The following is a 57671-nucleotide window of genomic DNA, read 5'->3' as shown; positions in this document are numbered from 1 at the left end:
GGCGATGGGTGAGCCCGACAGCGCCTGGGGCTTCCGCCCAGAGCGCTTGCTGAACGCCTCGGTGATCGAAATCGATCCGACCCGCGACGCGCCGGAAGGTGGCTTCGACGTTTCCACCGAACCGCTGCCGGATGACGGCAACAACCGCCGTTTCACGGATGACGATGGCAACGTCAAGGACGACCCCATTCCGATGGGCAACGGTGAGTTCCTGGTATTCGCCGACAACGGCACGGCCACCGTGCAGGACGCCGACGGCAATATCCTCGAGAGCTTCTACGACCCGTTTACCGAGGACGCGGTACTCAAGATATTCGCCACCGGCACGCGCAATGCCTACGACCTGGTATGGCATTCCAACGGCTTCCTCTACGTGCCGACCAACGGCTCGGCGGCCGGTGGCAACGTGCCCGACGACCCCTCGACACCACAGGACGAAAACCAGAACAGTGTCGAGAAGCAGGACGACTACCTGTTCGCGATCGAGGAAGGCGGTTACTACGGCCATCCCAACCCGCTACGCGATGAGTACATTCTCAATGGCGGCAACCCGACCTCGGGCAACGACACCAATCAGGTCGGCGATTATCCGGCGGGCCAGCAGCCCGATCCCAACTACGATATCGACGGGGCCTACTCGCTGGGCGAGAACCGCTCGCCCAACGGTGTGACCGAATACACCAGCGACGTATTCGGAGGCAACCTGCAGGGCAACGTGCTGTTCACCGAGTACTCGGGCGGCAACGACATTCGTTCGATTACCCTCGATGCCAACGGTAACGTGATCGGCGACGAGGTGCTGCGCGACGTCAACGGCAACGTGATTACCTACGTCGATCCGCTCGACATCATCGAAAACCCGGCGACCGGCCAGCTCTACCTGCTGACGCTCAATCGCAGCAACGGAGAGAGCCAGTTGATACGTCTCGACCCGGCGCCCGGTGGCGTGATTACTGATCCGGGCGATCCCGGTGACCCGGGTGATCCGGGCGATGATGACCTGATCTCGGTCCTGACCATCCAGGCCGAGGACAACACGCCTGATGACGGAACCACGGTAACGGTAGCCGAAGGCGGTGGTGCCGAGATCGCGATCCGTACCCAGGACGCTCCCGAGCCCAATTCGGATCAACCCAATGGCCTGCGCCCCGGGGCCTTTGGCCTCGATGGCAACACCGATGACACCGACGGCGTGCTTGGCGGCTACGCGGACTACGGCGCGAGCAATGCCGACTTCATTACCTTCAGCTTCGAGCTGACCGCGGCCCAGGCCGGCGACTCGGTATTGCGCGTGCGCTACGCCAACGGCGATACCGTGAATCGCCCGCTCGAGGTGTTCGTCAATAACGTCAGTATCGGCACCTTCGCCTTCAGCCCACCTCCCGGTGGCCTCGGCGATGATGCCTGGAACGAATGGCTGACGCTGGATATCCCCACCGACCTGGTTTCGGGGCTGAACACGGTGCGCTTCCAGGCGACCGCCGCCACCGGTCCCAACATCGATCAGTTGGAGGTTCTGCAAGCACCCGAAGACACCACGCCGGGCTACGCCGAATACGAGGCCGAAACGGCCGAGCTGGATGGTGGTGCCGTCGTGGTGCCCGAAAGCGCGGACGATCGCAACGCCTCGGGCGATGGCTTCGTCGACTTCGACGGCACCGGCGATCAGACCATCACCTGGACCATCGACGTCGCCGAGGCGGGCACTTATGAGATCGGCTTCCGTTACGCGCTGGCGGTGACCAAGGGTAGCCGGCCAATGGATCTGATGATCAACGGCGCCGCGCTTGGCATGCTGGCCTTCGTCGGCCAGAGCAACGCCGCCGAGGACAACTGGTTCTTCGAGACTGTCGAGGTATCGCTGGAGGCGGGCTCGAACGTCATTAGCGTTACCGCGCCGGATGCGGTCGGCCCCAACATCGACCTGCTGCGGGTGGCGGACGAGCCGTTGGATACCTTCGAGCCGACTTATGCCGAGGTCGACGGCGAGACACGCATCGAGCTGGAAAACGGTGACACCGCGCGTGCGGTCAATGAAAAAACGGCGGATTTCTACTTCACCGTCAACGAGGATGGCGCCTACAAGCTCGATTTGGCCGCCAATGCTGGCGCGCCGGATGGCGGTGAGCTGACGCTACTGCTCAACGGCCAGCCGCTCAATGAGTTGCTTTTCCCCGGGCAGGGCGACGCCGGTGAGGAGTCGGCCTATGTCGAGCTTGAGGCTGGCGTCTCCTATAACCTGCGGGTTATCTCCGAAGCCGATGGCGCCAACGAGATCGACTATCTCGACGTCTCGCCGGCCCCGGGTGATCCCGATGCGGATATCGCCATTCAGAGCAACGATGCGGCGTACTATTCCGACCGCCTGCACTTCAACTACCTGGAGAACAACGACGCCTCGAATCCCGATCGGGATTACAAGGAGAGCGGTAGCGTCGAGATCAGCAACACCGGCACCTCTGAGCTAACGATCATCGATGCCAATCTCAGCGGCCCCTTCGTGCTGGCCGATCCGGGGGTTTTCGATGGCCTGACGTTGGCCGCCGGCGAGTCGATCACGGTCGAGGTGCTGTTCGATCGCTCGGCCTACACCGCACCGACCACCGATGCGGCGGATGGGGTGTTCGAGGGCGTGCTGCAACTGGTGACCAACGACGCCGACACACCGATCGCCGAGGTGCATCTGGCCGGTTTCTGGCAGCAGCGCGACGAGGGCGGCTGGGAGCCCAATGTCAACGAGGTGTGGGAGATCTTCGGCTTCGGCAACCGGATCGAGGGGCTGACCACGGTGGGTGGCGGCGAGAACTCGGTGCTCAACGATTTCGACCTCTACCGCCCGGCGGACGAGACCGAGGTGCTGTCGGGGTACTGGAAGATCGCCGATGGCTTCGAGTCGGCCAAGATCACCCAACTGGCGGCATTCCATGGCAACGGTGGCGCGACACTGGGTATCCATAACCCCGGCAACAAGGGGCAGGACGTCACGCTGTCGAACCACGCCGGCGACAATAACCAGTCGATCCTGCCGATCAAGAGCAATGGCCAGTTCGCCACGGCAACGATCACGCCGGACACGATTCCCGGTGGCTGGCTGGGCAACGGAATCTTCGGTATCGAGGTCGCGGGGCTGTCGACCGACCCGACCCTCAACCCGACCGGTGGCGGCGAGGTGCCGCCGGGTACCGAAGACATCCAGCGCGGCTACACCGTGCGCATCTTCCAGGCGGTCGATGCCGATGGCAACGTGATTCCCGATACCTATCTGGGCATCATGGATTACACCGGCATCAACTACGACTACAACGACAACATGTTCGTCATCGAAGGCATCTCGCCGGTCTCCGGCGGTGAAATCTCGATCACCAACCTGGATGGCGTACCGTCGGATAATCGCCTGGTGATGAGCCGGATCGAGGACCCGGCCAACGATAGCCAGGTGGTGCATGACGAAGTCACCATTACGATCGATAACAACGGCTTCGCCGACCTGGAAATCGCCAGCCTGGATATCGGCGATCCCACGCTGTTCGAGATCGTCGGCGACAGCACCGACCTGGTGATTGCGCCGGGCAACTCGCTGAACGTCACGGTGCGCTTCATCGGGCAGGACGGCAACGACGGCTCGCTCTACGAATCGACGCTGACGATCAATTCCAATGACAGCGACGAAGGCCAGACGGTGATTCAGCTCGCCGGCATCGCCCAGGGCCAATCGGAGAATGGCCAGGAGCCGACGGTACAGGAGATCGTCAACGCCTTCGGCTACACCACCGACGTCGGCCAGGCGCAGATGAACCAGGGCGGCCTGGTGGAAGCCAACGGCGATGAGATTCTCGCGCCTTACTTCCAGCGTGCCGATGGCGGCTCGCCGATCAAGATCACCCAACTGGCGGCTTACCACACCCAGGGGGACGTCGCCCGGCTGTTCATCCACGACGTCGACAGCCGTAACCTCGACGAGGTGATCGCCCACGACGACCAGGATGGCCAGACGCTGTTGCCACGTGCGCTCAATAGCGGCGACCAGCTGGCCAGCGTCTCGCTGGACCGCGACGATCCGTTCGGCTTCTTCGCCGAGATCAGCGACCGCCAGGGTTACATCTCCTGGTCCGATCCGGACGCCAACCTCTATGAGGACACCATCAACGAAATCGGCAATCCCGGCACCGATCTCAACTGGGACCAGAACGACGGCCATCTGATTCGCGTCTACGTGGCCAAGGACGCCGATGGCAACGTGATTCCCGATACCTACATCGTCATCCAGGATTACGCGGGGGTTAACTACGATTACAACGACAACATCTTCCTGGTCGAAAATGTCCAGACCTACGACCCAACCGGGGCGGAAGACGCCGATGGCAACGGCCGGGTCGATATCTACGACGATAGCGACGGTGACGGTACGCCGAACTTCCTCGACGATCAGGCGCCACAGGAGCAGAGCGCCTTCAACGACAGCGAGACGCCATGGGTCATCGGTGCCGATGGTCTGACCCTGGAAGCCAACCTGTTCGACAACGGCGGGCAGGGCGTCGCCTACAACGACACCACGGCCTCGCATCAGGGCGCGTCGTTCCGCGACGACGAAGCGGTGGATATCTCCAACGGCACGTTGGCGCTGGGTTACATCGCCGATGGCGAATGGGTCGAATACACCATCAATGTCGAGACTGCCGGCACCTACTCGCTGAGTTTCCTGACCTCGGCGGTCGCGGGTGGCAGGAGCATTACCGCGGCGTTCGAGCAGGGGGGCGGCTTCTACACCAGCGGCTCTATCGGCTTACCCAACACCGGCAGCTTCACCACCTACGAAAACGTCGGGCCACTGGAGTTCGACCTTCAGGCCGGAGAACAGACGCTGCGCCTGACCTTCAATGGCGGGCAACTGGATCTGGCTTCGTTCGACTTCGAGGTCATCGCACTCGAAGGCGAGGGTCAGCAGCCCTTCAACGATACCCAGACGCCCTGGCTGGTCGGCGATGACCTGACGTTGGACGCGGTGTTGTATGACGAAGGCGGGCAGGACGTCGCCTACAACGATAGCAGCGAAACGCAGATCGGCAGCGACTTCCGTGGCGACGGGGTGGATATCGTTGGCGACGGCGAGGCGATCGGTTGGGTCGAGGATGACGAGTGGGTCGAGTACACCATCAATGTACAGCAGGCGGGGACGTACGACCTCTCGTTCCTGTCCGCGCTGGGCTCGCAGAACGGCTCTGCCAGGTCGATCACCGCCTCGTTCGCCCAGGGTAATGGCGTCTATCTCACGGCCGGCGCCGTCGCGGTCGACTACAGCGGTGGCTGGACGACCTTCGAGCAAACCGACAGCGTCCAGGTCGAGCTCGAAGCCGGGGTACAGACGCTGCGCCTGACCTTCAATGGCGGCTCGCAGGACTTGGCCTCGTTCACCTTGACCCAGGCGGATGAACCGACCAACAGTGCGCCGGTGGTTGAGGATGGCATCGCCGATCTCAATGCGACCGAGGACGAGGACTTCTCGTTCAGCATTCCAACGAGTGCCTTCGAAGACGCCGATGGCGATGTGCTGAGCTACACGGCCAGCGGTTTGCCCGAGGGCTTGTCGATCTCGAACGATGGAGTCATCAGCGGTACGCCAGCCACGGCAGGCAGCTTCGAGGTTCTCGTCAGCGCCTCGGATGGCAATGCCAGCATCGACACCGGCTTCACGCTGAACGTCGCCGCCGCGCCAGTCGACGATGGTCAATCGGCTTTCAACGCTGGTCAGACGCCGTGGCTGGTTGGCGACAGCCTGACGTTGGACGCGGCACTGTTCGATGAAGGCGGGCAGGGCATCGCCTACAACGATGGCAGCGAAACGCAGCTTGGCAGCGACTTCCGCGACACAGGGGTGGATATCGTCAACGATGGCGAGGCGATCGGCTGGGTCGAGGATGGTGAGTGGGTCGAGTACACCATCAACGTCGAAGAGGCCGGAACCTACGACCTGTCGTTCGTGACGGCGACGCCTCAAGACGGGCGTTCCATCACGGCCTCGGTCGAGCAGAATGGCACGTTCTACGCAACGTCCGGGCCGCTCGCGGTGCCCGACTCCGGCGATTGGGGCAATTACATTGCCACCGAGTCGCTCACGCTCGACCTGCAGGCCGGCGAGCAGGTGCTGAGGCTGACCTTCAATGGCGGGCCGATGGACCTGCAATCGCTGACCCTCGAGCAGCAGCCCGGCGTCATGGCACTGCAATCGTTTGCGGCCAGCGGGGTGTTCCTCGAAGAGACGCCGCCGACGGCAACCGACGACGATGTGCCGCCGATGAGCGACGACGTCAGCATCGTTGGACTCAACGACCCGGCAGCGGCGGGAGGCGACACGCTCTTGTAGACCGGTCCTGGCGAGGGGGAAGGGGAACGAAACTGGTTTTCGTCCCCTTTCCCCGAACCGCACAATCCGATTGTTGGAGCAGCCTCGATTCATGCAAGATCAAGGCGAAAGACAATGCATAACAATCTCTCGTTATCTCATCGCGCCGCTTCTTTCACCGCTCCGTCAGCGGGTTCGGCGCTCGCACCTGGGGCAGCCCATACACAAAGCGGGACCGGGTGTGCCAGCAAGCCGCAAACGGCGATCCGTTGGCAGCGATTCTCGGTGCCTTACGAGTACCCCGTGGCCTTCACGCGCGATCTCTTTTCAGCGGACAATCCGCTGCTCATCGAGATGCTGGCGCTGCGCGAAAAAGGCAAACGACACAAATGCCTGATCTATATCGACGACGGTGTCGCCACAGCCCGGAAGGACCTGGTGCCCCGCATCCTCGACTATTTCACGGCTCACTCGGCGCGCGCCGAACTGCTGGAGATGCCGATCATGGTGCCCGGCGGAGAGCGGATCAAGGCCAGGCTTGCGTACACCATGGCGGTGCAAGAGACCATCCAGCGCCTGGGTGTCGACCGCCATTCCTACATAATCACCATCGGAGGCGGGGCAGTACTCGATGCGATCGGGCTTGCCGCCTCGACAGCGCATCGCGGCGTGCGGCATATCCGTATACCGACCACGCTACTGTCACAGAACGGCAGCGGCGTGGAGGTGAAAAATGCCGTCGATCTCAACGGCATGAAGAACGCCATCGGCACTTTCGCGCCACCCTGGGCGGTGCTCAACGACTTCGATTTTCTCGCGACTCTGCCGCGACGCGAGCGCATCGCCGGTATTTCGGAAGCCATCAGGATCGCCTTGCTCCGCGACGGCGATTTCTACGCATGGATGGAAGCGAATGCCGACAAGCTGGCGAGCCTCGATCGCTCGGTCGAGGAAACCATGGTGCGTCGCAGCGCCGAACTGCATATGCACCAGATCGCTTATGGCGGCGATCCGTTCGAGCTTGGCTCCGCGCGGCCGCTGGATTTCGGTCACTGGCCGGCTCACGAGTTAGCGGAGCTGACCCGCCATGAGCTTCACCATGGCGAAGCGCTGGCCATCGGCATCGCGCTTGGTGCGCGCTACTCGGTATTGGCCGGGCTGCTGCTGCCAGGCGAAGAGCTGCGCATCGTCAAGCTGCTCGAGTCGCTTGGCCTGCGCATCTTCCATCCACGACTGATCGAGCCGGGAGACAACGGCGAAGCGGCGATACTGTCCAGACTGGGTGAGTGCCGCGAATATTCGGGTGACGGGCTCGCGGTCACGCTGCTCTCCGCGATTGGCCAGGGCATCGAGGTGCATGCCACCGATGCCGATCTGATCATGCAATCCATCGCCTGGCTCAAGGCGCGCGAGGAAAGCCAGGCGCTGGTCCGTTGACTGCTCCCGCCCTGAAGGGCCGAGGTCCGTGCCACGATGTGCAAGCCGACCCTACTGCGTACGCCGCATGGCTGCGCATCCTTATCGAATACGCTCGGAACGCCGCTATCGAGCGGTTGTTGAACGATAGAAAGCACAATGGATGTCGGGTGACGAAGTCGGCGAGTCAATTTATCCGCCAGGTCTAGCCTGTATCCAAGCTATTCCTGGCGGCGCAGAGATAGTCGTGTCGTTACTCTATCAATTCTTCTTCAAGCGTATTATTGAAAAACTCCGAGTTAGAAGTCGTCGTTCCACCCTCGGAGCTTTGGCTTGAGTCGGTGACCATCGAGGCTTCGGAGCCATCACCTAATGTCATTTCGATCTGTTGCCAGTTGGTCGCCGAGATAGTGGTGCTGCTGTATAGAGTAGTATCACCCCCCGAGCCGCTTGCTGAAGCCGTCTTATTGCTTTCATAAAGGATCAGTGCTGCCTGCCCACTTCGGGCGGGGAAATCATAGGGGTAGGGGCCCATCAGCGATTGGGCGCTTACGGTAGTCGGTATCAAAAACCCACCACACACTATTATCGCGCCGAGTAGACCGCTGCGCCGGGTCGTCTTGTTGCTATGTGAGGTCACGTCACGCCTCCTGGTTCCGGAGGGCACGAAGCCCTCCGGGTTTGTATTGCCTTCAGGTTAGTTGAGACCATTCACGCTGACACTGACGTTGTTGCCAACGGCGGTAGCGACGGAGCTGATTTCCGGTCCCTCGAAGCCTCTGGGCACGTCTACCCCCAGATCGACGTTGGTGATCGTCGAGTTAGCGGAAATACTGCCGGTTCCGACCTGAACGATATTCGCCAGCAGGATGGAGTCGCTTGCACTCTTGGTTTTCAGATCCAACGACAGGTTGTTGCCAACCGCAGTTGCCGCGCTGTCAACGGTCATGTTATCGATATTGGCCACATAAGAGTTGGCGTCGATGCTGCCCGAGCCATCCCAGAACTGATCGGCATCCAGGTTGGTCTGAACGTCGGTCTCGATGCTGGCGTTGTTGGCCACGGCGGTTGCCGCGCTCTCAATCTTGCCAAGCTCGCCTAGCCCCATGTCGGAATTATCGACATGAATGTCGACGGAGCCTTCGGCAACGGGATGGCCAAGAAACGACTTTTCCCATTCGAAGTTGATGTGTTTGTCCGCTTTGGCCACATTGTCGATATCCGTCACGGTGCTATCGGCGGAAAGGCTTCCATCGAAATCCTGCTCGACTTCCACCAGGGCCAACCCCTTGGGATCCTTGAGATCGACATTAATATCGATGTTTTGATCGACCGTGGTGTCGACATCGAGATCCCAATCCCAGTGGGAAGTATCGAAGGCCTGCGCCTGAGAGACACCCAACATCAAAGCACTTGCTGTGCTTACCGCAACGGCCAGCTTATTGAGTTTTTTCATTGTTGCTTTCCTTTTGGTTTACGGCGAGGTAATGCCCGGCTTGCGGCTGACAAGCTTCATTGTCGGGGACCGGCAAGCCCAGGCCTTCGGTCAGGATCTGGTATGCGCCCATTTCCACGACCGATCGAACACCGTGCTGCAGGGGCTCATTCCTGACAGCGCCGGCATCGAATTCGATGAGTTGATTGCCGAAGAAGCGAAATATCCCTGATTCCACTTCGTAGCCAACGATTTGTTTTTGCAGGCTGGAGACATACAGGGTGCGAAAGCTGCGAACATCGACCAGTCGTAGGTCTAGCCCGACGTTGATGACGGCGGTACGCACCTCCGCGCCGATGCCGCTGACATAAAGTCGCGAACCGCCGCTTGAGATGTTGTAGTTGAGTTCGGTAAGCGCTCCTAGGATCGTAAAATTGGCGGGCAAAACTGCAATCGGTTTAGGCGCATAGGCCATGGCTTCACGCTCGACCAGCTGTTGTTCCGCGAGGGGAACTCGTACATCGAGCCGCTCGGTCAGCACGACCTTGCCGGTCTTGAATAACGCACTGATCAGCATTTCTGAAACACCCTGCGTCAGCGCCGTGCTTTCGGTCAGGGTCGAATAGGTACGTTGTCCCGTCTTGTCGGCGATCTGTCCCACGGCGATGACCGGTAGATGACTGATCCCCTCTACGGCATCAAGTGCCATCAGACATTCCGAATAGGGCGTATGATTCGAAGTGACCGGTGGGCCCATGAGCGGCGTTACGCCATTGATCTCGGGTTCGACGGTTGCGCATCCACTTGCAAGCACTGCAAGACAGGCCGCAAGGCAATGATTCAGCTTGTTCATTGTTTTTTATGCCCGTTTGACTGTTGTGATCCCTTTGTTGGTTTAATTGCACAACCCATGCCAAGTTTTATTTTATTTACAAAACAGAAGGTTGTTAATTTTTTGTGGTTTCCGTTTTGCAAGGTGCACTGGAGGGTTTGCAAAGTGCATTGCAAGTTGGGGTTTCTAATAGGTGATTTGTTATGCTTTCTATTTTTTTTTATTTTTTAGGCGTTTTTTTACTAATGAAAATTTATTGCACAAATAATAAGCGTGAGTATTCTGTTTTTTGCAATTGCTATTATCATGATTTTTAGGAGGAGGGTAATGAATTTTGCCAGTCTAAAGGCTGGCGTATGTTGCACGCTGAAATAATATTTTAACTATATTTATCCAATTTTCGGGTATTAATATTGCCTGATAAAATATGCTATGGATGAGCCGGATCAAATGGTGCGTGGGAAAATATGAGATATAACAAATACTCGCATGTTGTCTTGTGATGGCTTGTTGAGTGGAGTTTTATTTATGGCTCTTTAATTCATAAAGAAGTCGGTTGTAAAAAGGCGACACTGGTTTAACATCTCGTAACAATTATTCTAATTATCCTGATTTTTTAGCCCGCTTCGCGAGGGATTTCATATGCAGCCAATGTACCTGTCGAGTGCTATCAGTCAGTTTGAGAACGAGCAGCCACCCGGAAAGTTCATTGGCACCTCCGCATCAATGAAAAGGCTTTATCAGTCGCTTCGCCTGATAGCAGGTTCCGATGCACCGGTATTCATCATGGGAGAAAGTGGCACGGGCAAGGAGCTTTGTGCCGAGGCATTGCATAAGTGCAGCGCGCGTCGTCAGGCCCCTTTCGTTGCGGTCAATTGCGCGGCCATACCCGCGGATCTTCTCGAGACCCAGCTATTCGGCCATCTTAAAGGAGCCTTTACGGGTGCTTTGTGCGATCAGCAGGGCTATGCGGTCGCTGCCCATGGTGGCACCTTGTTCCTGGATGAAATTGGCGAGCTCGGTTGGGAAATGCAAAGCAAGCTACTGCGATTCTTGCAGACCGGCGCGGTCGTTCCGGTAGGCGCCACGTCGGCCCGTTCCATCGATTGCCGTATCATCTGTGCGACCAATGCCAATCCCGCCGAGTTGATCGAGCAAGGGCGTTTTCGTGAAGATCTGTACTACCGCCTGCATGTGATACCCGTCACGTTGCCGCCGCTGCGCGATCGTGACAGGGACGTTATCGATATTGCTCATGCGCTGCTGGTTCGCTTCGCAGAGGAAGAAAGAAAAGCATTCCAGCGGTTGTCGCCTACTGCGGAACAAGCGTTACTGCGTTACTCATGGCCTGGCAATGTTCGCGAGTTGGAGAATGTGCTGCGGCGAGCCATCGTCATGCACGATGGAGATACTCTGACCGAAGCGATGCTTCACCTGCCTGTGGCTATGCTGAAAATCCAGGCGGTATCGCGCCGCAATTCAACCACATCATGCCCACTATGGATGGTCGAACGCGATGCGATCGAACAGGCCATCAGCGAATGCGGCGGCAATGTGCCGCGTGCCGCCGCGCTGCTGGAAGTGGCGCCATCTACGCTCTATCGCAAGCGACTCGGCTGGAAATAGGACGGCCTGAGGGGCAGCAATTGTACGGGGAGCGTGCTTCATGGCTGGGAATGCTGCCGATGAGCGTCGCCCAGCAATTCGCGAATCAGCGGGTTATCGGCGTCGCGATGCGTGGGTAGCTCGAAGCGCGCACGGGCGATGGCGCTGCGTGATAGCGTCGCGGTGATCAGCATTTCGCGGTCGTCGGCTTCGGCCAGCGTCTCGCCGCGCGGGCCGAGAATGCACGAACCGCCCCAGAACCAGGCGTCTCCTTCGGCGCCGTGGCGGTTGGCCATGATCACCGGCGTGCCGTAGGTCATGGCATAGAAGCGGAGGTTGAGCGGCCAGTTGGTTTCGTTGGAAAACCGCTCGCTGACGATGCCCGTCGCGGAGTTGATCGGCGCGCACAGCACGCTGGGTCGCGCGAGCATGGCGGTATGCACCAGCGCCGGGTTCCACAAGTCGGCGCAAATCAAGTGGCTGGCTGACCAGCCGGGCACCAGTTCGGTGTGGGTCAGGCGCTTGCCGGGGCAGAACCACTTGCCTTCCTCGAGTCCGCCGTAGGTGGGCAAATTGAGCTTGCGATGCACGGCGACGACCGCGCCGTGCTGAACGATCGCCAAGGCGTTGTAATACTCGCCGGGGCTGGCTTCCTCGACGAAGCCGATGATCGTTTGCATGGGGCCGGCGGCCCTGGCGAGTTGCGCGAGACGTGGGTCTTCGCGTGGGCAGGCCGCGTCCATCACGCCGGGGCCGAGGCTGTAACCGGTCAACGACAATTCGGGAAAGACCAGCAAGTCCAGTTGCTGCTCGCGTGCCTCGCGGATCGGTTCGAGATGACGTTCGAGATTGGCGTCGACCTCGCCGAGCTCGGGGTTGAGCTGTGCCGCGCCGACGCGCAGCGAATCCTGATAATGCATGGCGGCTCCCAGGCGGGTTTCGGCTATAGGTTTCAACTACAGATTTCAACTACACGAAGGCCGCCTGTTGGCGGCCTCGTGGTTGCGTAATGCTCGTCGATTAGAGTGGTTTTACAGCAAGTCGTGCTGCTTGAGAAAATCCGTGGCGACATGCTCGATGGTTTCCTGGTCGACATCGACTCGTGCGTTGAGCTTGGCCATGGTCTCGTCGTCGATCAGCGCGGACAGCTTGTTCAACTGCTCGGCGAGCTTCGGGTTGGCCTCGAGAACTTCCTCACGCACTACTGGGGTCAGGGCATAGGCCGGGAAAAAGCCTTTGTCATCTTCGAGAATCACCAGGTCGAAGGCAGGGATGCGACCGTCGGTGGCCGTCGCCATGGCGACGTCGACGTTCTTGTCGGCAAGGGTCGGCAATGTCAGGCCGAAATCCATCTGCTTGACGTTGGCGCGGCCGAACTCGAAGCCGTAGGTTTCCTGCAGCGGGCGCAGGCCGTCATCGCGAGAATAGAACTCGGCGTTGGACGCCAGGGTCAGCGTTTCGCCGCTGTTGATGGCCGCGGCCAGGTCGGAGATGGTCTCGATGCCGCGCTGCTCGGCGTCGGCCTCGCGCATCGCCAGTGCATAGGTATTGTTGGCGTCGGAGGGCTCCAGCCACACCAGCCCCTTCTCGGCATCGAGCTTCTTGACGCGTTGATAGGTCTCTTCCCGGGACAGGTCCTCGGTGACCTTGTTGAAGGTAATCAGCGAGGTGCCCGTATATCCCCAATACAGGTCGACCTGGCCGTTGAGCTGCGCTCGGCGCAGGATGGTGGTACCCATGCCGTCGCGCTTTTCGACATCGTAACCGAGGTTTTCGAGGTACGTGGTGGTCATGTCGGCGAGGATCAATTGTTCGGTGAAGTTCTTGCCACCGACGACGATTTCCTCGGCCTGCGCAGTCGAGACCGTAGCGGCGAGGGCGACACCGGCCAGGGTGGTCAGTAGTTGTTTTTTCATGATGCTCTCCTTGGGTTGAGCGTTGCTCGGTTAAACGTTTCTCGATCAAGCGTTGCTGCATCGATCATGCGCGCGAAGGGTTGACCCCACGCGGCACGACAAGAAAGGCCACGATGGCAATCAGTGTATCGACGACGACCGCCAGCAATGAGGTGGTGATGGCGCCGGCCAGCATCATCATCGGATCGTAGAGCACGATGCCGGTGAATATCAGCGCGCCGAGACCGCCGGCGCCGATTAGAAAGGCCAGCGGCACGGTGCCGACGTTGAGCGCCATGGCGGTGCGCACGCCGGCGAAGATCACGTACAACGCATTCGGAAATTCGACACGCAGCAGGCGCTGGGTCGGCGACATGCCGATGCCGGCGGCGGCTTCCATCAGCGCTGGCGAGACGCCCTTGAGCCCGACATAGGTATTGCGTGTGATCGGCAATAGCGTGGCGACGAACAGTCCAAACACCGCCGGCAGGGTGCCGATGCCGAGAAAGCTCATCGACAGCGCGAGGATCGCCAGGGTGGGAATGGTGGTGCCGATATTCAGCACCTGCATCAGCGTTTCGGCGACCCGCGCCATGCTCGGCCGTGATAGCAGCACGCCGAGCGGAATGGCGACGACGATCGCCAGCCCCCCGGACATGACCACCAGCCAGATATGCTGAACCAGTTGATATTGAATGTCGGGCAGATAGTAGAGAAACTCCTCGACCAGGCCACCGCGCTGAGCCCACACCCCGGCGACGAAGATCAGCACCGCCAGCAATATTCGCCAGACTAACAGCAACGAACGAAAGGGCATGGGCTTACTCCTCCCTACCGGCGTGGATGCGCTCCTCGCTGCGCGAGCGATAGCGCGAGCCCAGGTGGCGAGTCATGGCGCGCTGGGTGATCTGCCCGCTGACTCGGCCTTGCTCGTCGACGCAGGGCAGCCAGGTCGTGTCGTGAGCGAACATCAGCGAGGCGACCTTGCGCAGGTCATCATCCAGGCTGGCTAGCGGCGGCGCGGCCTGAAAATGATCGCGGCAGTAGCCCTTGGTGGTGCGCGCGACCGAGCGGGTAATCATGCCGACGGGCTGGTGGCGATCGTTGACCATCAGAATCGAATTCTGGTAGCCGAAGTCGTCGATGCGGGCCAGGGCGGTTTCCAGGGTCTCGTCGGGGCGCACGGTGCCGATCTCGTTGGAGACCACATCGCGCACCTTGACCAGATTGAGCCGCTTGAGGGCGCGATCCTCGCCGAGAAACGACTCGACGAAGGCATTCTCGGGTGCTGCCAGCAGATCGTCGGGGCTCGAGTACTGCACCAGCTTGCCCTCGCGGAACACCGCGATGCGATTGCCCATCTTGATCGCTTCGTCGATATCGTGACTGACGAACAGGATGGTCTTGTTGAGTTCCTGCTGCATCTTGAGGAACTCGTCCTGAATCACCGCGCGGTTGATCGGGTCGATGGCGCCGAAGGGTTCGTCCATCAGCATCACAGGCGGATCGGCGGCCAGCGCCCTGGCTACGCCGATACGCTGTTGCTGTCCGCCGGAAAGCTCGCTCGGGTAACGCTTCAGGAACACCTCGGCATCCATGGCGATCATGTCCATCATCTCGCGGGCGCGCTTCTTGAAGCGCGGCGCGTCCCAGCCCAGCAGCCGTGGCACGACGGTGATGTTTTCCTCGATGGTCATGTTGGGGAACAGGCCGATCTGCTGGATCACATAGCCGATGCTGCGACGCAGATCCTGGGTGTTCATGTCGGTGGTATCTTTGCCGTCGATGAACACCTTGCCCGAGGAGGGGCGCACGATGCGGTTGATCATCTTCAGCGTGGTGGTCTTGCCGCAGCCCGATGGGCCGATCAGGATACAGATCTCGCCTGCGGGCACTTCCATGTCGATATGGTCGGCGGCGACCACTGCACCCTTGGGGGTATCGAAGACCTTGGTCAGGCTGTCGAGTTGAATCATGCGTGGTCCTTGTCTGGTTGGCCGAAAAGCGCACTCAAGCGGCGGTAGCGTCGCGCTCCATACCTTTGGGCGTCAGGCGCTTCTGTAGCGCCAGCAGGGAATAATCGACGAAGATCGCCAGCAGGCTCACGGCAACGGCGCCGACGATCAATTGGCGTGGATCGGATTGGGAAATGCCGCGGCTGATGAACGTGCCCAGCCCACCGGCGCCGATGTAGGTGGCGATGGCCATCACACCGATGTTGAGCACCACGGCGGTACGCACGCCGGCCATGATCACCGGGACCGCCAGGGGAATCTCGACCATTCGCAGGCGTTGGCCGGAGCCCATGCCGACCCCGCGCGCGGCTTCGCGCAACGCCGGATTGACGTTGTTGATCGCGGTATAGGTATTGCGAATGATCGGCAATTGCGAATACAGCAGCACGGCGATCACCGCCGGCACATAGCCGATACCATGACCGAATACCGAGAGTAGCGGAATCATGATTCCGAACAGGGCAACCGAGGGAATCGTGACGATGATCGAAGCGATATACAGCACGGTCTTGGCCGCGCGCTCGTTCTGGGTGATGGCAATGCCGATGGGAACCCCGGTCAGCGTGGCGATGCCGACCGCTACGCCCACCAGGGCGATGTGTTCCACGGTTCGGTTGACCAGCAATTGCCAATTATCGAAAACGTACTGCAGCAGTTCCAATCGGCGTCTCCTTTTATTATGTGGTGGCGCCTGGCGCGAGGCTCGCTTTGTTCGGCGAGTGCCGAAGCACTGCCTACGATAAAGCGGGCGAAGCGTGAGGGTCACTCGTTGGGTGCGTCGCGTCAGAACAACGTTAGCTTAGCAGAGCTCCATATCTATTTGTTTTGGAAATGGATGACGATTTAAAATTGTGATTATTAATAACGCTGATGCGTGGCGTCGTTACCGCTCCGACGCCCTCGTTCGCGATGACGACAAGCGGCTGGAGCCTGAAACCCCACGCCGGTTGTGGTCATGCCGATAGCGTTCAAAGCGTCATTGCGGTGATCCAGCCGAAGGCGATCAGCGGAATATTGTAATGCAGGAACGTCGGAACGCAGGTCTCCCAGATATGATCGTGCTGGCCATCGGCATTCAGGCCCGCGGTCGGGCCAAGCGTCGAGTCGGAGGCTGGCGAGCCGGCGTCGCCCAGCGCGGCGGCGGTGCCGACCAGGGCGATGGTGGCCATCGGCGAGAAGCCGAAGTTGATCGCCAGCGGCACGTACAGCGAGGCGATGATCGGGATGGTCGAGAACGACGAACCGATGCCCATGGTGATGAACAGGCCCACCAGCAGCATGATCAGCGCAGCCAGGCCCCGGTTGTCGCCGATCACCTCGACCGAGCTTTGTACCAAGGTCTCGACCTCGCCGCTGGCCTGCATCACACCGGCGAAGCCCGAGGCGGCGATCATGATGAAGCCCACCAGCGCCAGCATGCGCATGCCTTCGGTGAAGATATCGTCCTGTTCGCGCCAGCGAAACACGCCGCTCACCGAGAGAATGGCGAAGCCGAGAATGCCGCCCAGTACCATGGAATCGAACGTCAACTGAGTGACCAGCGCCCCCAGAATGGCAATCACCAGTACGGCTTTCTGCCAGGGTGCTAGCCGGCTGGCGGTTTCGATCCTTGCCGCAACCTGAGCCTGGCGTTGGTCGCCGTGGGCCAGGTCGCGGTCCTGGTAGTCGCGGCGGCGGCGGTAGCTGAAAAGCACCGCAACGAGTAGGCCGATGGCCATTCCTGCGATGGGAACGATCATCGCCATCGGCACCATCGACGCTGTCACGTGCAGCCCCAGCGAGGCGCCGGCCTCGTTGAGGTTGGCCAGCAGGATCTCGTTGAGAAAGATCGCGCCGAAGCCGACCGGTAGCAGCATATAGGGCGCGGTGATACCGAAGGTGATGACGCAGGCCGCGGCGCGGCGGTCCATGCGCAGGTGATTCATCAGCTTGAGCAGCGGCGGTACCAGAATGGGAATGAAGGCGATATGCACGGGAATGATGTTCTGCGAACTCACCGCTGCGACGAGCAATATCCCCAATAAGGCGAAGTAGATGCCATTGCGGCGTGGATGGGCGCTATCCAGCCCCAGCCTGTCGATGGCCTTGGCGGAAAGCGACTCGGTGATCCCGGAGCGTGACAAGGCCACGGCAAAGGCGCCCAGCGTGGCATAGGCCAAGGCGATGGTGGCGCCGTTGCCGAGCCCGGCATTGAAGGCATCCATGATGGCGGAAACGCTCATGCCGCTGTACAGACCGCCCACCAGCGCGGCGACGATCAGCGCGAAGACCACGGAAACGCGGGCAAGACTCAAGGTGACCATCACGATAATGGCCAGGACGATAGCATTCATCGCTGTCCTTCGGTTTTACGGTTGACGATGGAACGGGACGACACTGTCCCGTGGCGCATGCACCACGGGACAAGAGGCTAGTTGCTGGGCAACAGTCCGGTGGGCAGTAGCTCGACCAGCGCGTGATGATGCAGCAATTCGCTCGCTGCATCGAGATCCGGGGCGAAAAAACGGTCCTTGTCGTAGTAGGGCACCTTGTCGCGCAAGGCCTGGCGGGCCTGTTCCAGCGCGTCGGTGGTGGTGAGTCCAGCCCGGAAGTCCAGCCCCTGGCAGGCGGCCAGCCATTCGATGGCGATGGTGCTGCGCACGTTGTCGGCCATTTCCCATAACCGTTTGCCGGCTGCCGGGGCCATCGAGACGTGGTCCTCCTGGTTGGCCGACGTCGGCAAGCTGTCGACGCTATGCGGATGCGCCAGCGCTTTGTTCTCGCTGGCCAGCGCCGCGGCGGTGACCTGGGCGATCATGAAGCCGGAATTGACGCCGCCTTTTTCGACCAGAAATGGCGGCAACTGCGACATGTTTTTGTCCATCATCAGCGAGATGCGCCGTTCGGTAAGCGAGCCGATCTCGGCGATGGCCAGGGCCAGGTTGTCGGCGGCCATGGCCACCGGTTCAGCGTGAAAATTGCCGCCCGAGAGAATGTCGCCATTGTCGGTGAACACCAGCGGGTTGTCGGAGACCGCGTTGGCCTCGACGGCCAGCACCTCGGCGGCCTGGCGGATCTGTGTCAGGCAGGCGCCCATTACCTGCGGTTGGCAGCGCAGCGAGTAGGGGTCCTGGACCTTGCCGCAATCCACATGCGAGTCACTCACCTCGCTACGCTCACCGAGCAGGTGGCGATAAGCTGCGGCGGCATCGATCTGGCCGCGCTGGCCGCGCACCTCATGAATGCGCGAGTCGAAGGGCGCGCGCGAACTCAGCGTCGCCTCGACGGTCAGCGCGCCGCACACGGTGGCGGCGGCGTACAGATCCTCGGCTTCGAACAACCCTTTCAGCGCATAAGCGGTGGAAACCTGGGTGCCGTTGAGCAGCGCCAGGCCCTCCTTGGGCGCCAACGCCAGTGGCTCGAGTCCGGCGATGGCCAGCGCCTCGCGAGCCGGCAACCACTCGCCGCGATAACGCGCCTGGCCTTCGCCGAGCAATATCACGCTCATGTGTGCCAACGGCGCCAGGTCGCCGGATGCGCCCACCGAGCCCTTGAGCGGGATGCGCGGGTAGACCTCGGCATTGACCAGCGCGATCAGCGCGTCGATGACCTCACGGCGAATGCCCGAGAAGCCGCGCGCCAGGCTGTTGATCTTGAGCACCATGATCAGCCGCACCAGGGCGTCGTCGATGGGCTTGCCGACGCCGGTGGCGTGCGACAGCACCAGCGAGCGTTGCAGGTCCTCGAGCTGGTCCTTCTCGATGCGGGTCTGGGCGAGCAGGCCGAAGCCTGTATTGATGCCGTAGACGGTGCGGTCTTCCGCGAGCACCTGATTGACGCAATCGACGGCGGCCCCGATGCCGGCGTTGGCGCTCTCGGGCAGTGTCACGTTCACGGGGGCCTCGAAAACCTGGCGACACTGCGCCAGGGTCATCTTTCCCGGTTGAATCTCGAGATGGGTCATACGGGGATTCCTTACGTCGCTGGGTCGGAGTTGCCGGGGCAAGGCTTCGCGAAGGCGCTGTGAACCCATCCCTGGGCGCTACCTTTGCTATCTGACCGCCATGGATGGCGGGAATGCCAGAATTGTATGGAGCTTTTTCTGGCCCTGGAAAAGGACCTTCGCTTCGACCTGCCTCGGCACTCCCTGTCTATGAAAGAGCTTTTATCGATCGAGCATCGGCAGATCGAGGCCATTCTCGCGGGCGCTTTGCTTGGCGATATCGTAACCGGCATCGGCGTGGCGCATCACCCCGCTGGCGGGGTCGTTGCGCAGCACGCGACCCAGTCGCGCATGGGCATCGTCCGTGCCGTCGGCGACGATCACCACGCCGGCATGCTGCGAGTAGCCCATGCCCACGCCGCCGCCGTGGTGCAGCGAGACCCAGGTCGCGCCGCCGGCGGTGTTGAGCAGGGCATTGAGCAGCGGCCAGTCGGAGACCGCATCGGAGCCGTCGAGCATCGACTCGGTCTCGCGGTTGGGGCTGGCCACCGAGCCGGAATCCAGATGATCGCGGCCGATTACTACCGGCGCCTTGAGCTCGCCGTTTCTGACCATCTCGTTGAACGCCTGGCCGAGGCGCGCGCGGTCCTTGAGACCGACCCAGCAGATCCGGGCGGGAAGCCCTTGGAAAGAGATTCTCTCCCGGGCCATGTCGAGCCAGTTGTGCAGGTGCGGGTCGTCGGGAATCAGTTCCTTGACCTTGGCGTCGGTCTTGTAGATGTCCTCTGGGTCGCCGGACAGCGCCGCCCAGCGGAACGGGCCGATGCCCTGGCAGAACAGCGGACGGATGTAGGCCGGCACGAAGCCGGGGAAGTCGAAGGCGTTGTCGATGCCTTCTTCCTGGGCCATCTGACGGATGTTGTTGCCGTAGTCGAAGGTCGGGACGCCCATCTTCTGGAAGTCGAGCATGGCCTGCACGTGCACCGCCATGGACTGCTTGGCGGCCTTGACCACCGCCTCAGGCTCGGACTTGCCGCGCGCGACGTAGTCGTCCCAGCCCCAGCCGGCGGGCAGGTAGCCGTGCAGCGGGTCGTGGGCGCTGGTCTGGTCGGTGACCATGTCCGGGCGCACACCGCGCTTGACCAGCTCGGGCAGTACGTCGGCGGCATTAGCGCACAGGCCGATGGAAACCGCCTGGCCCGCCTTGGTGTACTTCTCGATACGTGCCAGGGCGTCGTCGAGATCGTCGGCCTGCTCGTCGAGGTAGCGGGTGCGCAGGCGGAAGTCGATGCGCGATTGCTGGCACTCGATGTTCAGCGAGCAGGCGCCGGCGAGTGTAGCCGCCAGCGGCTGGGCGCCGCCCATGCCGCCGAGCCCGGCGGTGAGGATCCAGCGCCCTTTGAGCTTGCCGTCGTAGTGCTGGCGACCCGCCTCGACGAAGGTTTCGTAGGTGCCCTGGACGATGCCCTGGGAGCCGATGTAGATCCACGAGCCGGCGGTCATCTGGCCGTACATCATCAGGCCCTTGCGATCGAGCTCGTTGAAGTGCTCCCAGTTGGCCCAGGCCGGCACCAGGTTGGAGTTGGCGATCAGCACGCGCGGCGCGTCCTTGTGAGTCGGAAAAACCCCGACCGGCTTGCCGGATTGAATCAACAGCGATTCGTCGTCTTCGAGGCGCTTGAGGACCTCGACGATCTTGTCGAAGCATTCCCAGTCGCGCGCGGCGCGGCCGATGCCGCCGTAGACGACGAGTTCCTCGGGGCGCTCGGCGACATCCGGGTGCAGATTGTTCATCAGCATGCGCAGCGGCGCCTCGGTCAGCCAACTCTTGCAACTGAGCTGGGTGCCGGTGGGGGCGGCGATATTGCGAGACGGATCGTGACGCTTGTCATGAGTCATGGAACTGCTCTCTTTGTTAGCGATTCAGGGTTAGCAGGTGCACCAGTCGCGCGGCTACGCGGGCGGTGCGGCTGTCGATATCGTGTTGTGGGTTGAGCTCGGCGAGGTCGGCCAGCCTGAGCTTGCCGCTGTCGCGGATGGTTTCGATCAAGGGTTCGAGCAGCGCCAGCGGTACGCCGCGCGCGGCTGGCGCGCTGACGCCGGGGGCCTCATGCGCGGGCAGCACATCGAGGTCGACGGTCAGGTAAAGATGGTCGCAGCGGACGATAAAGCGCTCGACATCGCGGACGATGGCGTCGAGTTTGCGCACATCGAACTCCCGATCCTCTCGCACCAGCACACCGAGTGATTCGGCGCGCTGGAATAGGGCGCGGGTATTGCTCGCCCGACTCACGCCCAGGCAGGCGTAGCGAAACGGCCAGTCGCGTGCCTGGCACTCGTCGGCGATCTGCGCGAAGGGCGTGCCTGATGAGCGCACCCGAGCCGGATCGCGCAAGTCGAAATGCGCATCGAGATTGATGATGCCCAGGCGCGGCCGTTGCTCCTGGCGTTCGAGATGCCGCGCGATGCCCTGCCAGCTACCGAAAGCCACTTCGTGACCGCCACCCAGGACGATGGGAAAGTGGCCGGCGTCGAGCAGCGTGGCGACGCGTTCGGCGAGACGGCCTTGTGCGTCCTCCAGCGCATCGCCTTGGCAGGCGACGTCGCCGGCATCGAACGCCGCGCCGTCACGGTGCCAGGCCAGGCTGGCCAGTGCGCGACGAATCGCCAGCGGTCCGTCGGCGGCGCCTGGGCGGCCGTGGTTGCGCCTGATGCCGGCGTCCGAGGCGAAGCCGAGCAGGGCGGCTCCCGGCGGGCTGGTGTCGGTAAGCGGCTGGATACATTGATGCCAGCGCAGGCTATCCGGCTCGGGGTCGGTGCGCCCGGCCCAGACGCGCATATCGATACGCTCAGCCATGGGTGGGCTCTCCCTGAAAAACACGCTGACGCAGGCGTCCGGACTGCACGGCGTAGGCCAGTTCGGCGGGGCGCTGAATGTCCCACACGCACAGGTCGGCGTTGGCGCCTTCTTCGATGCACCCGAACCCGGTCTGGCCCAGGGCGCGGGCGGCGTTGGCGGTCATGCCGGCCAGCGCCTCGCGCGGTGTCAGGCGAAACAGCGTGCAAGCCAGATTGAGCATCAGTGTCGGCTGGAACAGCGGCGAGCTGCCGGGGTTGGCGTCGGTGGCCACTGCCATGGGCACGCCATGACGACGCAACGCCTCGATGGGTGGTCGTTGCGTTTCACGCAGGGTATGAAAGGCGCCGGGCAGGATCACCGCGACGCTGCCGGCATCGCGCAGGGCGATCACGCCTTGCTCGTCGAGATACTCGATATGATCCGCCGACAAGGCTCCGTGGCGTGCCGCCATGGCGCTGCCGCCGAGGTTGGAAAGCTGCTCGGCGTGGGCCTTGATCGGCAGGCCGTGTTTCTCGGCGGCCTGGAAGACGCGCTCGCACTGATCGACGGAGAAGGCGATGGTTTCGCAGAACACATCGACGGCATCGGCGAGCCCTTCGCTGGCCGCGGCGGGAATCATCTCGTCGCAGACCAGGGCGATATAGGCGTCGCTGTCGCCCTCGTACTCCGGCGGCAGGGCGTGCGCGCCGAGCAGGGTGGTGACTATTCGCACCGACAGCCGCTCGCCCAGACGTCGGGCGACGCGCAGCATTTTCAGTTCATCCTCGACGGTGAGACCGTAGCCGGACTTGATTTCCACCGTGGTCGCGCCGTCGTCGACCAGCGCTTGCAAACGCGGCAGGGCAGCGGCGAGTAGTTCGTCCTCGCTGGCGGCGCGCGTCGCGTGCACGGTACTCAGGATGCCGCCGCCGGCCTTGGCGATCTCGGCATAGCTGGCACCTTCGAGGCGCTTTTCGAACTCATCGGCGCGGTTGCCGCCGAACACCAGATGGGTGTGGCAATCGATCAGCCCGGGTGTCATTACTCCGCCGCGCCCCGCATCGCGTATGCCCTGGCCGAGCGATTCGTCGAATTCGCGCATCGGGCATAGCGTGTCGATGCGCGAGCCTCGGGTGATCACCGCCATCGGTTCGGGCAGCTCATGCAGGCCATCGAACACGGTCATGTCGCGCCATAGCAGACGCTTCGTATCTGACATGAGGTTCTCCTGAGTCGGGTATCGATGTGTATTGTATATACAAATAGGAAAGCTCACTATCGACGTCAAGTCAATGTCTGTCGAGTCTCAGAAATGAATGCATGTAGAAGTCTGTTAGCCTCTCATCACGGTGGTTTCAGCGAATTTGCCTAATCGGCTTTCTCGTCTTAGACATTGGTCGTATATGGTCGTCGACAGGATGGACGTGGCAGGATGTTGAATTATATTGTATATACAAATCGTACAACGACAATCACGAGGTTTTCTGCATGCCACACCACGACGAGACGCTTGACAGGTCCCACGATTCGCAGCGTCGCCACTCTCTGCGAACCGTATTGCGGCTGTTCGTGCCCAGCCTGCTGGGTATCCTGATCTTCTTTGTGCCGCTGACTCTGGCCGGACGCACTACCATACCGCTCGATCACATGGTCAGCGGGGCGCGCGTCCTGTTGGGGGCGGCGGATGGCTGGTACGCGTTGCTATTGATCGTTGCCGGCGCGCTATATCCGCTGCTGACCGGGCGCTGGAAACGCAGCGTGACCGAAAAGGTCTTCACCGTGCTCAAGCTACTGGGGGTCATTGCGGCGGTGATGGCGCTGACCGGTTGGGGGCCGGCGGTATTGCATACACCGGACATGCTGCCGTTCCTGTTCGAGAAGCTGGTGATTCCGGTGGGGCTGATCGTGCCGATCGGCGCGGTATTTCTGGCGCTGCTGATCGGCTATGGCCTGCTGGAGGTGTGCGGCGTGCTGCTGCAGCCGGTCATGCGGCCGATCTGGCGCACACCGGGCAAATCGGCGATCGATGCCGTGGCCTCGTTCGTCGGCAGTTACTCGATTGGCCTGCTGATCACCAACCGCGTCTATCAGGCCGGGCAATATTCGGCGCGCGAGGCGGCGATCATCGCCACCGGCTTCTCCACGGTGTCGGCGACCTTCATGATCATCGTCGCCAAGACGCTGGACCTGATGGCGGTGTGGAATCTGTATTTCTGGCTGACATTGCTGATTACCTTCGTGGTGACCGCGATCACCGTGCGTCTGCCGCCGCTGACCCGGCTGGATAACGAAAAGCATTACGACGAACCCGAGGTGCCTCGTGGGCAACGCCTGGTCAGCGCCTGGCGGACCGGGCTCGATGCGGCCGAGCAGGCGCCAAGTCTTGCGCGCAACGTGGCGCTGAACGTCAAGGAAGGGCTGCTGATGGCGATCAGCATTCTGCCGTCGATCATGTCGGTGGGGTTGATCGGCCTGCTGCTAGCCAAGTACACGCCGCTGTTCGAGTGGCTGGGGCTGGTGTTCTACCCGATCACCGCGCTATGGGGGGTGGACGATGCCATGGCGTTGGCTCAGGCGGCGTCGGCCGGGCTCGCCGAGATGTTCCTGCCGGCACTGCTGATGACCGAGGCCGATTTCGTGGCGCGCTTCGCGGCGGCTGTCGTTTCGGTCTCATCAATACTGTTCTTCTCGGCGTCGATTCCGTGCATCCTATCGACCACGATTCCGCTGTCGGTGGGGCGCATCGTGGTGGTGTGGTTTTTGCGCACGGCGCTGAGTCTGCTGCTGGCGGTGCCGGCGGGCTATCTGGTGCAGGCGCTGGTCGGCGCTTGAACGGGCTGCGATTGAAAGAGGTGGCTAGCCGCGCCGATGCATGGCGGAGCGTAGCTTGTAGCGATCGCCGGGGTGGGTCAGGCGGGCGTAGCTGATCAGATGCTCGCCCGACCAGGTGCGGCGAATCATGCTCAGGCAGGGCGTTGCGGTGGTGATTTCCAGCCAATCGGCGGTCTGGTCGTCGACCAGTACCGCCTCTACCACATGCTCCATGTCGGAAATCGGGCAGGCGGCGACCAGCACCTCGTTGGGGGTATGGCGCGAGAAGTCGTTGTCCAGGTAATCGGGCACCCAGCGTGGATTGACGAAGCGGTTCTCGAGCTGGATCGGTATCCCGTCTTCCCGGTGAATCATCAGGGTATGGAACACCGCCGTGCCGAGGCGCACGCCCAGGCGCAGGGCGACCTCGTCGTCGGCCTCGATCGATTCGCAGCGCAGTATGTCGTTGCGATAACCATGCCCGCGGCTGCGGACTTCCTCGGCGATGTTGTGAATCTCAAGCAGCGACGACTCGGCTTTCAGGTCGGTGACGAAGGTACCCAGCCCCGGCTGGCGAGTCAGATAGCCTTCGTGGACCAGGTCGCGAATCGCCTTGTTGGCGGTCATGCGGCTGACATCGAACTGGCGGGCGAGTTGTTCTTCCGGCGGAATCTGGTGGTGCGTCGGGTACTCGCCGGAGCGGATTCGCTCGAGCAGGTACTGCTTGATCTGCAGATAGCGCGGGGCTCGGGTCACTGGCACGTCCTTAGACCTGATCAGGCGATGCGATAGGCATGGGGTAACTCGGCCAGCAACCCGCGACCACCGGCCAGCGTCAGCGCCAAGTCGTTCAGGGCGTCCCATACCGGCAGGTCGATGGCGCCCTTGATGGCGAGGTCGATGCGCTGCGAGAACAGCAACAACTTATGCAGACGCCGATGCGGCAGCCGGCTAAGTGCTTGCTGGTAATCGGGGCGGCGTTTGTCGAAGATCATCGGCCGTTGGGCCTTGCAGGCATGCTCGAGGCTCTGGCCCTGATCGAGATGCTGGCGCAGCGAAAGCAGGGTGCGTAGCTCGCGGGTCAATGCCCAGAGTATCACCGGTGCTTCCACGCCCTCGCCGTGCAATCCGTCAACGATACGCACGCTGCGTTCGCGCTCGCCGCGCAGGCAGGCATCGGTGAGCGTGAAGACGTCGTAACGGGCGCTATTCTCGACGCCGCTGGCGATGGCATCGGTGTTGAGCCGGGTACCGGACGGCAGGATCAGCGCGAGCTTCTGCAACTCCTGATCGGCGGCAAGCAGGTTGCCCTCGGTGCGCTCGCCGAGCAGTCGCGCGGCGTCCATGTCGAGTTGCAGGCCGTGGCGGGTGGCGCGATCACGCATCCAGAATCCCAGGCGCTGGTGATCGACCGGCCACACCGGCACGAACAGGCCGAGCTTGTCGAGCGCCTTGAACCATTTGCTCTGTTGCTGTTTGCGATCCAGGCGAGAGGCCGAGATCAGCAGCACGTCGTCGCTACTCTTGGCCTGCTCGGCGTAGGCATCGAGCGCCTTGCCGCCTTCCTGGCCGGGTGACTGATCGTTCAGGCGCAATTCAATCAACTTACGCGTGGCGAACAGCGACAGGCTGGCGGCGGACTCGGTGAGCCGCCCCCATTGGAAATTACCCTCGACGTGCAGGATTTCACGCTCCTCGATACCTTGAGCGCGTGCCGCGCCGCGCACGGCGTCGCAAGCCTCCATATGGATCAACGGTTCGTCACCGGCGACGATGATCACCGGCGGCAAACGTTTGCCGATGGCATCGGCGAGTTTGTCAGGAAAGACCTTCATGGCGTATCGAGCGAGCGCAGCCGACTCAATAGCTGGCGGGCGGCCTCGCGGCGCAGATCCTCGAGCGCCTGCTCGCGCAAGTCGCCAAGCACCAGCAGGTCATCGTCATTGGCCAGGTAGGTGGTGACCACTTCGATGCGCTGCTGGTCGAGGAGATATGCGCCATCGCGGGTGCGTTGCACCGAGAAGGGCGCGGTCAGGCGCAGCTCGATCTCCTGGGTGCCAGTGTCGCCAGCGGTCAGGGTGTATTCCTGAATGTTCTCGGGGCCGAGGTTCACGCGCAGTGGCGCATCGTCGACCAGCATGACATCGGCGTTGGCCAACTCACGACGTACGCTATCGGTCAGCTCGCCAATCGGCGCCGTAAGCGTCAGCCTGTCGAAGCCGAGTGGCTCACCCTGGCCGCGCAGATGAAAACCACAACCGGCCAGGCCGCCCATGGCGACACCGGTGGCTATCACGCCCAGCGATTTGAGGAAAGTGCGACGCTTCACGGGCAACTCCTTGTGTCTCAATTGGCGACGATATTGACCAACTTCCCTGGCACCACGATGACCTTGCGCAAGGTCTTGCCGTCGATATGCCGCTGCACGTTCTCGTTGGCCAGCGCCTGGGCCTCGAGGGTGTCCTTGGCGGCGTCGGTTGCCGCTGCGATGCGCGCACGCAACTTGCCGTTGACCTGCACTACCAATTCGACCGTTTCCTTGAACATGGCGGCTTCGTCGACCTGGGGCCAGGGTGCGTCGATGGCCGGTTCGGTATGGCCGAGTTCCGCCCACAACGCATGGCAGGCGTGGGGAGTGATCGGTGCCAACAGCAGCACGCAGGCTTCCAATGCCTCGCGCACCACGGCCAGATCTTGTGGTGTGGCCTCGTCGCTGGCGTTATGAAAGCGCGTGATGGCGTTGGTCAGCTCCATGACCGCGGCGATGGCGGTATTGAAGGTGGTGCGCCGACCGATATCGTCGCTGGCCTTGCCGACCGTTTCGTGGGTCTTGCGACGCAGCGCCTTGTGCTCGGCGTTCAATGCGCTGACGTCCAGTGCGCTCGGCGTGCCGGTGGCGCTTTCGCTAGCGAGGTGATCGGCGACGAGTTTCCATAGCCGCTTCATGAAGCGATGCGCGCCTTCGACGCCGCTATCCGACCACTCCAGCGATTGCTCGGGCGGTGCGGCGAACATCATGAACAGGCGCACGGTGTCGGCGCCGAAGCGGTCGATCATCGCCTGCGGATCGACACCGTTGTTCTTCGACTTGGACATCTTCTCGATGCCGCCCATCGCAACCGGTTGGCCGTCGCTGGCGAGAACGGCACTCAGCGGCCGGCCCTTTTCGTCGCGCTTGACCTCGACATCGGCGGGGTTGAACCAGTCCTTGGCACCGTTTTCGGCCTCGCGATAAAACGTTTCGGCGATGACCATGCCCTGAGTCAGCAGGCGCTTGAAGGGCTCGTCGCTGTCGATCAGGCCGAAATCGCGCATCAACTTGTGGAAGAAGCGCGCATAGAGCAGGTGCAGGATGGCATGTTCGATGCCGCCGATATACAGATCCACCGGCAGCCAGTAGTCGGCGCGTTCATCGAGCATCGCCGCATGGTTGTCGGCGCAGGCGAAGCGCGCGTAATACCACGACGACTCCATGAAGGTGTCGAAGGTGTCGGTCTCGCGGGTCCAGCCGTCGCCGAGGTCGAAGAACGACGGCATCTTCTTGAGCGGCGAACCGCTGGCATCGACCTCGACTTCCATCGGCAGGGCGACCGGCAGTTCGTCGTCGGAGAGCGGCACGGTCTGGCCCTCGGGGCCGTACTTGACCGGGATCGGCGCGCCCCAGTAGCGCTGGCGTGCCACGCCCCAGTCGCGCAGGCGGAAGTGTGTCTTGATCTCGCCGTGGCCCTGGGCCTCGAGCTTGTCGGCAATCGCCTGGAAGGCGGCGTCGAAGTCGAGCCCGTCGAACTCGCCGGAATTGATAAGCCGGCCGTATTCGGCATAGGCCCCGCTCGACAGATCGGGCGCTTCGCCGGCTTCGTTGGCGATCACCGGCTCGATCGGCAGGTCGTATTTGCTGGCGAACTCCCAGTCGCGCTGATCGTGCGCGGGCACCGCCATGACCGCGCCGGTGCCGTACTCCATCAGCACGAAGTTGGCGACGAAGATTGGTATCTTACGCCCGGACAGCGGATGCACGGCCTTGAAGCCGGTATCCATGCCGCGCTTCTCCATGGTCGCGAGATCGGCCTCGGAGGTGCCGCCCCTGGCGCATTCCTGAATGAATTCGGCGAGCTCGGGGTTGTCGGTCGCGGCCGCCTTGGCCAGCGGATGGCCAGCGGCCACGGCGACGTAAGTCACGCCCATCAAGGTGTCGGGGCGGGTGGTGTAGACACGCAGCGCCTGGTTTTCAGTGGCGCCATCACGGGCAGCGGCGTTATCGAAAGTGACGTCGAAAGCCAGTTCGACGCCCCTGGACTTGCCGATCCAGTTGCGCTGCATGGTCTTGACCTGCTCCGGCCACTCGACCTTGTCGAGATCGGCCAGCAACTCATCGGCGTAGTCGGTGATCTTGAGGAACCACAGCGGGATTTCCTTGCGCTCGACCAGCGCGCCGGAGCGCCAGCCGCGACCGTCGATGACCTGCTCGTTGGCCAGCACGGTATTGTCCACCGGGTCCCAGTTGACGGTGGACATCTTCTTGTAGACCAGCCCCTTGTCGACCAGCTTGGCGAAGAACCATTGCTCCCAGCGGTAATACTCCACGTCGCAGGTGGCGAATTCACGGTTCCAGTCGTAGGCGAAGCCCAGCGCCTTCAACTGTTGGCGCATGTAGTCGATGTTCTGGTAGGTCCAGGCGCCCGGCGGCACGCGATTCTTGATCGCGGCGTTCTCGGCGGGCATGCCGAAGGCGTCCCAACCCATCGGTTGCAGTACGTTCTTGCCCTGCATGCGCTGAAAGCGGCTGATCACGTCACCGATGGTGTAATTGCGCACATGCCCCATGTGCAGTTTGCCGCTGGGGTAGGGAAACATCGACAGGCAATAGAATTTCTCGCGACTGGCGTCTTCCATGGCCTTGAAGCACTGGTTCTCGTTCCAGAACCGTTGGGCGGCCTGTTCGGTGGCGTGGGGCTTGTACTGTGTGTCCATCGTTGCGTGGGGCACCTTGCGTTGGGCTATATTTCCGTCGACCCCAAGGATACCCTAGACGGGTTCCAGCAGGTAGGGGCACCCGGCGTAGGGCGCCCGCAGGGCCGGCCGGGCTAGGTATGGGCTAACATCGCTGGGATCATCAAAAGGAGAGCGCCATGAGTGAACGCCAGCAGCAGGAACATCGGTTGCGCGCGGCCTACGAGCGGGTGTTGTCGCGGATGAAGGATGGCGCCGAGGAGTTGTCGTGGGAGAACCTGCAGAAGGATCTCGACGAGGCGGTGGAGTTCGAGGCTGAATTCGAGGAATTTACCCGCGACGAAATGGCGCTGTTGCGGGCCTGGGTCGAGCGCGACCTGAAGGATTTGCGGCGTTATCTGGCCGCCGGAGGCAATGGCGTCGCCAGTTGGCTGGGCATCGATCTTGACGTGTTGTCACGCAAGGTCACCGATGCGCTGTTTTCGATCGCCGATCGCAGCGTGATCGAGCGCGAGCAGTTCGAAGACGACCTAGAAGCGGCGCGTGCCGACTATGTCGAGGGCGAGATCGCCGCCCCGGGGCGCATGGCTTGCGTGCATTGCGCCGCCGAGGTGGTGCTCGAGAGCGTGACGCGCATCGAACCTTGTCATCAATGCGGCCATCGCTACTTTGAACGTACCCGAGCTAGATGACGCGACGCTGTCGACGGTTGAACGATAGCCCCGGCAGCAACAGCACAGTGGCGAGCAGCCAGGTCGGCCAACTGCCGGTTTGGGTAAACGGCGTGAGGCCCTGCATGGCGTGAATGTCGCCAGTGATGCTGGCGGTCTCGAAGCGTGGCGCACGCGCGACGACCTCGCCATGGGGGTCGATGATCGCGGTGACGCCATTGCTGGTCGCGCGCAGCACGTAACGGCCGTTTTCCAGCGCGCGCAGGCGCGCCATCTGCAAGTGTTGCAGCGGACCGATGGAGTCGCCGAACCAGGTGTCGTTGGAGACGGTGAGCAACACATCCGAGTTCTCGGCGCGTTCTGCCACCAGGTCGGCATAAATGATTTCGTAGCAGATCGCGCTGCCGATGCGCAGCCCGGCGGCACGAATCGGCGCCTGGTCGGCGTCGCCCGCCGAGAAGTCCGACATCGGCAGGTCGAAGAAGGCGATGATGCCGCGCAGCAGGCTCTCCAGCGGCATGTACTCGCCGAACGGAACCAGATGTTCCTTGCGGTATTCGCCACTTATCCCGCCGACACCGATGATCGCGTTGTAATAGCGTCCGGCAGCGTCACGCTGGACGATACCGGTAAGCAGGGCGGTGTCCGGCGCCAGTGTCGCCTGGATGCGTTCGAGCAGCGGCTCGGCCTGGCGCTGAAACATCGGCAGCGCGGTTTCCGGCCAGACGATCAGGTCGACGTCGTCGCCCTGATCGCGTGTCAAGCGGGCGTAGGTGTTGGCGGCGTTACGCTGCCCTTGGGCGGTCCACTTGGTCAATTGTGGCAGGTTGCCCTGTAACAGGGCGACGCGGGTCGTCGTCTCGCTGGGTGTCGTCCACTGGGTGGGCAGTGCCAATGGTGCCAGCCATAACACGGCGATAACGGCAGCGGCCCACCAGCGGCGGCGCAGAAACTCCACGCCCAGCGTGCCGGTCAGCGCGGTTACCAGAGTGAGAAGATAAACGCCGCCGACGGGGGCCAGCGGCGCCAGTGGCGAGTCGACGTGCGCGCTGCCCAGCAGCAACCAGGGAAAGCCGGTAAACAGGTAGGTACGCAGTACCTCGATGAGTACCCAGGCGCCAGCGAACGTCAGGAAAGCCAGTCGCGGCCCCGTGAAGCGGCGGTAGAGCCAGAAGGGCACGGCGTAGAACAACGCCAGGGTGACCGCGAACAGCGCGGTGAGAAATACCGCCAGTGGCACGCCGGTATAGCCGTAATCGTGGATCGATACGTAGATCCACGAGGTGCCGGTGGCGAACAGCGCAACGCCATAACACCAGCCACGCATCGCCGCCTGGCCGGGCGTCAGATCGTGCAAACTGATATACATCAGCCCGACCGCGACCGGCCCCAGCCACCATAGCTCGAAGGGAGAAAAGGTCAGGGTGGTCAAAGCGCCGGCGATCAGCGCGGCCAGATAACCCATCCAGGGGCGGTAGGAAGTCGGCATGTCGGGGCACTCCTTGTCGAGACGTGCCCCTTATACCAGAGCCCTCACACGAAAACGAATGAAGCTCAGTCGCTTTCCTTGTCGGTGGCGACTTCGCTCAGGCGCTCCGCCTGCAGCAGACGGATGCGACGATTGTCGGCACCCAACACGGTGAAACGCCAGCCGCCCAGGTCGGCGTGTTCGCCGCGCCGTGGCAGGTGGCCGAAACGCTGCATCACCAATCCGCCGACGGTATCGAACTCCTCGTCGGAGAAGCGGGTATCAAACGCCTCGTTGAAATCGTCGATCGGCGTCAGGGCACGAATGGCGAAGGTGCCGTCGCCCTGATCGCGAATATCGTCGTCCTCATCGGTATCGTGCTCATCCTCGATGTCGCCGACGATCTGCTCGAGAATGTCCTCGATGGTGACGATCCCCGCAGTGCCGCCATACTCATCGACGACCACCGCCATGTGATTGTGAGTCTCGCGAAACTCCTTGAGCAGACTGTTGAGGCGCTTGGATTCGGGAATGAACATTGCCGGACGAATGACATCGCGCAGATCGACGGTGCGGCGCTCGCCTTCGTTGGCCTGGAGCAGCGGAAGCAGGTCCTTGACCAGCAGCAGGCCCTGAACTTCATCGAGGTTTTCGCCGACCACCGGGTAACGCGAGTGGCCGGTTTCGAAGATCACCGGCAGGTAATCCTCGGGGCGCTGATCGATGGAGATGGCGGTGACCTGGGAGCGCGGAATCATCACCTCGCGGGTCTGTTGATCACTGATCTGGAAGGCGCCCTCGATGATGGCTAACGCATCGGGGTCGAGATGTAGCCGGCCGGCTTCTTCGCGCAGAAAGACCAACAGCTCGTCACGTGAGTTGAATTCATCGGAATCGCTGGAAAAGGCGTTGAAAAACTTATCGAGCCAGGACTTGTTGCCCTGGCTGCTCGATCGGTCTTCGCTCATGCGTCTGGTCTCGTTTCCTCGTTGTCAAGCGCGCTCTGGGAAGGCGCGTAGGGGTCTGAAATACCGGTAGCGGCAAGAATCTCGCGCTCGAGTCGCTCCATTTCTTCGGCTTCGCCGTCTTCTATATGATCGTAGCCCAGTAAATGCAATGTGCCATGTACGATCATGTGGGCATAGTGATCGGCTACGGATTTGCCTTGCTCGGCGGCTTCGCGCACGACGACGCCGTGACAAATCACCAGATCGCCGAGCAACGCCAAGTCCACGCCGGGTGGGGGCTCGAAAGGGAAGGACAGCACATTGGTTGGCGCGTCCTTGCCGCGATAGTCGCGATTCAGCGCGCGGCTCTCGTCGTCGTCGACCAGTCGGATGGTCAACTCGTCGCGTGACTCGTCGGCGTGGCGAGCGAGCGTTTCGGCGACCCAATGGGTCAACTCGGCTGCTGTGGGTAACGCGTCTTGATGGTTGTCCTGGCTGTTGTTCTGATAAGAGCCGAGCGCGATTTGCAGATCGACCACCGGTTGCATGTCGCGGGTCATGCCGGTGGAGCCTGCTCGCCATTGCCACCCTGCGCGCGCTGGGCACTGTCGGCGCGGTCCTGACGCTCGTCGCGCCGGGCCTGCTCGCGGGCCTCCTTGCGCGCCCGGTCCTGGGCCTCCTGCTCAGCCTCGAACAGGTCGTAGGCTTCGATGATGCGTTGCACCAGCGGGTGGCGGACCACATCCTTGGCAGCGAAGTGCGTCACGCCAATGCCCGAGGTATCCCTGAGCACGTCGAGCACCTGAATCAGGCCCGAACTCTGGCCGCGCGGCAGATCGACCTGGGTGACATCGCCGGTGATGATCGCGGTGGAGCCAAAGCCGATGCGCGTCAGAAACATCTTCATCTGCTCGCGGGTGGTGTTCTGGCTCTCGTCGAGAATGATGAAGGCGTTGTTCAGCGTACGCCCGCGCATGTAGGCCAGCGGGGCGATTTCGATCACCTGGCGTTCGATCAGCTTGCCGACCTGTTCGAAGCCGATCATTTCGTAAAGCGCGTCGTAGAGTGGACGCAGGTAGGGGTCGATCTTCTGTGCCAGATCGCCGGGCAGGAAACCGAGCTTTTCGCCGGCCTCGACCGCCGGACGCACCAGCAGAATACGCCGCACCTCCTGTTGGTTGAGCGCTTCCACTGCGGCGGCGACGGCCAGGTAGGTCTTGCCGGTGCCGGCCGGGCCGATACCGAAGTTGATATCGTGCTTGCGGATGCTTGCAACATAGCCCTGCTGATTGAGGCCGCGCGGCTTGATCAGCGTGCGTGGCGTGCGAATCAGTATTTCGCCGTCGTCGTGGCCTTCATCTTCTTCGAGCGCTTCGGTGCCGGATTCCTGCAGGAACAGATGCACGGTATCGGGCTCCAGGTCACTGCTCTCGGTCTCACGATAAAGGTGCTCGATGATGTTGGCCGCCACCTTGACGCGCGTGCTGGGGCCGGCGAGCTGAAAGGTATTGCCGCGATTGCGCAACGTGACGCCGAGGCGTGATTCGACCAGCTTGAGATGCTCGTCCTGCTGGCCACACAGATTGGCCAGGCGCATGGGGTCGTTGGGTTCGAGGGTCAAGGTGAGGATGCGGTGTGCCTGAGAACTGTTTTGGCTCAAGACAAGGGGCCCGTCGTTGCGATGAGAATGGAGTCAGCTTACTGCCCCGGTACGGGCCGGGGCAATGACTGAAAATCTAATGCAGCTCGGCTGGGAGCAACTCGCCGCGTAGCGAGTTCGGTAGCGCTTCGCTGATTTCGACGTCGATGAATTGGCCGATCAGCTCGGTGGGGTTGGGCGCACGGAAGTTGACCACACGGTTATTTTCGGTGCGTCCCGAGAGCTGCCCTGGGTCCTTGGGCGCGAAGCCGGTCACCAGAATGCGCTGGGTAGTGCCGACCATGCGCCGGCTGATCCGGGCGGTATTCTGGATGATGCGCTCCTGCAGAATCGCCAGGCGCTGCTTCTTGACCGCTTCCGGCGTTTCGTCGTCAAGTTGCGCGGCCGGGGTGCCGGGGCGCGACGAGTAGACGAAGCTGAACGAATGATCGAAGCCGATGCGGTGAATGAGGTCCATGGTCGCCTCGAAATCGGCCTCGGTCTCACCGGGGAAGCCGATGATGAAATCCGACGAGAAGCTGATGTCCGGACGCAGGGCGCGAATGCGCTCGAGTTTAGCAACGTATTCCTCGACGCCGTGGCCGCGCTTCATCGCCGACAATATGCGATCGGAGCCGGACTGCACCGGCAAGTGCAGGTGGCTGACCAGCTCGGGAATCTCGCCGTAGGCTTCGATCAGGCTGTCGGAAAACTCCACCGGATGCGAGGTGGTGAAACGGATGCGGTCGATGCCGTCGATGGCCGCCACGCAAGCGATCAGCTCGGCCAGGTCGATCTCGTCGCCCAGTTCGTTCTCGCCACGATAGGCATTGACGTTCTGGCCCAGCAGATTGACCTCGCGCACGCCCTGATCGGCAAGGTGAATGACTTCGTCCATGACCGACTCGAAGGGCCGCGAGACTTCCTCGCCGCGGGTATATGGCACCACGCAGAAGGTGCAGTACTTGGAGCAGCCTTCCATGATCGAGACGAAGGCAGTGGCGCCGTCGGAGCTTGGCTTGGGCAGATGATCGAACTTCTCGATCTCGGGGAAGGTGACATCGACGACTGAAATCTGGCCGGCGCGGCGCGAGTCGAGCATCGAGGGGACGCGGTGTAGCGTCTGCGGGCCGAAGACCATGTCGACGTAGGGCGCGCGCTTGCGCAGATTTTCACCTTCCTGGCTGGCCACGCAGCCACCGACGCCGATCACCAGATCGGGATTGTTCGCCTTGAGTTTCTTCCAGCGTCCCAATTGGTGAAAGACCTTCTCTTGGGCCTTCTCACGAATCGAGCAGGTGTTGAGCAGCACGACATCGGCTTCCCGCTCGTCGTCGGTCAGCTCCATTGCATGCGTCTCGCCGAGCATGTCCGCCATGCGCGCGGAGTCATACTCGTTCATCTGGCAGCCGTGGGTCTTGATGAAGAGCTTCTTCGCCATAGAGTGCCGTCGCTGCGTCAGGCGCGCGACTTTTCCATTGTTGGTGAGTCAGGGGATGAATGCGTGGCCGAAGCGGCCAATATGAAATCCGATGACGAATTATACGTATCCGACGGGCAGCTTGGCCAGTCCGTGATCCAGCTCATGACATAGCGGCCTTCGAAGCCGGGGCGTCTGTGATATTCTTGGCGCCTCGATCGGCGCCCCGCGCCTGAAGTCTCATTTTGTCCGATGGGAGCAGTATGGCATCCAAGCCTATCTACCGGGTGGTGTTCCACAATCAGGGTGAAATCTGGGAACTCTACGCCCGTGACATATTTCAAAGCGATCTGTGGGGATTCATCGAAGTCGAAACCTTCGTCTTCGAGGATGCCTCGAAACTGGTCGTCGACCCATCCAGCGAGAAGCTCCGGCGAACCTTCGACGGCGTCAATCGCAGCTATATACCCTTGAATGCCATCGTGCGCATCGACGAGGTCGAACGCGAGGGTACGCCGCGTGCCACCAAGGCCGAGGGCAAGGTAACGGCGTTTCCGCGGCCGATGAGCCTGCCGCCCAGAGACGACGGCTGAATGGTCAAAAATTAATCGAATCGACGCCTCGCCAGGCCGCTCGCCGTCTCCGATGACCTGGCAGGGTTTTTCCCAAGGTTTATCCACAGAAAGTGTGGATGAGTGCCGGCATGTGACAACTATTCCGATAATCGCCGGTCGTGGACGCAGGGAACATTGCGTGGAGGAGTACCTCCTTGGAGCCACCCGACAGACACAAAGACGACAGAAAAATGCGTAAGATCAAAAAATTGACATTGGGGCTCGCGCTGAGCCTCGGGTTGGGCAGCGGCGCTATCGTCGCTCACGCCCAACAGGGCGACTCTCATTGGGTGTCCGACGACCTGTCCACCTTCGTCCGCAGCGGTCCGACCGATGGTTATCGAATCGTCGGTACGCTGAATGCCGGCGAGCCGGTCACGGTGCTCGAAACCAGTGGCGACTATACCCAGATCAGGGCCGAAAGCGGCGATGTGGTATGGATTCAAAGCGACAAGCTGCAAACCGAGCCCAGCCTCGATGAGCGCTTCCCCGAGCTCAAGAACAAGGTAGGCGCCCTGAGCAATGAGCTCAGCGACATCAATGAGTCATGGGAGGCGCGTGTCGCGGCGATGACCGAGACGCTGAGCGTGCGTCAGGCGCGCATCGCCGAGTTGGAGCAGCGCAACGCCCAACTCGATAGCCAGTTCACGCAGACCCAACAGGCCGTTCGTGAACTCCAGGCGCGCCTGAGCACCCAGGAGCAGGATCTGTTGATGCGTTATTTCATGTACGGCGGTGGCGTGGCTGGCGCGGGTCTGGTCATCGGCTTGCTGGTGCCGCATCTGCCCAAGCGTCGCAAGCGCGACCGCTGGTTCTAGGAAAAGCCGCTGCGCTCGCTGGCCTTTCTTTGGTTGGGAGAATATTTCGTTCGCGGGAGAAGTCGATGGCTAATGAGTGGTTGGAGCGTTGGCGTGAAGGGCGCATCGGTTTTCATCGCGAAACCGTGCATCCGGCGCTGCTGCGCCATTGGCCGGCGTTGGACGTGGCGGCGGGCGGCAAGGTGCTGGTGCCGTTGTGCGGCAAGAGTCTCGACATGCGCTGGCTGGTCGAGCAGGGCCATCCGGTGTTGGGCATCGAGCTGTCGAGCGAGGCCATCGAGCAGTTCGTCAGTGAGGGCGCGGGTGAGGTTTCGCGCTATCGCCAGGGGCATTTCGATGTCTGTCGCCAGGCCAGCATCGAGCTGTGGTGTGGCGACTTCTTCCATTTTCATATCGATCAGGCGCATGAGATTGGGGTGTTCTACGATCGCGCGGCGCTGATCGCCTTGCCGCCTGCCGCGCGCCAACGCTATGCCTTTCACATGGCGCAGTTGTTGCTCCCGGGGGCGCGTGGTCTATTGATCAGCCTGACCCATGGCAGCGGCCCCGATAAAGGCCCGCCGTATTCGGTGGACCATGCCGAGGTTCAGCGGCTGCTGTCGCCCAATTTCGAGCTGACGCTGCTCGAGGAGCGCCCGCCTGATGAGCGTCGCTGGCGTGAAAGCGTCTGGTCGTTGGTGCGCCGGGGGCCGGGGCGCGAATAGAACTGCGCCGAGGGCCGGGGCGGGCATGAGGCGTCGTGGGAAATGGTAGGCTCGATCCGCCACGAACCCCGCGATGGGGCCATGGCGGATAGCGCTGTTGTCAGCGTGCGAGTAGATTGCCGATTTGTGGATCGCTGAAGGTGCGATTCAGAACGTCGCTGAGCAACTCGGAAACCATCTTGGTGTTCTTCTCGGCATCGGGTGTGAGCGCGTAGCTCTGTGTGCGCTTGGAGGTATATTTGCCGGTGTAGATCGTATTCTGGTTTTCGACCACGGCGCGCATGCGGGCGATCAAGAACGCCTCGTCGAGTATCAACTGGGCGTCGGATTCCTGGTAGTCGAGCTGGGTCAGCGTCAGCGTCAGGCTGGGCCGACCTTGGGCGGATTGCGTGGTCGGCGAGAAGCCCATCCGCGTGAGCGCCGCTTCGGCCTGGGCCTGCAACTGTGGAATCAGCGTGTGGGCCTCGACGGTAATGGTCGAGGTCGACATCTCCACGCCATCGCGCGTACCCAGCACATCCGACTCGCGACCATCGACGACATTGACCGTCACGCTCTGGCCATTGCCGACCCGTGGCACGTTCTGGGTGAGCTCGGGCGAAACCTGAAGATATTGCGGGTTCTGACAGCCGGCGAGTATCAGTAGCGCGCCCATCAGCCAGCCAACGCGTGCCGCCACCCTCGAAATACGCATGCCCTTCTCCTTGTTCGCAAAAATGAAACTGCGGCTCGATAGGCCATCGAGCCGCAGTATAGCGTCATGTGCATGCCAAACGAGAGGGTCGGTCATCGACTAGCGCAGAAAAATCACAGCCCGATCGCCGACGAGGTCGAACGGCGCGGGTCGGCGCCACCATAGAACATGCCGTCGCGGATCAGGATCGACTGGGCGGCGCCCATCGCCTCCTGCTGGCTGACGGTGTGGCCCATGGCCTCGAGTAGCGCGATGGTATCGGGGCTGATGCCTTGCTCGATGCGAATCTCGTCGGGCAGCCACTGGTGATGAATGCGCGGCACACTGACCGCAGTCTGAATGTTCATGTCGTGATCGATGACATTCAGCAGGATCTGTAGCGTGGTGGTGATGATCCGCGAGCCGCCGGGGCTGCCGGTGATCAGGAAGTTCTCGCCATCCTTCTTGACGATGGTCGGGGTCATCGACGACAGCATGCGCTTGTTGGGCTCGACCTTGTTGGCTTCGCCGCCGATCAGGCCGTAGGCGTTGGGCACGCCGGGCTTGGCCGAGAAATCGTCCATCTCGTTGTTGAGCAGAAAACCCGCGCCCTCGACGACGATACCCGAGCCATAGCTGAAGTTGATGGTATAGGTGTTGGAAACCGCCAGGCCATTGCCGTCGGCAATCGAAAAGTGAGTGGTCTCGTTGGACTCATAGGGCAGAGGTTTGCCCGGTTCGATTTGCTCGCTGGGCGTGGCCTCGCCCATGACGATCTGGCTGCGCAGCTCGTCGGCGTACGCCTTGGAGGTCAGGCCTTCGAGCGGTACTTCGACGAAATCGGTATCGCCCAGGTATTTCGAACGATCGGCGTAGGCGCGTTTCATGGCCTCGGCCATGACATGAATGGTGCGTGCCGAATTGAAGCCCATCGCGCCGATATCGTAGCCCTCGAGGATGTTCAGCATCTGCACGATGTGTACGCCGCCGGAGGAGGGCGGGCTCATCGCATAAACGTCATAGCCGCGATAGGTACCGTGGCTGGGTTCGCGGATCGCCGGCTGGTAATTGGTCAGATCCTCGTACGTCATCAGGCCGCCATGCTTCTCCATCTCGGCGGCGATCAAGCGGGCCGTCTTGCCTTCATAGAACTCGCGTGGTCCCTGTTCGGCGATGCGCTTGAGGGTCGCGGCCAGGTCGGGTTGACGGAAGATCTCGCCAACCTCGTACAGGCTGCCGTCATCCTTGAAGAACTTCTCGCGCGAGGCATCCCACTGTTCGAGGCGCTCGCGAGTATCGCGGATGCCCGCGACGAAACGCGACGGTACCGGGAAGCCTTCTTCCGCCAGGCGAATGGCCGGCGCCAGCGCTTCGGCCAGGCTCAAGGTGCCGTACTTCTCGAGTGCCAGCGCCAGGCCGGCCACGGTGCCGGGCACGCCGGAGGCATTATGCGTGAAGCGCGACAGGCGTGGCACCGCTTCGCCCTGTTCGTTCTGGAACATTGTCTCGTAGGCCGCCGAGGGGGCCTTCTCACGATAGTCGATGGCGATCACTTCGCCGCTCTTCTCATCGGAAATCAGCATGAAGCCGCCGCCGCCGATATTGCCCGAGCGCGGCTGGGTTACCGCCAGCGCGAAACCCGCGACCACGGCGGCATCGACGGCATTACCGCCTTCGGCGAGAACGTCGTGAGCGACTTCGGAAGCCAGGAAGTGGCTGGTCGCGACCATACCGTTGGTACCCTGTTCCGGGTTGAAGCGCTCACCCTCGAGAATCGCCTGCTGTGCCGATGCCGAGGTGGAAACCGCCAGGCAGCAGAGCGCCCCGGTCAGCGCGAGAATGCCAAGAGGTCGTGAAATCGAGTGTGGACGAAAAACCGCCATGGTCGTCTCCCTGAGTCATGGTTGCGTGAGCTTTAGCATGTCTTAATATCGGCACGAAATACGCCTCGCGCAACTATCCGCCCTCATGGCGGTTGCGCACAGCGCTGGCCAGTGCTGATAGAATGGCGCTTTCCATGCCCCCGACGACGAGCCATGCCCGACGTGAAACCCGACTTCAAGATCGCGCCCTCGATTCTTTCCGCCGACTTCGCACGCCTGGGCCAGGAGGTCGAGGATGTCCTCGCTTCCGGCGCGGACATCGTGCATTTCGACGTGATGGACAATCACTACGTGCCCAATCTGACCATCGGCCCGATGGTCTGCGCGGCGCTGCGCAAGCACGGCATCAGCGCGCCCATTGACGCGCATCTGATGGTCAAGCCGGTGGACCGCCTGATCGGTGATTTCATCGAGGCCGGCGCCAGTTACATCACCTTTCATCCCGAAGCCTCGGAACACATCGACCGCTCGCTGCAGCTGATTCGCGATGGTGGCGTCAAGTCGGGACTGGTATTCAATCCCGCCACGCCGCTGAGCTATCTCGATTACGTCATGGACAAGGTCGATATGATCCTGCTGATGAGCGTCAATCCGGGTTTCGGCGGTCAGTCGTTCATTCCCGGCACCCTCGACAAGTTGCGCGAGGCACGCGCACGCATCGATGCCAGCGGTCGCGCAATTCGCCTGGAGATCGACGGTGGGGTCAAGATCGACAACATCGCCGAGATCGCACGTGCCGGGGCCGATACCTTCGTCGCCGGCTCGGCGGTCTTCAAGGGCCGCCGTGAAGATGATCCAAACCGCTACGACAGCGTGATCCAGGCGTTTCGCGACGAACTGGCGCGCGTCTGAACGATGAATGAGCTGGCGCCGGACGACGAGGGCGGAAATACCGCGAATGGCTGGTTCGTCTACGTAATCGAGACCGCAGCCGGCGCGCTGTATACGGGGATTACCACAGATGTCGGGCGACGCTTTCGCGAGCATGACGGCGGCAAGCGCGGCGCGCGGGCGCTGCGTGGCAAGGGCCCGCTGAGGTTGGTTCATCGCCAGGCGGTGGGCAGTCGCAGCGAGGCGCTGAAGTTGGAAGCGTGGCTGAAAAAACAGCCGGCCGGGGCCAAACGCGCCTGGCTCGATGCCAGGCGCGAAGCGCCCTGATAGGGTTTCTCGAATAAGCTCAGTGCAGCTTCATTCTAGGTTTCAAAAAGCGATTCAAACCGTCGACGACGATGGTCATGGCGGTTTTCAGCGCGCCATGAATGGCGAACTGGTGCATGCGATACAGCGAGGTGTAGAACAGCTTGGCCAGGCGCCCCTCGATGAACAGGCTGCGTGCCGAGGCGCCGCGCATCAGGCTGCCCACGGCGTCGAAATGGGCCAACGATATCAACGAGCCGCGATCGCGAAACACGAACGCCTTGAGCGGTTGGTCGTTGAGCGCCGCGCGCAGATTGCGATAAAGCAGGTTGGCCTGCTGATGCGCTGCCTGGGCGCGTGGCGGTACATTCTTGCCACTAGGCTGCGGGCAGGCGGCACAATCGCCGAGTGCGAAGATTCGCTCGTCGTCGAGGCTCTGTAGTGTCGGCTGCACCTTGATTTGATGGTTGCGCTCGGTGGCCAGGCCCAACTCGGAAAGAAACGCCGGCGCGCGAATGCCGGCGGCCCAGACATTGAGATCGGTCGCGATGCGCTGATCGTCGGCGGTCATGAAGCCTTTCTCGTCGGCAAGGGTGACGCGGGTATCGACGTGGATATTGACGCCGAGTTTCTCGAGTTCACGCTGCACCGTCTTACCGAAGCGTTCCGGCAGGGCGGGCAGCACGCGAGGCGCGGCCTCTATCAAATGCACGTCCAGCTTGCCGCTTTCCAGCGCGGTGAAGCCGTAGTTGTGCAGCATCTCGGAGGCGTCGAACAACTCCGCGGCAAGCTCCACTCCGGTCGCGCCGGCGCCGACGATGCCCACCGACAATCTGGAATCCGCATGGCGTTGCGGATCACTGTAGCGCAGAAAGGTGTTGAGCATGGCCTGGCGGAAGGCTTCGGCCTGCTGCTGGCTGTCGAGGAAGTGGCAGTGATCGGCGACGCCGGGTGTGCCGAAGTCGTTGGAGACGCTACCCACGGCCAGCACCAGGTAGTCGTAACTCAGGCTGCGCGCCGGCAGCACCACGTTACCGTCGTCATCGAAAATCGCTGCCATAGTCAGGGTGCGGGCATCGCGGTCCAAGGCGCTCAAGGTGCCGCTCTGGTAACGGTAGCCGTGCGCCCTGGAATGGCCCTGGTAGGAAACTTCGTCGAGGCCGGAATCGAGAACGCCGGTGGCGACTTCGTGTAGCAGCGGTTTCCAGATGTGGGTGCGATTGCGATCGACGAGCACGATCTCGGCCTGCTTGCGCTTGCCGAGCTTGCGTCCGAGCCGGGTTGCCAGCTCGAGTCCGCCCGCGCCTCCGCCGACCACCACGATGCGTGGGGTAGCCATGGGGGCTCCTTCGAGGTGTGAAAAGAAAAACGTCGTAAAATGCGGCGCCAGGGTCAGACGATTAGCGTCAAGGGTGCCGTGCTGGTAGCGGCGCCAGTTGTCTTTAGCATATTCTCTATGGCTGTCGATTCCTACATTGTTATACCAAAAAGTCCTATTGCTTTTGTGATTTGGAGGTCGTATGCCGCATCTCGCTGGAATTCGCCTGGTGGCCTTCGATCTGGATGGCACGCTGATCGATTCGCTGCCGGATCTGGCCGTCGCGGTGGATGCCATGTTGCTCGAGCTCGATATGCCGGCCGCCGGCGAGGCCAAGGTGGGCGGTTGGGTGGGCAACGGCTCGCACAAGCTGATCGAGCGTGCGTTACACGATGCGCTGGGGGAAATGCCCGATGATGCTCGCCTGACGGCAGCCCATGAGCGATTTCTGGACTATTACGCCGAGGCGCCCAGCGCACGCACTCGCGTCTACCCTGGCGTGCATGAAGCGCTTGCGGCGTTGCGCGAGCGTGGCGTCATCGTGACGCTGATTACCAACAAACCGCAGGCCTTTATTGCGCCGATTCTCGAGTCGCTGGCACTGGCCGGCTATTTCGACTTGACCCTGGGTGGTGACTCGCTGCCGCGCAAGAAACCCGACCCGGCGCCACTGTTGCATGTGGCCGAGCATTTTGGGGTCGCGCCGCAGCATTGTTTGATGGTTGGCGACTCGCGCCACGACATCGATGCCGGCAAGCGCGCGGGGTTCCATACCCTGGCGGTGCCTTATGGCTATAATCACGGTGAACCGGTATCCACGAGTCGCCCGGGCGCGATGGTTGAATCGCTGGCACAACTCGTTTAGGGTTTGAATTGAAGTTGCTGGAAACGTCTTAAAATCAATAAGATTCGGTAATCTGGCAATAACGAACCCATCCGGAAGCCTGCATGACGTTCACTGCCCGCCATTTCCCCCAGGTAACCAGCACGCTGATACGTGAAGTCAAACGTTGGCGATGGTGACGCTACCCTTGTCGCTGCGATAACCCAGCGTTTTTTCAACGTATTCCCCTCACGTTTCCTGAAGGATTAGTCGGTCATGATGACTTCCGAGCGCTTCGCCGAACTGGCGCAAGCCGGTTATAACCGCATTCCGGTCACCCGCGAGGTGCTGGCCGATCTCGATACGCCGCTTTCCACCTATCTCAAGCTGGCCGATGCGCCCTGGACCTTCCTGCTCGAGTCGGTGCAGGGCGGTGAAAAATGGGGCCGCTATTCGATCATCGGCCTGCCGTGCCACGAGCGCATCGAAGTGCGCGGCTATCAGGTTCGTCATGTCATCGATGGCGAGCAGGCCGGCATCACCGAGGTCGACGACCCGCTGGCCTGGATCGAGCAGTTCCAGGCGCGTTTCAAGGTGCCGCGTCTCGACGATCAACCGCGTTTCGACGGTGGCCTGGTCGGCTACTTCGGTTACGACACCATTCGCTACATCGAGCCACGCTTGCGTGGCCCCCATGTGGAGGCCAAGCCCGACCCCATCGGTGTGCCGGATATCCTGCTGATGGTGTGCAACGAACTGGTGGTGTTCGATAACCTTTCCGGTCGCCTGACCTTGTGGACGCATGCTGATCCGAGCGAGGTCGATGCCTTCGAGCATGCCGTCCAGCGCCTCGAGTCGTTGGAGGCTGACTTGCGCGGCGCCCGATTGAATTCTGCCAGCCCAGGGACCGGTAGCGCGGCGGTGGAAGAGGGGCACTTCACCTCGGGTTTCACCGAGGAAGGCTTCAAGGCGGCGGTGGAGAAGATCAAGGGCTATGTGTTGGCCGGCGACGTCATGCAGTGCGTGCCGTCGCAGCGTATGTCGATTCCATTTCGTGCGCCGCCACTGGATCTATACCGTGCGCTGCGCAGCCTCAATCCGTCGCCATACATGTTTTTCTTCAACCTCGCCGACCACCAAGTAGTCGGCTCGTCGCCGGAGATACTCACCCGACTCGAGGACGGCGAGGTGACCGTGCGGCCAATCGCCGGCACGCGTAAGCGCGGGCGCAACGAGGAGGAGGACCGGGCGCTCGAGGCCGATCTGCTGGCCGATCCCAAAGAAATCGCCGAGCACGTCATGTTGATCGACCTGGGGCGCAACGATGTCGGTCGAATCAGCGAAACCGGCTCGGTGACGGTCACCGATAAAATGGCCGTCGAGCGCTACTCGCATGTCATGCATATCGTTTCCAACGTGACCGGGCGCCTGAAGCCGGGCTTCACGGCGATGGACGTGCTGCGCGCGACCTTTCCCGCCGGGACGCTGTCCGGTGCGCCGAAGATCCGCGCCATGCAGATCATCGATGAACTGGAGCCGGTCAAGCGGGGCGTCTATTCGGGCGCCGTGGGGTATCTATCCTGGCACGGCAACATGGATACCGCGATCGCCATTCGCACCGCGGTGATCAAGGACGGCGAGTTGCATATTCAGGCCGGGGCCGGGATCGTCGCCGATTCGGTGCCAGAGCTCGAATGGCAGGAGACCCTCAATAAAGGCCGGGCACTGTTTCGCGCCGTAGCCATGGCCGAGCGCGGCCTGGACAATCTCGACTGATTTTCGCGTATCAGCGCTTATCGCTTAATAAGGACTTTGGCGCCAGGCTATCTATACTCTTCTTAGATAACGGCCCGTATGGGAGGGCATGACGGTGCGGGCGGTTGGCTGGTTTTCAACCAGACTCCAGGGAGAGGATCAATGGCCAAACCGGAATCGGTGACAGGCGAAGGTGCGCAAACCGGCGAATCCTCGGGCAAGCTGAGCCGCTCGGTCAGCACGCCGCTACTGCTGGCCTTCGTGACCGGCAATATCGTCGGCGCGGGTATTTATGTGGCGCCGGGCGAAGTCGCCGCGCAAGTCGGCGGTGGCATCTGGCTGCCGTTTCTGATCGCCTTCGTGGTGGCGCTGCTGACCGCCTTCTCCTACGCGGAACTGGTCTCGAAATACCCGCGTGCCGGTGGCGCGGCGCTGTTCGTTCACCGCGGGTATCGGATTCCCATCTTCTCGTTTCTGGCCGCTTTCGCCGTCATGTGCAGTGCACTGGCGTCGGCCAGCGGCATCGCGCACGCCTTCGGCGGCGACTACCTGGAAACCTTCATCGACTTGCCGGAGATCGCGGTGGCGGTCGTGTTCATCCTGATACTGGCGTTGATCAATTATCTGGGCATCCTGGGCTCGGCACGCTTGAACATGGTGCTCACCATTATTTCGGTCATTGGTTTGCTGGTGGTCATCGTGGTCGGTATCGCGGCCATCGCCCAGGGCCAGGCGGACTTCAGTCAGCTGCTTTCCTTCGATGCACCAGGTGGCGAAGAGGTCGGTGGGCTGGTGATCATCGGCGCCGCGACGGTCGCCTTCTACGCGCTAATCGGTTTCGAGGACTCGGCGAACATGGCCGAGGAGGCGAAAGATGCCAGCCGTGCTTACCCGCGCGCGCTCTTCGGCGGTCTGCTGTTGGCGGGCGGGCTCTATATAGCGGTGTGCCTGGTCGCGGCGATCGTCGTGCCGGCGGGTACCCTGGCCGGCTCCAGCGGGCCGCTTCTCGAGGTCGTCAACGCCGGGCCGATCCCCATTCCTCCGGCGCTCTTTTCCATCGCTGCGCTGGTCGGGATTACCAATACCGCGCTCATCAACCTGATTATCGCCTCGCGGGTATTGTATGGCATGGGCTGCGAAGGGGTCCTGCCTTCGGCGTTCGGTAAGGTCGATCCCAGGCGTCGCACGCCGGTCGTGGCGATCGTGTTTACCACCGCGCTGGCATTGGTCCTGGCGCTGACCGGCGATTTCGGCGATCTGTCGAAAACGACCGTATTGTTGCTGCTGGCGATCTTTGCGATCGTCAATGTGACCACGCTGGTCCTGCGTCGGGATCGGGTGAGTCATGAGCACTTTACGGCCCCCTTCGTTATCCCGATCCTCGGCGCGCTCACCTGTGTGATTCTGCTGACCCAGCAACAACCGGGCATCTGGCTGAGGGCGGTGATCCTGGTGGCGATCGGACTCGTGCTGTATTTGGGCAATCTCGCTTTCAAGAGGCGTGCTGGCGAGGTGTCCGTTTAAATTACCCAGTGCTGGACGGTTTTTGCGCATCCGGGGGCAGTCAGCGGCCCTGGTGCCTTGACAGGCCGTGCGGCCGGCCGCAGTATTAGGCGCATGAAACTATCAGTACAGTCACATTCAAGCCTGCAGTGGTGGCGCGCTTAACACAGCGCGGCGCTATCCTCGTAGGAATGAAAAGGCCGCCGCGAGGGCGGTTTTTTTGTGTCTGTGATATTGATTATATGTTTTATTTCAAAGGGTTATCGTTATGCCTGTGTTGATGATCGACAATTACGATAGTTTTACCTTCAATATCGTACAGTACCTGGCCGAACTGGGTGCCGAGGTCGAGACTCATCGCAACGATGCGCTTTCGCTGGACGATATCGAACGCCTGGCGCCGAGCCATATCGTCATTTCCCCGGGGCCTTGTACGCCCAACGAAGCGGGCATTTCGCTCGAGGTGATTCGCCATTTCGCCGGCAAACTGCCGATACTCGGGGTGTGCTTGGGCCATCAGGCGATTGGCCAGGTGTTCGGTGGCGAGGTGGTGCGTGCACCACAGGTTATGCATGGCAAGACGTCGAAGATTCGCCATCGCGGCGAGGGTGTGTTCAGCGGTCTCGACGATCCGCTGGAAGTGACCCGCTACCATTCACTGGTAGTGGCCGCCGAGAGTTTTCCGGATGAACTCGAAGTCACCGCCTGGGTCGATGACGGCGACGTGACTCCGGGGCTGATCATGGGGTTGCGCCATCGAACCCTGGATATCGAGGGCGTGCAGTTTCATCCCGAGTCGATCCTGACCCGTCAGGGACACCAGTTATTGGCCAATTTTCTCGAGCGCTCGCGTTCCTGATACGATTTTCAGCGCCGCTACCCAAGGAGACCCAAGATGCAGATGCGAGAGGCAATCGACGCGGTGATGCGCGGTCGAAACCTGAGCTACGCCGACACCCACGCGGTGATGCACGACATCATGACCGGCGAAGCCAGTGACGCGCAGATCGGCGGTTTTCTGATTGGCCTGTCGATGAAGGGCGAAACGGTCGATGAAGTGGCGGCGGCGGCTCAGGTCATGCGCGAGTTGATGACCCCGGTCAACGTCGAACTCGATGACCTGGTGGACATCGTCGGCACCGGCGGCGACGGCGCCAACCTGTTCAATGTCTCCACCGCGTCGAGCTTCGTGGTCGCCGCCGCTGGCGGGCATGTCGCCAAGCATGGCAATCGCAGCGTGTCGTCGTCGTCGGGTAGCGCCGATCTGTTCGATGTCGCCGGTATCAAGCTGGATCTCGATCCCGAGCAGGTGGCGCGTTGCATCGAGCAGATCGGTGTCGGTTTCATGTTCGCGCCCATGCATCATCAGGCGATGCGTCATGCCATCGGACCACGCCGTGAAATGGGCGTGCGCACCATCTTCAACATTCTTGGCCCATTGACCAATCCGGCCAGTGCACAGCATCAGTTGCTGGGCGTCTATCAGCCGAGCCTGGTGCCGCTGATGGCCGAGGTGTTGGGGCGGCTGGGTAGCCGGCATGTATTGGTGGTTCACTCCGAGGATGGCCTGGATGAAATATCGCTGGCGGCGCCGACCCGAGTCGCCGAACTCAAGGGCGGCGAAATCAGCGAATACGTGATCACGCCCGAGGAACTCGGCATTGCGCGCCAGTCGCTGGATGCGCTCAAGGTGGTGACCGCCGAAGACAGCCTGCGGCTGGTCAAGGAAGCGCTGGCAGGCGAGGGCGCGGCGGCGGATATCGTCGCGCTGAATGCCGGTGCGGCACTGTATGCGGCCGGCATCGCCGACAACCTCAAGGAGGGCGTGGCATTGGCGCAGGATGCTCAGGATTCGGGAATGGCGCTTGAAAAAATGCGCGAACTGGCCAATTTCAGCCGCGTTTTCATCGATCATCAGTAGGCCTGGCGCCAGGCCCTCTCAGGAAGATTGCCATGAGTTCACACGACAAGATACCCACCATTCTGGCCAGGATTCTGGCGCGCAAGGAACAGGAAGTCGCCGAGCGCCGCGCGCGGGTGAGCGAGGCAGCGTTGCTTGAGCGCGCTCGCGAACAGAGCGCGCCGCGCGGCTTTATCGAGGCGCTGAACCGGACCATTGCCGATGGTGACCCGGCGGTGATCGCCGAAATCAAGAAAGCCTCGCCGTCGTGCGGGGTGATCCGCGAGGACTTCCAGCCGGCGGAGATCGCCCGCGCCTATGCCGAGGCCGGTGCCAGTTGTTTATCCGTACTCACCGATGCCGATTTCTTCCAGGGTCACGAGGATTACCTGATCGCCGCGCGTGACGCCTGCGGGCTTCCGGCGATCCGCAAGGATTTCATCGTCGACGGCTATCAGCTCAGCGAGGCGCGGGCCATCGGCGCCGACTGCGTGCTGCTGATCGTCGCCGCCCTCGACGATGCACGCATGCAGGACCTGCACCGCCAGGCGAACGAGTTGGACATGGACGTACTGGTGGAGGTCCACGATGCCCATGAACTGGAGCGCGCCCTGGCGCTCGATCTGTCGTTGGTGGGTATCAACAATCGCGATTTGCACAGCTTCGAGACCAGCCTCGAGACGACATTCCAGTTGCTGTCACGCGTCCCGCAAGACGTTACCGTGGTCACCGAATCGGGCATCAATACGCGCGGCGATGTCGAGCATATGCGCGAATACAACGTGAATGGCTTTCTGGTTGGCGAGGCGTTCATGCGCGAGGAAGATCCGGGCGCCGCGTTGAGGCGGTTGTTCTTCTAGTCTCTATCTGAAAACTGCCTGCGCTTGGCCATACGGCGTAAAAAATCGGCTCAAAGTACTCATTTACTTTATGTAAACTCCGCCTTTTCTCCGATTTTTGCCTTTTCTGGCCTTCGCTCGTCGACTTTTCAGACAGAGCCTAGCGGCTGGCTGCTCTGGGTCGTCCCGCTGTCAGAGACCACGCGATTGCGTCCCTCGCTCTTGGCTTTCAGCAACGCGGCATCCGCCCGGCCAAGCAGTTCGTCGATGCCGATGCCACTCGCCGAGGAACTGGCGCAGCCGATACTCACCGATAGCTTGGCCGGGTCGCGATTTTCCAGACGCAGCGCCGTATTGGCGATCGTCAGCCTCAGCCGCTCGGCGATTGTGACTGCTTCGTCGAGCAGGGTATTAGGCAGCAGGATAACGATCTCGTCGCCGCCGAATCGGGCGACCATGTCGGTGGGGCGCAGCAGTCCCTGACACAGCGTGGCGATCTGGCACAGGGCGCTGTCACCCGCGCTATGGCCATAGCGGTCGTTGATTTCCTTGAAACGGTCGACATCGAGCAGCAGCGTGGAAACCGTATTGCCGCGCGTACCGGCTTGGTCGAGGGCGCGATTGGCGCAAGCGTAGAAATGTCGCCGGTTGGCAATGCCGGTGAGCACGTCGGTGGTGGCCAGGCGCTCCATCTCGTTGAGTGACGCCTGTAAGCGGTCGTGCATTTCCACCAATCGCCGACCGACGGCAAGGCGGGCTTGCAGCTCACCGGGGCTGATCGGTTTGCTCTGGAAGTCGTGGGCGCCATTGTCCAGTGCATGCACCAGGTCGCTCTCATCGCGCTTGCTGGTGGACAGGATGGTGTAGACCAACGGCGCGTCGACGCGTTGATCGAGGCGCCGACACAGCTCGATGCCATCGATGCCCGGCATCATCCAGTCGAGAATCGCGATATGCGGCGGGCTCTCGACATTGAGCGCCTGCCACGCCTGGAGTCCATTCTCGACTTCGATGACCCGATGCCCCCAGCGCTCGAGCATGCGCCGCAGTAACCGGCGAGGCACGCGATCGTCGTCGGCAATGAGGATTTCCAGCGAGGCATCGGTGGTCATGTCGGTACTTGTCCTGTTCGATACTGTTTATTGTCTTTCTTGACGTGGGGCGCTTAGCGCGGCGCGTTGGTCATGCAAGGCGTCGCAAAGTGCCGCCACTGCCTTAACCAGCATCGGCTGGCGCTCGCGGCAGTCGTCGAGTTCGCCATGTCGGGCCAAGGCTTCCAGTTCCCGGGCGAGTTTTTCGAGTTGCTGGCCACCGACACTACCGGCGATTCCGGCGAGCGAATGCAGGCTCAGGATAGCCGCTTGTCCATCCTGATGCTCGAGCGCGCTGGTGGCCTCGCGCAGTCTTTCCGGCATATCGTTCAATGTCATATCGATGATTTCCTCGATGACCTCGAGCTGGCCTTGAGCGACGCTGGACAAATGGCGTTCGTCGAGTACCTGAGGAGCGGCGGGCTCATCGGCAGGCGGCGAGGGCGGTGCGTCGATCGGCGTGCCGGTTGTCGCCAGATAACGAGTCAGTAGCGTATGCAGCGCATGGCGAGTGATCGGCTTGGCGAGATAGTCGTCCATGCCGGCATCCAGGCAGCGCTGGCGATCCTCGCGCATCGCCAGGGCGGTCATCGCGATGATCGGTACATGCGCGCCGCTGTCGGCCTCCAGCAGGCGTAGCCGACGGGTGGCCTCCAGGCCATCCATCACCGGCATATTGGCGTCCATGAGAATGGTGTCGTGAACGCCGGGGCGGTAATCGTCGAGCGCGCGTTGGCCGTTATCCGCGGTATCGACGCGACAGCCGAGGCTTTGCAGCAGCTCCCGCGCGACGCGCTGATTGGTGCGGTTATCCTCGACCAGCAGTACATGCGCAGCGAAGCTGGCCAGGGGCGCCGCCGTTTGGGCGGGGGCCGAGTCATCTTGCTTGACGGTGTCGGCAAGACACGCCAAGTGCAGTGTAAAGAAGAAAACCGATCCCTTGCCCGGCTGACTGGCTACCCCGAGATGCCCGCCCATGAGTTCGACCAGTTCGCGGCTGATCGCCAAGCCCAGGCCGGTCCCGCCGTAGTGGCGGGTCACGGAACCGTCGGCCTGGGTGAATTTATCGAAGATCGCCTCGCGCGCGCGGTCATCGATACCGATACCGGTGTCCTCTACCTCGAAACGCAGCGTCGCCTGCCGTTCGTCGCGCCGCTTGACGATCAGGCGAATGCATACACGCCCTTGATGGGTGAACTTGACGGCGTTGCCGGCCAGGTTGGTCAGTACCTGGCGCAAGCGAACCGGATCACCCATCACCTGGCGTGGTGCATTGGTGTCGTAATCGAGTGCGATATCGAGTGGCTTGTCGACGGCCTGGCCTTCGGCCAGATGGCGAACCTGCTCCATCCTGTCGTGCAGATCGAAGGCGATGTTTTCGAGCTGCAGATGGCCGGCCTCGATCTTGGAAATATCCAGCACATCGTTGAGCAGGGCCAACAGCCCTTCCGCGGAACTCGAAAGCGTGGCCAGGTAATCCCGCTGATGTTCGCTCAGTGGCGTTTGCTTGAGCAGTTCCACCATGCCGACCACGCCATTCATCGGTGTGCGGATCTCGTGCGACATATTGGCCAGAAATTTACTCTTGGCCTGGGTGGCGGCCTCGGCCTGCTCCTTGGCCAGGCGCAACTCGTGGGTGCGTGCGGCGATGCGCTCTTCCTGATAGGTGGTCAGCGTCTCGAGCCGTTGGGTCTTTTCGACCAGTTCCGACTGCTTGCCCCCGAGCTCGGAGGCCATGCGATTGAAGGTATCGGCAATCGCGCCCACCTCGTCGCGCGAATCAACCTGCGCGCGAGCGTTCAGGTCGCCGGCCCGCAATTCGTCCATGGTATGACGCAGCCGCCCCAGCGGCGTGAGCAGAACGCGACGAATGACCAGCGTCAGTAGCAGGATCAGTACGATATCGAGCACAACGATCTGTATCAGCAGATCGTGCAACGATGCACGCAAGGCTGCCTGCAGCGGTCGCGTGGTGACATACACATCGATTTTGCCGATACGCTTGCTCTTGTTGCCAAACCCCGATTTGTAGATACCGCTGCTGGCGACGATTCGCTCGCCGGGGAGCGTCTCCGGTATCGCCGGCACCGGGGACATGATGCCTTTTTCATGCCACATGGCTAGCCAGGTGGCCCCGGGTCGATCATCGTCGGCGCTCAGCGGCTCGGTGATTTCGACACCCAGTAGCGAGCGCTCGCTCATGAAGGCGTGTGCAATGGTCCTCGCCGCGCCCTTGTCGAGATCCCACAGGGGGACGCTCATGGCGGCGGCGAGCACCTGTGCGCTGCGTTCGGCATCGCGTGCGAGTTGTTGGGTCAATTCTTCCTGCGTCTCGTGGAATTTGACCCAGGTGAACAGCGCCAGGGTCGCCGTGGTGCCGAGCACGACGATGAGTACCAGCTTGGCGGCCAGGGTGTGGTGCGGCCGCCGCCTGGCCAGTGCCCGCATGGCGCTCAATGCAGCGAGACGGCTCATGGCGAGGCGTTCCGATAGGGTGCGTTTTGCCAGCGCTGCTGAATCCGCGCCAGGGTGCCGTCCTTGCGCATGGCATCCAGCGTTTGTTGCCATAGCGCAACGACTTTTTTGGGCGTATCGAGAGAGAAGGCGATGTAGTGAGCGACTTCATAAAGGGTGTAAACGGGCTCGAAGCCGTTCGCGTCATGCCCACTCAGGGCGATGATGACGCGTGCATTCTCCTCCGCCGAGGCCCAGAGCTGAATGCGGCCGGCCTTCAGGTTGCGCAGTGCGGCGGTCGGCGAGCGGTGGCCATAGAGATTGGTGAAGCCGTGATCGCTGAGGAACTGCTCGCCGGCATCGTCCTCGTAGGTGCCGATGCTGCCTAGTTGGCGGGCATCCTCGAGACTGGTCACGGTCAGATTGGCGTCGCTGCGCGCGTAGAGGTGGACCCTCGAATGCCCGATGGGCCCGACCCACTGGAAAAGGCCTTCACGTTCGGTCGTGCGCGCCGTGGTGAACAGGCCGACATTGGCCGACTCGAGTGCCGTCTGGTAGCCACGCGTCCAGGGGACGAACTGGATAGGCGCGTCATGCGAGAGGCGGCGCTGGATTTCATGCACGATATCCACCGACTTGCCGGTAGGTTTGCCATGCTGCGTGAAGTTGAAGGGAGGAAGCTCCTCGGTATAGAGCTGCAAGGGGTGATTGGTCAGTTCCGGGGAGGGGATCAGCGCGGCCATGCGTGTCGGCAATGGCTCGTTCGGTAGCCATTGGCGATGTAGCCGAGCGAAGGTGCCATCGCGGGCCATGGCATCCAGCGCGTGCTGCCAGCGCGAGACGATAGCCGGCGAGGTCTGTTTCGAGAAGGCGATATAAATGGGCTCGCTGTGAATAACCAGCGCGCGCTCGATGGCATCGGGTGAGCGGCCGAGCTGACGCATGACGCTGGGCGCCGAGAGGTTGGAATCCAGCCAGACATCGACCCGCCCCTCCAGCAGCTTGCGGGCCCCGCTGATCAACTTGGTGGAGCTGTCGAGATTGGTGAAGCCGCGCTCGATGAGAAACTGCTCGCGGACATCGTCACGGTAGGTGGCGATGGCATCGAGTTGGCGGGCCTCGTCCAAGTCTTCCAGCTCGAGTGGCGAGTCCGCTCGCTTGTAGAAGACGAAAGCGAGATTGGTGAGCGGGCCGACCCATTGGAAAAGAGCCTCGCGCTCGCTACTGCGCGCGGTAGAGAATAACGCCACATTGGGGCGTTCCTGCAACGTATGGTAACCACGCGCCCAGGGCACCATCTGTATCGGGTACTCGATGCCGAGACGCCGCTGGATTTCCCGGATCATATCGACGGAAAGTCCGCGAATCTCGCCGTTTTCGGTAAAGTTGAGGGGTGGCAGTTCTTCCGTGAGTAAATGTAGCGCAGGGGCCTCGCTATTTTGCGCCACTGGCTGCTCAGGCGCGGCATTCACGAACCCTGCGACAAGGACGATGACCAGCAAAAGGCATTGCCACAGCCGCCGATAGCGGTTTTGAAATAGCGGATATGTTTCCAAGGCGAGCCCTCCGCACAGATGTGCCGTTTCCGGTGCGGCGAATTGCCCGCGAGGATGATGCGCTGTGTCATGGCTGAGTCAAGAAAGCCTTTCGCAGACGAATACCTGACACCGGTCATGCTTTTTATTGAATATCGGCCTCAAACGCCAAAGATTAAGCCTAGTGAGAGGTAGGCGCACTTCCATGTGACGCATATCAGTCAACGCTTACGCTCGGGGTGGGGTGTAATGATGCGCGCGGGGCACCCAGGCGGGTGCCCCGGTCGGTGGGTCAGGCCCGTTTGATCGCTGTCAGCAGGCCTTGCAGCGGATGCGCCAGAGGTGTGTCGGACAGGCGTTTGGCCTGGCTGCGACAGGAGTAACCGGTGGCCAGCAGCTTCCCGGCATTGGTTTCGTCTTCGACCAGCGCCTGCCATGAGAGGCCGTAGATGGTCTTCGACGTTTCGACGTTGCGCGCTTCGTGGCCATAAGTGCCGGACATGCCGCAGCAGCCGGTATCGACGAGTTCGAGTTCCAGGCCGAAGGCGGCGAACACTTGCTGCCAGGCCTTGGGCGAGCCGGGCGCATTGGTTTTCTCGGTACAGTGCGAGAGCAGGCGGAAACCCGGGTCGTCGATCGCGACGTCGCTGGGTACGAGCCGCTGGCCCAGCGTCACCAGCCATTCCTGCAACAGCAGGACATCCGGTGTGGCCTCCGGCCCCAGCGCCTTGGCGTATTCCTGGCGATAGGTCAGCGTCATCGCCGGGTCGATGCCGACCAGCGGCACACCGAATTCGGTCAGGCTGCGCAGGCGCCGCGCCTGTTTTTCGGCGGTACGCTCGAACGCGCCGAGAAAGCCCTGCACGTTGAGCGGCTTGCCGTTGGCGCTGAATGGGGCGACGAACACGCGGATATCCAGGCGCGACAGCAGCTCGACGATGTCCATCACCAGCCGGGACTCGAAGTAGCTGGTGAAGGCGTCCTGGACCAGGACCACACTGCGTGCCTTCTGCTGCTCGGTAAGCAGGCCCAGGCTGGTCGGTGTGGCTTCGCTGATGCCCCAGGCGGCGAGCTGTTTCTTGAGGCTGGCCCGCGAGATCAGCGGGCTATCGACCATGCCGATGTGCCTGGCCATCAGCCGCTCGATCAGGCGGTTTTGCAGCGCGGCGTTATACAGCGGGGCGATCGACGCCAGATGCGGAATCATGAACTCGAGCCCGCCGATCAGGTAATCGCGTAGCGGGCGCTGGTAGCGGCCGTGGTAGACCTCGAGGAACTGCGAGCGGAATTCCGGCACGTTGACCTTGACCGGGCACTGCCCGGCACACGACTTGCAGGCCAGGCAGCCGGCCATGGCGTCGTAGACCTGATGCGAGAAATCCGCTTCGCCGCGCCGCTGCTGGATCGAGTTTTTCACCCGCAGCGGAAAGTCGCGAATAAAGCCCCAGGCGCCTTCGGCTTTCTTCTTGCGCGATTCCTCGACCACGTCGATACCCGTGTTGCCTTGCAGGCGCAGCCATTCGCGCATCAGGCTGGCGCGTCCCTTGGGCGAATGGATGCGTTCCCGCGTGGCCTTCCACGACGGGCACATGGCGTCATCGGGGTCGTAGTTGTAGCAGGCGCCGTTGCCATTGCAGTAGACCGCGCTGGCATGCGCCTGCCAGACACGTTCGTCGATCTGGCGGTCGAGCTGGCCGCGCGTGGGTACGCCATCGATGGTTAGCAGGCCCGGATCGACGAGTCGGATCGCTTCTTCAGTGGCCGTGGTACCGGTCGTGGGTGCTCTACCCGTGGCTTCGGACGGGATAGAAGGCCCCGCGGTCTCGGGCGGGTTAGAGGGCTCCACGTCTTCGGGTGGAGTGGAAAGAGACGACGGTGTGGCGATCTTGCCCGGGTTCAATTGATTGCGCGGATCGAAGGCCGTCTTCAAGCGCTGCAGCGTGGGGTAGAGCTCGCCGAAGAACGTCGGTGCGTATTCCGAGCGCACGCCCTTGCCGTGCTCGCCCCATAGCAGGCCGTGGTACTTGTGGGTCAGTTCGGCGACCTCGTCGGAGATTTCACGCACCAGGCTTTCCTGCTCGGGGTCCTTCATGTCGATGGCCGGGCGCACATGCAATACGCCGGCATCGACGTGGCCGAACATGCCGTAATCGAGGCCCCGCGCATCCAGCGCGGCGCGGAACTCGGCGATGTAGTCGGCGAGATGCTCGGGCGGCACGGCGGTGTCTTCGACGAACGGGATCGGGCGCTTCTCGCCCTGGACGTTACCCAGCAGGCCCACGGCGCGCTTGCGCATGGCATAAACCTTGCCGACCTGCTCGCGGCCGCAGGCCAACGTATAGCCGAGGCGTTCGACCTGGGTATCCGCTGACAGGTGCCGGGTGAAGGCGTCGATTCGGGCGCTGAGCTCGTCCGGGTC

45 protein-coding genes (1 of these 45 running past the window's edge) are annotated in these 57671 nt (G+C 61.9%); 16 read left to right on the top strand and 29 right to left on the bottom strand.

Annotated features, from left to right (window positions below; all coding sequences use genetic code 11):
- Nucleotides 1-6361: the 3' portion of a carbohydrate-binding protein gene (locus tag BLR92_RS18200; RefSeq protein ID WP_245704267.1), read on the top strand. The gene continues 7544 nt to the left of window position 1, outside the view; 6361 of the gene's 13905 nt are visible here — the last part of the coding sequence; its start codon lies off the left edge, out of view; the stop codon is at nt 6359-6361.
- A 114-nt stretch (nt 6362-6475) separates the two neighbouring features.
- The gene (locus BLR92_RS18195; RefSeq protein WP_089730703.1) at nt 6476-7777 is read left to right on the top strand and encodes a 3-dehydroquinate synthase; all 1302 of its coding nucleotides are present in this window, start codon (nt 6476-6478) and stop codon (nt 7775-7777) included.
- Nucleotides 7778-8009: 232 nt separating this feature from the next.
- On the opposite strand, the gene BLR92_RS18190 is transcribed toward BLR92_RS18195, so the two are convergent.
- From BLR92_RS18190 to BLR92_RS18180, 3 genes are read right to left on the bottom strand one after another with little or no spacing between them, the layout of a single operon-like run.
- Nucleotides 8010-8396, bottom strand: coding sequence for a hypothetical protein (locus tag BLR92_RS18190; RefSeq protein WP_089730702.1), 387 nt, complete (start codon nt 8394-8396; stop codon nt 8010-8012).
- Nucleotides 8397-8453: 57 nt separating this feature from the next.
- Complete coding sequence (locus BLR92_RS18185) at nt 8454-9212, bottom strand: hypothetical protein (RefSeq protein ID WP_089730701.1); 759 nt, start codon at nt 9210-9212, stop codon at nt 8454-8456.
- Complete coding sequence (locus BLR92_RS18180; protein WP_089730700.1) at nt 9196-10044, bottom strand: CsgG/HfaB family protein; 849 nt, start codon at nt 10042-10044, stop codon at nt 9196-9198. The genes BLR92_RS18185 and BLR92_RS18180 overlap by 17 nt, the downstream gene beginning before the upstream one ends.
- Nucleotides 10045-10665: 621 nt before the next feature.
- On the opposite strand from BLR92_RS18180, the gene BLR92_RS18175 reads away from it, so the two are divergent.
- Nucleotides 10666-11649 carry a sigma-54 interaction domain-containing protein gene (locus tag BLR92_RS18175; RefSeq protein WP_089730699.1) on the top strand — a complete coding sequence of 328 codons (984 nt, stop codon included), beginning with the start codon at nt 10666-10668 and terminating at the stop codon, nt 11647-11649.
- Nucleotides 11650-11687: 38 nt separating this feature from the next.
- Here the strand turns inward: BLR92_RS18175 and BLR92_RS18170 are convergent, their stop codons facing one another.
- The 10 genes from BLR92_RS18170 to hutI all read right to left on the bottom strand — a co-directional run bounded on the left by BLR92_RS18170 (nt 11688) and on the right by hutI (nt 23518).
- Nucleotides 11688-12548 carry a nitrilase-related carbon-nitrogen hydrolase gene (locus tag BLR92_RS18170; RefSeq protein ID WP_089730698.1) on the bottom strand — a complete coding sequence of 287 codons (861 nt, stop codon included), beginning with the start codon at nt 12546-12548 and terminating at the stop codon, nt 11688-11690.
- Between the two features lie 111 nt (nt 12549-12659).
- Nucleotides 12660-13544: a glycine betaine ABC transporter substrate-binding protein gene (locus BLR92_RS18165; protein ID WP_089730697.1), complete on the bottom strand. Its 885-nt coding sequence runs from the start codon at nt 13542-13544 to the stop codon at nt 12660-12662.
- 64 nt (nt 13545-13608) lie between these two features.
- Nucleotides 13609-14340 carry an ABC transporter permease gene (locus tag BLR92_RS18160; RefSeq protein ID WP_089730696.1) on the bottom strand — a complete coding sequence of 244 codons (732 nt, stop codon included), beginning with the start codon at nt 14338-14340 and terminating at the stop codon, nt 13609-13611.
- A 4-nt stretch (nt 14341-14344) separates the two neighbouring features.
- Nucleotides 14345-15499: an ABC transporter ATP-binding protein gene (locus tag BLR92_RS18155; protein WP_089730695.1), complete on the bottom strand. Its 1155-nt coding sequence runs from the start codon at nt 15497-15499 to the stop codon at nt 14345-14347.
- Between the two features lie 34 nt (nt 15500-15533).
- Nucleotides 15534-16199, bottom strand: coding sequence for an ABC transporter permease (locus tag BLR92_RS18150; RefSeq protein ID WP_089730694.1), 666 nt, complete (start codon nt 16197-16199; stop codon nt 15534-15536).
- Between the two features lie 307 nt (nt 16200-16506).
- On the bottom strand, nt 16507-17871 hold the full coding sequence (locus BLR92_RS18145) for a Na+/H+ antiporter family protein (RefSeq protein WP_089730693.1): 1365 nt from the start codon (nt 17869-17871) through the stop codon (nt 16507-16509).
- Between the two features lie 77 nt (nt 17872-17948).
- Nucleotides 17949-19481, bottom strand: coding sequence for a histidine ammonia-lyase (gene hutH / locus BLR92_RS18140; protein WP_089730692.1), 1533 nt, complete (start codon nt 19479-19481; stop codon nt 17949-17951).
- A gap of 201 nt (nt 19482-19682) precedes the next feature.
- The gene (hutU, locus tag BLR92_RS18135) at nt 19683-21359 is read right to left on the bottom strand and encodes a urocanate hydratase (RefSeq protein ID WP_089730691.1); all 1677 of its coding nucleotides are present in this window, start codon (nt 21357-21359) and stop codon (nt 19683-19685) included.
- 16 nt (nt 21360-21375) lie between these two features.
- Nucleotides 21376-22317, bottom strand: a complete 942-nt coding sequence (hutG, locus tag BLR92_RS18130; RefSeq protein ID WP_089730690.1) for a formimidoylglutamase — start codon at nt 22315-22317, stop codon at nt 21376-21378.
- Entirely contained in the window at nt 22310-23518 is a 1209-nt protein-coding gene (gene hutI, locus BLR92_RS18125) for an imidazolonepropionase (protein ID WP_089730689.1), read from the bottom strand. The genes hutG and hutI overlap by 8 nt, the downstream gene beginning before the upstream one ends.
- Before the next feature lie 269 nt (nt 23519-23787).
- Here hutI and BLR92_RS18120 point away from each other — a divergent pair, with 269 nt between their 5' ends.
- Nucleotides 23788-25131 (top strand): YjiH family protein, encoded by a 1344-nt coding sequence (locus BLR92_RS18120; protein WP_089730688.1) that lies wholly within the window; start codon nt 23788-23790, stop codon nt 25129-25131.
- Nucleotides 25132-25155: 24 nt separating this feature from the next.
- Here BLR92_RS18120 and hutC read toward each other — a convergent pair whose 3' ends face one another.
- From hutC to leuS, 4 genes are read right to left on the bottom strand one after another with little or no spacing between them, the layout of a single operon-like run.
- The gene (gene hutC, locus BLR92_RS18115) at nt 25156-25866 is read right to left on the bottom strand and encodes a histidine utilization repressor (RefSeq protein WP_089730687.1); all 711 of its coding nucleotides are present in this window, start codon (nt 25864-25866) and stop codon (nt 25156-25158) included.
- 20 nt (nt 25867-25886) lie between these two features.
- Nucleotides 25887-26945, bottom strand: a complete 1059-nt coding sequence (gene holA, locus BLR92_RS18110; protein ID WP_089730686.1) for a DNA polymerase III subunit delta — start codon at nt 26943-26945, stop codon at nt 25887-25889.
- Nucleotides 26942-27439, bottom strand: a complete 498-nt coding sequence (locus BLR92_RS18105; protein WP_089730685.1) for an LPS-assembly lipoprotein LptE — start codon at nt 27437-27439, stop codon at nt 26942-26944. Before BLR92_RS18105 ends, holA begins: the two co-directional genes overlap by 4 nt.
- Before the next feature lie 17 nt (nt 27440-27456).
- Nucleotides 27457-30081, bottom strand: a complete 2625-nt coding sequence (leuS, locus tag BLR92_RS18100; RefSeq protein ID WP_089730684.1) for a leucine--tRNA ligase — start codon at nt 30079-30081, stop codon at nt 27457-27459.
- Between the two features lie 158 nt (nt 30082-30239).
- Here leuS and BLR92_RS18095 point away from each other — a divergent pair, with 158 nt between their 5' ends.
- Nucleotides 30240-30752 carry a zinc ribbon-containing protein gene (locus tag BLR92_RS18095; RefSeq protein ID WP_089730683.1) on the top strand — a complete coding sequence of 171 codons (513 nt, stop codon included), beginning with the start codon at nt 30240-30242 and terminating at the stop codon, nt 30750-30752.
- Here BLR92_RS18095 and lnt read toward each other — a convergent pair.
- The 5 genes from lnt to miaB all read right to left on the bottom strand — a co-directional run bounded on the left by lnt (nt 30745) and on the right by miaB (nt 36226).
- Entirely contained in the window at nt 30745-32220 is a 1476-nt protein-coding gene (gene lnt, locus BLR92_RS18090; RefSeq protein WP_089730682.1) for an apolipoprotein N-acyltransferase, read from the bottom strand. The two genes, BLR92_RS18095 and lnt, sit on opposite strands and share 8 nt — an antisense overlap.
- A gap of 65 nt (nt 32221-32285) precedes the next feature.
- On the bottom strand, nt 32286-33167 hold the full coding sequence (locus tag BLR92_RS18085; protein ID WP_089730681.1) for an HlyC/CorC family transporter: 882 nt from the start codon (nt 33165-33167) through the stop codon (nt 32286-32288).
- Nucleotides 33164-33706 carry an rRNA maturation RNase YbeY gene (gene ybeY, locus BLR92_RS18080; protein WP_245704265.1) on the bottom strand — a complete coding sequence of 181 codons (543 nt, stop codon included), beginning with the start codon at nt 33704-33706 and terminating at the stop codon, nt 33164-33166. The genes BLR92_RS18085 and ybeY overlap by 4 nt, the downstream gene beginning before the upstream one ends.
- Nucleotides 33703-34806: a PhoH family protein gene (locus BLR92_RS18075; RefSeq protein WP_089730680.1), complete on the bottom strand. Its 1104-nt coding sequence runs from the start codon at nt 34804-34806 to the stop codon at nt 33703-33705. The genes ybeY and BLR92_RS18075 overlap by 4 nt, the downstream gene beginning before the upstream one ends.
- Before the next feature lie 76 nt (nt 34807-34882).
- Nucleotides 34883-36226, bottom strand: a complete 1344-nt coding sequence (gene miaB / locus BLR92_RS18070) for a tRNA (N6-isopentenyl adenosine(37)-C2)-methylthiotransferase MiaB (RefSeq protein WP_089730679.1) — start codon at nt 36224-36226, stop codon at nt 34883-34885.
- 242 nt (nt 36227-36468) lie between these two features.
- On the opposite strand from miaB, the gene BLR92_RS18065 reads away from it, so the two are divergent.
- The 3 genes from BLR92_RS18065 to tmpT all read left to right on the top strand — a co-directional run bounded on the left by BLR92_RS18065 (nt 36469) and on the right by tmpT (nt 38341).
- Nucleotides 36469-36798 carry a DUF1820 family protein gene (locus tag BLR92_RS18065; protein ID WP_089730678.1) on the top strand — a complete coding sequence of 110 codons (330 nt, stop codon included), beginning with the start codon at nt 36469-36471 and terminating at the stop codon, nt 36796-36798.
- A gap of 212 nt (nt 36799-37010) precedes the next feature.
- A complete protein-coding gene (locus BLR92_RS18060) occupies nt 37011-37637 on the top strand; it encodes a TIGR04211 family SH3 domain-containing protein (protein WP_089730677.1) in 627 nt (208 codons plus the stop codon).
- A gap of 65 nt (nt 37638-37702) precedes the next feature.
- Nucleotides 37703-38341: a thiopurine S-methyltransferase gene (gene tmpT, locus BLR92_RS18055; protein ID WP_089730676.1), complete on the top strand. Its 639-nt coding sequence runs from the start codon at nt 37703-37705 to the stop codon at nt 38339-38341.
- A gap of 100 nt (nt 38342-38441) precedes the next feature.
- Here tmpT and BLR92_RS18050 read toward each other — a convergent pair whose 3' ends face one another.
- Together BLR92_RS18050 and ggt are read right to left on the bottom strand one after the other, a co-directional pair.
- On the bottom strand, nt 38442-39035 hold the full coding sequence (locus BLR92_RS18050) for a YajG family lipoprotein (protein ID WP_175488848.1): 594 nt from the start codon (nt 39033-39035) through the stop codon (nt 38442-38444).
- Between the two features lie 113 nt (nt 39036-39148).
- Entirely contained in the window at nt 39149-40897 is a 1749-nt protein-coding gene (gene ggt / locus BLR92_RS18045) for a gamma-glutamyltransferase (RefSeq protein WP_089730675.1), read from the bottom strand.
- Nucleotides 40898-41050: 153 nt separating this feature from the next.
- Here ggt and rpe point away from each other — a divergent pair, with 153 nt between their 5' ends.
- Both rpe and BLR92_RS18035 read left to right on the top strand, forming a co-directional pair.
- Complete coding sequence (rpe, locus tag BLR92_RS18040; RefSeq protein ID WP_089730674.1) at nt 41051-41749, top strand: ribulose-phosphate 3-epimerase; 699 nt, start codon at nt 41051-41053, stop codon at nt 41747-41749.
- Nucleotides 41750-41752: 3 nt separating this feature from the next.
- Nucleotides 41753-42055: a GIY-YIG nuclease family protein gene (locus BLR92_RS18035; protein WP_089730673.1), complete on the top strand. Its 303-nt coding sequence runs from the start codon at nt 41753-41755 to the stop codon at nt 42053-42055.
- A gap of 19 nt (nt 42056-42074) precedes the next feature.
- Here BLR92_RS18035 and BLR92_RS18030 read toward each other — a convergent pair whose 3' ends face one another.
- Nucleotides 42075-43373: an NAD(P)/FAD-dependent oxidoreductase gene (locus tag BLR92_RS18030; protein ID WP_089730672.1), complete on the bottom strand. Its 1299-nt coding sequence runs from the start codon at nt 43371-43373 to the stop codon at nt 42075-42077.
- 181 nt (nt 43374-43554) lie between these two features.
- Here BLR92_RS18030 and BLR92_RS18025 point away from each other — a divergent pair, with 181 nt between their 5' ends.
- The 6 genes from BLR92_RS18025 to trpC all read left to right on the top strand — a co-directional run bounded on the left by BLR92_RS18025 (nt 43555) and on the right by trpC (nt 50193).
- Nucleotides 43555-44217 carry a phosphoglycolate phosphatase gene (locus BLR92_RS18025; RefSeq protein ID WP_089730671.1) on the top strand — a complete coding sequence of 221 codons (663 nt, stop codon included), beginning with the start codon at nt 43555-43557 and terminating at the stop codon, nt 44215-44217.
- A gap of 237 nt (nt 44218-44454) precedes the next feature.
- Nucleotides 44455-45951: an anthranilate synthase component I gene (gene trpE, locus BLR92_RS18020; RefSeq protein WP_089730738.1), complete on the top strand. Its 1497-nt coding sequence runs from the start codon at nt 44455-44457 to the stop codon at nt 45949-45951.
- Between the two features lie 141 nt (nt 45952-46092).
- Nucleotides 46093-47454, top strand: a complete 1362-nt coding sequence (locus tag BLR92_RS18015) for an APC family permease (RefSeq protein WP_089730670.1) — start codon at nt 46093-46095, stop codon at nt 47452-47454.
- Between the two features lie 247 nt (nt 47455-47701).
- On the top strand, nt 47702-48292 hold the full coding sequence (locus tag BLR92_RS18010; RefSeq protein WP_089730669.1) for an anthranilate synthase component II: 591 nt from the start codon (nt 47702-47704) through the stop codon (nt 48290-48292).
- Between the two features lie 36 nt (nt 48293-48328).
- Nucleotides 48329-49354, top strand: coding sequence for an anthranilate phosphoribosyltransferase (trpD, locus tag BLR92_RS18005; RefSeq protein WP_089730668.1), 1026 nt, complete (start codon nt 48329-48331; stop codon nt 49352-49354).
- Nucleotides 49355-49386: 32 nt separating this feature from the next.
- Nucleotides 49387-50193, top strand: coding sequence for an indole-3-glycerol phosphate synthase TrpC (gene trpC / locus BLR92_RS18000; RefSeq protein ID WP_089730667.1), 807 nt, complete (start codon nt 49387-49389; stop codon nt 50191-50193).
- A 128-nt stretch (nt 50194-50321) separates the two neighbouring features.
- Here the strand turns inward: trpC and BLR92_RS17995 are convergent, their stop codons facing one another.
- From BLR92_RS17995 to BLR92_RS17980, 4 genes are all read right to left on the bottom strand, one after another.
- Entirely contained in the window at nt 50322-51284 is a 963-nt protein-coding gene (locus BLR92_RS17995; RefSeq protein WP_089730666.1) for a GGDEF domain-containing response regulator, read from the bottom strand.
- Between the two features lie 27 nt (nt 51285-51311).
- A complete protein-coding gene (locus tag BLR92_RS17990) occupies nt 51312-53738 on the bottom strand; it encodes an ATP-binding protein (protein WP_175488847.1) in 2427 nt (808 codons plus the stop codon).
- Entirely contained in the window at nt 53735-55189 is a 1455-nt protein-coding gene (locus BLR92_RS17985) for a substrate-binding periplasmic protein (RefSeq protein WP_139171618.1), read from the bottom strand. Before BLR92_RS17985 ends, BLR92_RS17990 begins: the two co-directional genes overlap by 4 nt.
- A gap of 355 nt (nt 55190-55544) precedes the next feature.
- Nucleotides 55545-57671, bottom strand: a 2127-nt coding sequence (locus BLR92_RS17980; protein WP_281242954.1) for an FAD-linked oxidase C-terminal domain-containing protein, incomplete at its 5' end; no start/stop codon positions are given.

Source organism: Modicisalibacter muralis (genome assembly GCF_900102945.1).
Classification (GTDB): domain Bacteria; phylum Pseudomonadota; class Gammaproteobacteria; order Pseudomonadales; family Halomonadaceae; genus Modicisalibacter; species Modicisalibacter muralis.
Note: the sequence above shows the minus strand (reverse complement) of the source record. Positions and strands in the feature narration are given on the sequence as shown.

What these genes read in the sequence shown, in the direction of transcription:
- BLR92_RS18195 (WP_089730703.1), top strand. Translation starts at nt 6,476, where the DNA reads ATGCATAACAATCTCTCGTTATCTCATCGCGCCGCTTCTTTCACCGCT.
- BLR92_RS18185 (WP_089730701.1), bottom strand. Translation starts at nt 9,212, where the DNA reads ATGAAAAAACTCAATAAGCTGGCCGTTGCGGTAAGCACAGCAAGTGCT.
- BLR92_RS18180 (WP_089730700.1), bottom strand. Translation starts at nt 10,044, where the DNA reads ATGAACAAGCTGAATCATTGCCTTGCGGCCTGTCTTGCAGTGCTTGCA.
- BLR92_RS18175 (WP_089730699.1), top strand. Translation starts at nt 10,666, where the DNA reads ATGCAGCCAATGTACCTGTCGAGTGCTATCAGTCAGTTTGAGAACGAG.
- BLR92_RS18170 (WP_089730698.1), bottom strand. Translation starts at nt 12,548, where the DNA reads ATGCATTATCAGGATTCGCTGCGCGTCGGCGCGGCACAGCTCAACCCC.
- BLR92_RS18165 (WP_089730697.1), bottom strand. Translation starts at nt 13,544, where the DNA reads ATGAAAAAACAACTACTGACCACCCTGGCCGGTGTCGCCCTCGCCGCT.
- BLR92_RS18160 (WP_089730696.1), bottom strand. Translation starts at nt 14,340, where the DNA reads ATGCCCTTTCGTTCGTTGCTGTTAGTCTGGCGAATATTGCTGGCGGTG.
- BLR92_RS18155 (WP_089730695.1), bottom strand. Translation starts at nt 15,499, where the DNA reads ATGATTCAACTCGACAGCCTGACCAAGGTCTTCGATACCCCCAAGGGT.
- BLR92_RS18145 (WP_089730693.1), bottom strand. Translation starts at nt 17,871, where the DNA reads ATGAATGCTATCGTCCTGGCCATTATCGTGATGGTCACCTTGAGTCTT.
- hutH (WP_089730692.1), bottom strand. Translation starts at nt 19,481, where the DNA reads ATGACCCATCTCGAGATTCAACCGGGAAAGATGACCCTGGCGCAGTGT.
- hutU (WP_089730691.1), bottom strand. Translation starts at nt 21,359, where the DNA reads ATGACTCATGACAAGCGTCACGATCCGTCTCGCAATATCGCCGCCCCC.
- hutG (WP_089730690.1), bottom strand. Translation starts at nt 22,317, where the DNA reads ATGGCTGAGCGTATCGATATGCGCGTCTGGGCCGGGCGCACCGACCCC.
- hutI (WP_089730689.1), bottom strand. Translation starts at nt 23,518, where the DNA reads ATGTCAGATACGAAGCGTCTGCTATGGCGCGACATGACCGTGTTCGAT.
- BLR92_RS18120 (WP_089730688.1), top strand. Translation starts at nt 23,788, where the DNA reads ATGCCACACCACGACGAGACGCTTGACAGGTCCCACGATTCGCAGCGT.
- holA (WP_089730686.1), bottom strand. Translation starts at nt 26,945, where the DNA reads ATGAAGGTCTTTCCTGACAAACTCGCCGATGCCATCGGCAAACGTTTG.
- leuS (WP_089730684.1), bottom strand. Translation starts at nt 30,081, where the DNA reads ATGGACACACAGTACAAGCCCCACGCCACCGAACAGGCCGCCCAACGG.
- BLR92_RS18095 (WP_089730683.1), top strand. Translation starts at nt 30,240, where the DNA reads ATGAGTGAACGCCAGCAGCAGGAACATCGGTTGCGCGCGGCCTACGAG.
- lnt (WP_089730682.1), bottom strand. Translation starts at nt 32,220, where the DNA reads ATGCCGACTTCCTACCGCCCCTGGATGGGTTATCTGGCCGCGCTGATC.
- BLR92_RS18085 (WP_089730681.1), bottom strand. Translation starts at nt 33,167, where the DNA reads ATGAGCGAAGACCGATCGAGCAGCCAGGGCAACAAGTCCTGGCTCGAT.
- ybeY (WP_245704265.1), bottom strand. Translation starts at nt 33,706, where the DNA reads ATGACCCGCGACATGCAACCGGTGGTCGATCTGCAAATCGCGCTCGGC.
- miaB (WP_089730679.1), bottom strand. Translation starts at nt 36,226, where the DNA reads ATGGCGAAGAAGCTCTTCATCAAGACCCACGGCTGCCAGATGAACGAG.
- BLR92_RS18065 (WP_089730678.1), top strand. Translation starts at nt 36,469, where the DNA reads ATGGCATCCAAGCCTATCTACCGGGTGGTGTTCCACAATCAGGGTGAA.
- BLR92_RS18060 (WP_089730677.1), top strand. Translation starts at nt 37,011, where the DNA reads ATGCGTAAGATCAAAAAATTGACATTGGGGCTCGCGCTGAGCCTCGGG.
- tmpT (WP_089730676.1), top strand. Translation starts at nt 37,703, where the DNA reads ATGGCTAATGAGTGGTTGGAGCGTTGGCGTGAAGGGCGCATCGGTTTT.
- BLR92_RS18050 (WP_175488848.1), bottom strand. Translation starts at nt 39,035, where the DNA reads ATGCGTATTTCGAGGGTGGCGGCACGCGTTGGCTGGCTGATGGGCGCG.
- ggt (WP_089730675.1), bottom strand. Translation starts at nt 40,897, where the DNA reads ATGGCGGTTTTTCGTCCACACTCGATTTCACGACCTCTTGGCATTCTC.
- rpe (WP_089730674.1), top strand. Translation starts at nt 41,051, where the DNA reads ATGCCCGACGTGAAACCCGACTTCAAGATCGCGCCCTCGATTCTTTCC.
- BLR92_RS18035 (WP_089730673.1), top strand. Translation starts at nt 41,753, where the DNA reads ATGAATGAGCTGGCGCCGGACGACGAGGGCGGAAATACCGCGAATGGC.
- BLR92_RS18030 (WP_089730672.1), bottom strand. Translation starts at nt 43,373, where the DNA reads ATGGCTACCCCACGCATCGTGGTGGTCGGCGGAGGCGCGGGCGGACTC.
- BLR92_RS18025 (WP_089730671.1), top strand. Translation starts at nt 43,555, where the DNA reads ATGCCGCATCTCGCTGGAATTCGCCTGGTGGCCTTCGATCTGGATGGC.
- trpE (WP_089730738.1), top strand. Translation starts at nt 44,455, where the DNA reads ATGACTTCCGAGCGCTTCGCCGAACTGGCGCAAGCCGGTTATAACCGC.
- BLR92_RS18015 (WP_089730670.1), top strand. Translation starts at nt 46,093, where the DNA reads ATGGCCAAACCGGAATCGGTGACAGGCGAAGGTGCGCAAACCGGCGAA.
- BLR92_RS18010 (WP_089730669.1), top strand. Translation starts at nt 47,702, where the DNA reads ATGCCTGTGTTGATGATCGACAATTACGATAGTTTTACCTTCAATATC.
- trpD (WP_089730668.1), top strand. Translation starts at nt 48,329, where the DNA reads ATGCAGATGCGAGAGGCAATCGACGCGGTGATGCGCGGTCGAAACCTG.
- trpC (WP_089730667.1), top strand. Translation starts at nt 49,387, where the DNA reads ATGAGTTCACACGACAAGATACCCACCATTCTGGCCAGGATTCTGGCG.
- BLR92_RS17995 (WP_089730666.1), bottom strand. Translation starts at nt 51,284, where the DNA reads ATGACCACCGATGCCTCGCTGGAAATCCTCATTGCCGACGACGATCGC.
- BLR92_RS17990 (WP_175488847.1), bottom strand. Translation starts at nt 53,738, where the DNA reads ATGAGCCGTCTCGCTGCATTGAGCGCCATGCGGGCACTGGCCAGGCGG.